This window comes from Azospirillum sp. CT11-132 (genome assembly GCF_047302835.1).
Lineage (GTDB): Bacteria > Pseudomonadota > Alphaproteobacteria > Azospirillales > Azospirillaceae > Azospirillum.
Map to the genome: position 1 here is coordinate 7501 of NZ_JBGLZA010000002.1, position 57671 is coordinate 65171.

46 protein-coding genes (2 of these 46 only partly in view) are annotated in these 57671 nt (G+C 62.4%); 31 read left to right on the top strand and 15 right to left on the bottom strand.

Annotation, left to right across the window (positions count from 1 at the left end; translation table 11 throughout):
• The 13 genes from ACCD06_RS02020 to ACCD06_RS02080 form a co-directional block, all read left to right on the top strand.
• Positions 1-1253, top strand: partial view of an FUSC family protein gene (locus tag ACCD06_RS02020; RefSeq protein ID WP_413338372.1) — the 3' portion only. 901 nt of this gene lie to the left of the window's left edge; 1253 of the gene's 2154 nt are visible here — the last part of the coding sequence; its start codon lies off the left edge, out of view; it ends in the stop codon at positions 1251-1253.
• Positions 1250-1465, top strand: a complete 216-nt coding sequence (locus ACCD06_RS02025) for a DUF1656 domain-containing protein (RefSeq protein WP_109156176.1) — start codon at positions 1250-1252, stop codon at positions 1463-1465. The genes ACCD06_RS02020 and ACCD06_RS02025 overlap by 4 nt, the downstream gene beginning before the upstream one ends.
• On the top strand, positions 1462-2346 hold the full coding sequence (locus ACCD06_RS02030; protein WP_413338374.1) for an efflux RND transporter periplasmic adaptor subunit: 885 nt from the start codon (positions 1462-1464) through the stop codon (positions 2344-2346). Before ACCD06_RS02025 ends, ACCD06_RS02030 begins: the two co-directional genes overlap by 4 nt.
• Before the next feature lie 264 nt (positions 2347-2610).
• Positions 2611-4287, top strand: coding sequence for a long-chain-fatty-acid--CoA ligase (locus ACCD06_RS02035; protein ID WP_413338376.1), 1677 nt, complete (start codon positions 2611-2613; stop codon positions 4285-4287).
• A gap of 20 nt (positions 4288-4307) precedes the next feature.
• Complete coding sequence (locus ACCD06_RS02040) at positions 4308-5063, top strand: enoyl-CoA hydratase/isomerase family protein (RefSeq protein WP_413338378.1); 756 nt, start codon at positions 4308-4310, stop codon at positions 5061-5063.
• Positions 5056-5826: a creatininase family protein gene (locus ACCD06_RS02045; protein WP_109156180.1), complete on the top strand. Its 771-nt coding sequence runs from the start codon at positions 5056-5058 to the stop codon at positions 5824-5826. The genes ACCD06_RS02040 and ACCD06_RS02045 overlap by 8 nt, the downstream gene beginning before the upstream one ends.
• Before the next feature lie 203 nt (positions 5827-6029).
• Positions 6030-7169, top strand: coding sequence for an LLM class flavin-dependent oxidoreductase (locus ACCD06_RS02050; RefSeq protein ID WP_413338380.1), 1140 nt, complete (start codon positions 6030-6032; stop codon positions 7167-7169).
• Between the two features lie 56 nt (positions 7170-7225).
• Positions 7226-8014: an enoyl-CoA hydratase/isomerase family protein gene (locus ACCD06_RS02055; RefSeq protein WP_413338382.1), complete on the top strand. Its 789-nt coding sequence runs from the start codon at positions 7226-7228 to the stop codon at positions 8012-8014.
• A complete protein-coding gene (locus tag ACCD06_RS02060) occupies positions 7995-9923 on the top strand; it encodes an AMP-dependent synthetase/ligase (RefSeq protein WP_413338384.1) in 1929 nt (642 codons plus the stop codon). Before ACCD06_RS02055 ends, ACCD06_RS02060 begins: the two co-directional genes overlap by 20 nt.
• Positions 9924-9992: 69 nt before the next feature.
• Positions 9993-11075, top strand: a complete 1083-nt coding sequence (gene ribB / locus ACCD06_RS02065; protein WP_413338386.1) for a 3,4-dihydroxy-2-butanone-4-phosphate synthase — start codon at positions 9993-9995, stop codon at positions 11073-11075.
• Between the two features lie 92 nt (positions 11076-11167).
• A complete protein-coding gene (locus ACCD06_RS02070) occupies positions 11168-11698 on the top strand; it encodes a flavin reductase family protein (protein WP_413338388.1) in 531 nt (176 codons plus the stop codon).
• 247 nt (positions 11699-11945) lie between these two features.
• Entirely contained in the window at positions 11946-13763 is a 1818-nt protein-coding gene (locus tag ACCD06_RS02075; RefSeq protein WP_413338390.1) for a DUF1302 domain-containing protein, read from the top strand.
• A 111-nt stretch (positions 13764-13874) separates the two neighbouring features.
• Positions 13875-15233 carry a spinster family MFS transporter gene (locus ACCD06_RS02080; protein WP_413338392.1) on the top strand — a complete coding sequence of 453 codons (1359 nt, stop codon included), beginning with the start codon at positions 13875-13877 and terminating at the stop codon, positions 15231-15233.
• A 118-nt stretch (positions 15234-15351) separates the two neighbouring features.
• Here the strand turns inward: ACCD06_RS02080 and ACCD06_RS02085 are convergent, their stop codons facing one another.
• Positions 15352-16338, bottom strand: coding sequence for an AraC family transcriptional regulator (locus ACCD06_RS02085; protein WP_413338394.1), 987 nt, complete (start codon positions 16336-16338; stop codon positions 15352-15354).
• A gap of 131 nt (positions 16339-16469) precedes the next feature.
• Between ACCD06_RS02085 and ACCD06_RS02090 the strand changes: the two genes are divergently transcribed.
• Complete coding sequence (locus ACCD06_RS02090; protein ID WP_247882598.1) at positions 16470-16970, top strand: Lrp/AsnC family transcriptional regulator; 501 nt, start codon at positions 16470-16472, stop codon at positions 16968-16970.
• 221 nt (positions 16971-17191) lie between these two features.
• On the opposite strand, the gene ACCD06_RS02095 is transcribed toward ACCD06_RS02090, so the two are convergent.
• Positions 17192-17605, bottom strand: a complete 414-nt coding sequence (locus ACCD06_RS02095; protein ID WP_413338397.1) for a hypothetical protein — start codon at positions 17603-17605, stop codon at positions 17192-17194.
• A 427-nt stretch (positions 17606-18032) separates the two neighbouring features.
• On the opposite strand from ACCD06_RS02095, the gene ACCD06_RS02100 reads away from it, so the two are divergent.
• Positions 18033-18785 carry a hypothetical protein gene (locus ACCD06_RS02100; protein ID WP_413338399.1) on the top strand — a complete coding sequence of 251 codons (753 nt, stop codon included), beginning with the start codon at positions 18033-18035 and terminating at the stop codon, positions 18783-18785.
• 194 nt (positions 18786-18979) lie between these two features.
• Positions 18980-20911 (top strand): alkyl/aryl-sulfatase, encoded by a 1932-nt coding sequence (locus ACCD06_RS02105; RefSeq protein ID WP_413338400.1) that lies wholly within the window; start codon positions 18980-18982, stop codon positions 20909-20911.
• 70 nt (positions 20912-20981) lie between these two features.
• Here the strand turns inward: ACCD06_RS02105 and ACCD06_RS02110 are convergent, their stop codons facing one another.
• From ACCD06_RS02110 to ACCD06_RS02140, 7 genes are read right to left on the bottom strand one after another with little or no spacing between them, the layout of a single operon-like run.
• Positions 20982-21350 carry a hypothetical protein gene (locus ACCD06_RS02110; protein ID WP_136703243.1) on the bottom strand — a complete coding sequence of 123 codons (369 nt, stop codon included), beginning with the start codon at positions 21348-21350 and terminating at the stop codon, positions 20982-20984.
• Positions 21351-21405: 55 nt separating this feature from the next.
• Positions 21406-21969: a hypothetical protein gene (locus ACCD06_RS02115; RefSeq protein ID WP_413338403.1), complete on the bottom strand. Its 564-nt coding sequence runs from the start codon at positions 21967-21969 to the stop codon at positions 21406-21408.
• Between the two features lie 20 nt (positions 21970-21989).
• Positions 21990-25067, bottom strand: coding sequence for an efflux RND transporter permease subunit (locus tag ACCD06_RS02120; RefSeq protein ID WP_413338405.1), 3078 nt, complete (start codon positions 25065-25067; stop codon positions 21990-21992).
• The gene (locus tag ACCD06_RS02125; RefSeq protein ID WP_413338407.1) at positions 25064-26191 is read right to left on the bottom strand and encodes an efflux RND transporter periplasmic adaptor subunit; all 1128 of its coding nucleotides are present in this window, start codon (positions 26189-26191) and stop codon (positions 25064-25066) included. Before ACCD06_RS02125 ends, ACCD06_RS02120 begins: the two co-directional genes overlap by 4 nt.
• Before the next feature lie 11 nt (positions 26192-26202).
• Entirely contained in the window at positions 26203-27678 is a 1476-nt protein-coding gene (locus ACCD06_RS02130; RefSeq protein ID WP_413338409.1) for a GntP family permease, read from the bottom strand.
• The gene (locus ACCD06_RS02135; RefSeq protein ID WP_413338411.1) at positions 27675-28955 is read right to left on the bottom strand and encodes a patatin-like phospholipase family protein; all 1281 of its coding nucleotides are present in this window, start codon (positions 28953-28955) and stop codon (positions 27675-27677) included. Before ACCD06_RS02135 ends, ACCD06_RS02130 begins: the two co-directional genes overlap by 4 nt.
• A gap of 23 nt (positions 28956-28978) precedes the next feature.
• A complete protein-coding gene (locus tag ACCD06_RS02140; protein ID WP_413338413.1) occupies positions 28979-30472 on the bottom strand; it encodes an alpha/beta hydrolase in 1494 nt (497 codons plus the stop codon).
• An 879-nt stretch (positions 30473-31351) separates the two neighbouring features.
• Between ACCD06_RS02140 and ACCD06_RS02145 the strand changes: the two genes are divergently transcribed.
• Positions 31352-31879: a DUF1269 domain-containing protein gene (locus ACCD06_RS02145; RefSeq protein WP_136703250.1), complete on the top strand. Its 528-nt coding sequence runs from the start codon at positions 31352-31354 to the stop codon at positions 31877-31879.
• A 250-nt stretch (positions 31880-32129) separates the two neighbouring features.
• Here the strand turns inward: ACCD06_RS02145 and ACCD06_RS02150 are convergent, their stop codons facing one another.
• The 5 genes from ACCD06_RS02150 to ACCD06_RS02170 form a co-directional block, all read right to left on the bottom strand.
• Positions 32130-32471 carry a hypothetical protein gene (locus ACCD06_RS02150; protein ID WP_413338415.1) on the bottom strand — a complete coding sequence of 114 codons (342 nt, stop codon included), beginning with the start codon at positions 32469-32471 and terminating at the stop codon, positions 32130-32132.
• Positions 32472-32539: 68 nt separating this feature from the next.
• A complete protein-coding gene (locus ACCD06_RS02155; RefSeq protein ID WP_413338417.1) occupies positions 32540-33127 on the bottom strand; it encodes an Lrp/AsnC family transcriptional regulator in 588 nt (195 codons plus the stop codon).
• Between the two features lie 32 nt (positions 33128-33159).
• On the bottom strand, positions 33160-34473 hold the full coding sequence (locus ACCD06_RS02160) for an NAD(P)/FAD-dependent oxidoreductase (protein WP_413338419.1): 1314 nt from the start codon (positions 34471-34473) through the stop codon (positions 33160-33162).
• Between the two features lie 87 nt (positions 34474-34560).
• Complete coding sequence (locus ACCD06_RS02165; RefSeq protein ID WP_413338421.1) at positions 34561-35400, bottom strand: transporter substrate-binding domain-containing protein; 840 nt, start codon at positions 35398-35400, stop codon at positions 34561-34563.
• A 73-nt stretch (positions 35401-35473) separates the two neighbouring features.
• Complete coding sequence (locus tag ACCD06_RS02170) at positions 35474-36445, bottom strand: amino acid ABC transporter permease (RefSeq protein ID WP_413338423.1); 972 nt, start codon at positions 36443-36445, stop codon at positions 35474-35476.
• Between the two features lie 259 nt (positions 36446-36704).
• Between ACCD06_RS02170 and ACCD06_RS02175 the strand changes: the two genes are divergently transcribed.
• From ACCD06_RS02175 to ACCD06_RS02190, 4 genes are all read left to right on the top strand, one after another.
• Positions 36705-36836, top strand: a complete 132-nt coding sequence (locus tag ACCD06_RS02175; protein WP_413338426.1) for a hypothetical protein — start codon at positions 36705-36707, stop codon at positions 36834-36836.
• A 247-nt stretch (positions 36837-37083) separates the two neighbouring features.
• Positions 37084-37347, top strand: coding sequence for an alanine-zipper protein (locus ACCD06_RS02180; RefSeq protein WP_413338428.1), 264 nt, complete (start codon positions 37084-37086; stop codon positions 37345-37347).
• 7 nt (positions 37348-37354) lie between these two features.
• On the top strand, positions 37355-38278 hold the full coding sequence (locus ACCD06_RS02185) for a L,D-transpeptidase family protein (RefSeq protein WP_413338430.1): 924 nt from the start codon (positions 37355-37357) through the stop codon (positions 38276-38278).
• Positions 38279-39017: 739 nt separating this feature from the next.
• Positions 39018-40910 (top strand): hypothetical protein, encoded by a 1893-nt coding sequence (locus ACCD06_RS02190; RefSeq protein ID WP_413338432.1) that lies wholly within the window; start codon positions 39018-39020, stop codon positions 40908-40910.
• A 545-nt stretch (positions 40911-41455) separates the two neighbouring features.
• On the opposite strand, the gene ppk2 is transcribed toward ACCD06_RS02190, so the two are convergent.
• Complete coding sequence (gene ppk2, locus ACCD06_RS02195) at positions 41456-42325, bottom strand: polyphosphate kinase 2 (RefSeq protein ID WP_413338434.1); 870 nt, start codon at positions 42323-42325, stop codon at positions 41456-41458.
• Positions 42326-42974: 649 nt separating this feature from the next.
• Between ppk2 and ACCD06_RS02200 the strand changes: the two genes are divergently transcribed.
• The 10 genes from ACCD06_RS02200 to ACCD06_RS02245 all read left to right on the top strand — a co-directional run.
• Positions 42975-43433 (top strand): EipA family protein, encoded by a 459-nt coding sequence (locus ACCD06_RS02200; protein WP_413338436.1) that lies wholly within the window; start codon positions 42975-42977, stop codon positions 43431-43433.
• Between the two features lie 571 nt (positions 43434-44004).
• A complete protein-coding gene (locus ACCD06_RS02205; RefSeq protein WP_413338438.1) occupies positions 44005-46482 on the top strand; it encodes a TerB family tellurite resistance protein in 2478 nt (825 codons plus the stop codon).
• Between the two features lie 59 nt (positions 46483-46541).
• Positions 46542-47021 (top strand): hypothetical protein, encoded by a 480-nt coding sequence (locus ACCD06_RS02210; RefSeq protein WP_413338440.1) that lies wholly within the window; start codon positions 46542-46544, stop codon positions 47019-47021.
• A 10-nt stretch (positions 47022-47031) separates the two neighbouring features.
• Entirely contained in the window at positions 47032-48009 is a 978-nt protein-coding gene (locus ACCD06_RS02215) for a bifunctional enoyl-CoA hydratase/phosphate acetyltransferase (RefSeq protein WP_413338442.1), read from the top strand.
• A 5-nt stretch (positions 48010-48014) separates the two neighbouring features.
• Positions 48015-49214 (top strand): acetate/propionate family kinase, encoded by a 1200-nt coding sequence (locus ACCD06_RS02220; RefSeq protein WP_413338444.1) that lies wholly within the window; start codon positions 48015-48017, stop codon positions 49212-49214.
• Positions 49215-49230: 16 nt separating this feature from the next.
• Complete coding sequence (locus tag ACCD06_RS02225) at positions 49231-50334, top strand: efflux RND transporter periplasmic adaptor subunit (RefSeq protein WP_413338447.1); 1104 nt, start codon at positions 49231-49233, stop codon at positions 50332-50334.
• Positions 50331-51500, top strand: coding sequence for an efflux RND transporter periplasmic adaptor subunit (locus ACCD06_RS02230; protein WP_413338449.1), 1170 nt, complete (start codon positions 50331-50333; stop codon positions 51498-51500). The genes ACCD06_RS02225 and ACCD06_RS02230 overlap by 4 nt, the downstream gene beginning before the upstream one ends.
• Complete coding sequence (locus tag ACCD06_RS02235; protein WP_413338451.1) at positions 51497-54655, top strand: efflux RND transporter permease subunit; 3159 nt, start codon at positions 51497-51499, stop codon at positions 54653-54655. The genes ACCD06_RS02230 and ACCD06_RS02235 overlap by 4 nt, the downstream gene beginning before the upstream one ends.
• A gap of 46 nt (positions 54656-54701) precedes the next feature.
• Positions 54702-56666, top strand: a complete 1965-nt coding sequence (locus ACCD06_RS02240) for a mechanosensitive ion channel family protein (protein WP_413338452.1) — start codon at positions 54702-54704, stop codon at positions 56664-56666.
• A 43-nt stretch (positions 56667-56709) separates the two neighbouring features.
• Positions 56710-57671: the start of an MGH1-like glycoside hydrolase domain-containing protein gene (locus ACCD06_RS02245; RefSeq protein WP_413338454.1), read on the top strand. 1840 nt of this gene lie beyond the right edge of the window; 962 of the gene's 2802 nt are visible here — the first part of the coding sequence; it begins with the start codon at positions 56710-56712; its stop codon lies beyond the right edge, outside the window.

Sequence of the window (57671 nt, forward strand, 5' to 3'; positions counted from 1 at the left end):
GTGAAGTGGAGCATTGGTTCGCTGCCGCCGATGCGGCCGGGCGGGACGTTGTTGCGAACCGGCTGATCGACCGCGCCCAGACGGTGCGGACACGCATCGCCGCGGATGCCGTGACGGCCGGCGACAGGCTCGCGGCCAACCTCGTCGGCCACCTCGCCGAGATGATCTGTCTGCTTCATGACTGCGACCGGCTGGAGCGGACGATCATAAACGCCCAGTCGTCGGACACCGCATCGCACCTCCGGTCCAGACGCGCGACGGGCTATGTCTATCACCGCGACCCCTGGATGGCGGCCCGGAGCGCGCTGGGCGCGGTCGCCGGCATCGTCATCGGCTGCGCGTTCTGGATCGGGTCGGCCTGGCCGGAGGGCGGACTGGCAGTGTCGATCCTGGGTGTATGCTGCGCCCTGTTCGGCAATGTCGACGTGCCGGCGCCAAACGTCGTCAAATACATGACCGGTTCGGTCGCCGGGGTGGCGATCAGTCTGGTCTACAGCTTCGTCATTCTTCCCCGCGTGACGGATTTCGTCGGCCTCGTCGCGGTGCTCGCACCGGCCTTCCTGTTCGCCGGCTCCCTGCAAGCCCGGCCCCCGACAACCTTCATGGCGCTCGGCATCACCCTGACGATCCCGATCCTCTCGGGATTGGGTACCACCTATGCCGGCGACTTCGCCGGGTCTCTCAACAGCGTCATCGCGCTGTTCGGGGCGATAGGATTTGCGGTCGTGAGCATGAGCCTGTTCCAGACCATCCCGGTCGATGCGGCGATCGGCCGGCTGCTTCGACTGAATCGGCAGGACGTCAGGCAGCGGGCTCTGGGCGGCGGACCAGACGAAGCCTGCTGGACAAGTCTCATGATCGACCGGACGGCGCTGCTGCTCCCGCGGCTCCGGCTGTCCGGAAAATCCCACCCGGATGTGCTTGACGACACCTTGCACCATCTTCGCGTCGGTCACGCCGCCAGCCGGCTTTATCAGGCAATCCGGCAGGTCGACGCCAATGACGGCGGCAACAATGACGGCCAGATCGGCTATGACGGGTTCGAGCTTCTCACCGCGATTGCCCTACGCTTCGGTCCCGGATACCGGGCGGGACCTTCCGATGCCATCGCTTTGCAGCGGCGCATCGGAATGCTGATGGCGCGTGTCGCCGACAGCTCGATCAAAGACCGCGGTCTGCTGCTCGACCTGCTCATCGACCTCCGGTTCGCCCTGGGTCCGAGCGGCGCACCGAATTGGGAGAACGACCGATGATCCCCGATCTCGACATCGGAGGCATCTTCCTCCCCGGTCTGCTGGTGCTCGCCCTGGTCGCACTTGTCGGCACCGTCGCGGTGGTCCGTCTCTTCGCCGCCGCGGGACTCTTCCGCCTGACCGCCAGCCGGCCGCTCATCGAACTCGCCACTTTCGCCCTCCTCTACGGTCTGCTCCTGCAGACTCTGCCATCCAGCGGAACATTCCAATGAAACCTGTGCTGTCCCTACTCGGGCGCTACATCCTGACCCTTAGCTTCGGCACGGCTGCCGCTTTCGTGGCGTTGCAGGTGTGGACGCGTCACGAGCAGACGCCGTGGACGCGGGATGCCCGGGTGAGCGCGGAGGTCGTGCAGATCGCGCCGGAGGTCTCCGGGACCGTCGGTGCCGTGTCAGTTATCGACAATCAGTATGTGCATCGTGGGGACGTCCTCTATGTGATCGACAGCGAGCGGTTTTCGCTCGCGGTGGCATCCGCACAGGCCGATGCCGAAGCCAAGCGCCAGGACATGCTTGTCCGGCAGGCGGCGGCGCGGCGGCGAAGCCAACTCCGCGAGGTCATTTCCCAGGAGGATGTGCAGCAGACGGCCGGTGCCGCCGCACAGGCGGCCGCAACCTATGACGGTGCGGTGGCTGCGCTCGATCTTGCCAAACTCAATCTCGCACGGGCGACGATCCGGGCGCCGATCGACGGGTACGTCACCAATCTGCGGCTGCGGCCCGGCGATTATGCCACGGCCGGCGTGACGAAGATCGCCATCCTCGATGCGACCAGCTTCTGGATCACCAGCTATTTCGAGGAAACGAAGCTGCGGAGGATCCGTGTCGGCAGCCCGGCGCAGATCATGCTGATGGGATTCGATGACGCGCTCTCCGGCCATGTCGAAAGCATCGGCCGGGGCATCGAGGACAGCAACGGAACGCCCGGTCACAGCGGGTTGCCGAACGTCGAGCCAACCTTCAGCTGGGTCCGCCTTGCCCAGCGCATACCGGTGCGCATCCGCATCGACCGTGTCCCGCCCGGCGTCGAACTGTCGGCGGGCATGACGGCGACCGTCGCCATCGAGTCCGCAACCGCCGGCGACGCGCTGTAATCGGCCGCGGAAGAGTGCGGCATCTATCGCCGTCAATCAGGTGGGTCGCGCCAGAATATCCTTTCACGGGCGCGTTCACGGGGAGTCTTCGGAAGAAACGCTTGAGGGGCAGGCGCTAACCTCGGGCAGCAGGCGATCCTTGCATGCCGAAGGCGGATCGGCGCGTACCGACGGCGGCGACACCGGCCGGTGGCGGGTTGATCCGCGCCGCACCGGAGGCCGGGCCGGTCTGCAGAATCGACAGGATCATGATGGAGAGCAGACATGCCCTTGCGTTTCGCTGACGCAACCGACGAAGCTTATCGATACCCCTTGACCATCCGCCACCTGCTTGACCGCGCCCTCATCACGTCGGCCGATCAGGAGATCGTGTACCGCAACCAGTATCGCCTCACCTACCGGGAGTTCGCGCAACGCATCGGAAGACTGGCGTCGCTGCTGTCCTCGCTGGGCGCCGAGGAGGGGATGACGATCTCGGTGATGGACTGGGACAGTCATCGATATCTGGAAGCGTATTTCGCCATTCCCATGATGGGTGCGGTGTTGCAGACGGTGAACGTCCGCTTGCCGATCGACCAACTCCTCTACACGCTCGTCAAGACGAAGCCCGGCGTCATCATCATCCACCGCGACTTCTTCCCCTTTCTGGACGAGATCCGGCAAGCCGCTCCCGGCCTGAAGGCGATCATCGCAATCATGGACGGGACCGGTGAGCCGGCACCCGATTGGGCGGCCGGGGAGTATGAGGAGCTGATTGCAGCTGCCGATACCGATTTCGATTTCAGGGATTTCGACGAGAACGCAATCGCGACGACCTTCTTCACGACCGGGACGACGGGGAATCCGAAGGGAGTCTGCTTCAGCCACCGGCAGTTGGTTCTGCACACGCTGGCCCTGTGCGGCCATTCCGGCGACACGCGCCATCGGGGATTCGGTGTCGACGATGTGTACATGCCGCTCACGCCGATGTTTCACGTCCATGCCTGGGGCATGCCCTATATCGCGACGATGCTGGGCCTGAAGCAGGTCTATCCGGGGCGCTATGATGCCGACATGATCTGCAGATTGCGGACTGAGCATGGCGTCACCTATTCGCATGGCGTGCCAACCATTCTACAGATGGTGATTTCCGCGGCAGATCGTACCGGAACGGACCTCTCCGGCTGGATGATGGTGGTCGGCGGTTCGAGCCTCACCCCGGCCCTGTTCGAGGAAGGGCGGCGCCGCGGCATGGAGATCGTCGGCGCCTACGGGATGTCCGAAACGGCGCCGATCCTCACCGTAACGCGCCGCGCCCCCGGATCCGAGACGGGAGCCGCGGACGAGGGCCATCTGCTGACGAGGGCAGGGGTGCCGATCCCGCTGGTCGAGACGCGGATCGTCGACGAGGACATGACCCCGCTTCCCAGGGATGGACGGTCACGCGGGGAACTGGTGGTGCGGGCCCCCTGGCTCACGCCCTGCTATGTGGGCGACGGGGAGGGGTCGAAGGCCCTTTGGCGGGGCGGATGGCTCCACACGCAGGACATCGCGACCATCGATGCGAACGGCAACGTGACGATCTGCGACCGCCTCAAGGACGTCATCAAGAGCGGTGGGGAATGGATCGATTCGATCCAGTTGGAGGGCATCGTCGCGAATGCCGAGGGTGTCGCCGAAGCGGCCGTCGTCGCCGTGCCTGATGACCATTGGGGCGAGCGGCCGCTGGCCGTGATCGTCGCCGCCCCCGGTGCGACCGTGACGCTGGCAACGCTGAACCGGCCGATCGAGGCGGCGATCAAGGACGGTGCGATCACGCGATACGCGAAACTCGACCACTTCATTGCCGTAAGCGAGCTGCCGAGGACGAGCGTCGGGAAGATCGACAAGAAGACCCTGCGCGCCCGGTTCGCCTCCGTCCAAACCGACGGATCGGCAGCCACGGAGCCCTGTGCGACCTGAAAGGAGGCAACATGTTGAGGATGGATCGTTTATCCACGACGCTGGTCCGGTTGACCATGGACAGGCCGCCCGCCAACGCGCTTTCCCTCGATCTGATCCAGGCATTGGCGGACGATCTCGCCCGGTTCGGCGAAGAGGCCGACGCGCCGGCCGTGATCCTGACCGGCGCCGGCGAGCGCTTCTTCAGTGCCGGCGGCGACATTCGCGAAATCACCATCAAGGCGGAAGCCGCGATCCCGCGAATGCGGGCCTTCCACCATCTGCTGATCACGCTCGAAGGCTACCGGTGCCCTCTGCTGTGCGCAGTCAACGGCTATGCGGTGGGCGGGGCGCTGGAGCTGGCTCTGTTCGCCGACTACGTCGTGGCGAGCGACAGCGCCCGGTTCGGCTTTCCCGAAATCAATCATGGACTGCTCCCCGCCGCGAAGGGCATGCGGCAGGCGATGAACCGCCTCGGGCGCCGGGCTGCCGAGCGCCTCCTCTATTCCGGCGAGCTTGTTTCGGCGCAGGAGGCGCAGGCGATGGGCCTCGTCGACGAAATCGTCGGTTTCCACGACTTGCAGGACCGGACCCGTGCCGTTGCCGAGACGCTTCGCCTCAAGGACATGCATCTGTTCTCGGCAATCAAACGCACCTTCAACGAGGCGCCGCGGATGACCGATGAGGAGCTTGAGGCGCGCACGCTCAGTGACATGCAGGATTACCTGAACCGCGAAGAGACGGCCGCTGCGCGTGAACAGTTCCTTCAACGCAAGGCGAGGCAGCAGCATGGCTGACGGCGATCACCTCCGGCTTGAGTTCATGACCTCGTCCGAGGTCGCTCTCGCCATTGCGGGCGGCACCCGGACCATCGTCATCCCCTGCGGGGCGGTGGAGCAGCACGGACCGCACCTGACCCTCAGCGTCGATGCCGACCATGCGGACCATCTCGGGATATTGGTGGCGAAGGGTGTGGGGAGCGCGCTGGTGGCGCCGACCATCAGGGTCGGCTGTTCGTCCCACCATCTCGCCTTTCCCGGCACGATCTCCCTGCAGGACAGCACATTCGAAATGATCTGCCGGGATTACTGCACCAGCCTGGCGAGGCACGGGTTCGAACGCATTCTCATCTTCTCCGCCCATGTCGGCAATTCTCCGCCATTGGCCAGGATGCTGCCGCGATTGCGGTCGGCCGTACCCGCCTCCTGCCGCGTCTCCGCCTTCACCGATGCGAAGGCGTGGCTGGAGCGGTGGCGCGATGCCGTCAATGAGGCGGGTGGCGAGCCGATCAAGGTCGGCGGCCATGCCGACATCGCCGAAACCTCGCTGATGCTCGACCTCCATCCCGAGCGGGTGCGGGCGGAGCGCTATGAGGCCGGAAGACTGGGGCTTCTTTCGCAAGGCGACCTCGAGCTGATGTGGCGCGACGGGCTTTCGGCCGTCAGCGCCAACGGCATTCTCGGCGACCCCAATGGTTCCTCGGTGGCCATCGGCAGGCACTGCATCGAGCGCATCGGCTCACTTCTCGTCGAGAGCTTTTCCCAGGACGATCCGGTTTGACACCGCGCCGGGCGTGAAGGGGCGCCGGCGATCGAAGACGCTTTGCCCTTGCCGCCCGACAAGCCTGCCGATCCTTCCTGTACAAAATAATATTCTGACCACGCTGTTCGTGACACGGATCTTCGGCAGGTTCTGCCGCCTGCTTCATGACAAGCTTTCAGTCATTGAAAAGGCAACCCAAACAAACCCGAGAGGGAATCCAAATGGCAGTCAAGTTCGGCTTCTGGTCCGAGCAGGAAACCCTGGTTGGTCAAAGCTATTCACGCCGGCTTCATGAGCTTGTCGAAGAGGCGGTGTTTGCCGAGAAGATGGGTTTCGACATCGTCAGCCTGTCCGAGCAGCATGTCGCCTTGGGCGGGATCTCCAGCTCGGCTCCCGAGGTCGTGTATGGCTACCTCGCGGCGGTCACGTCCCGCATCCGGCTGAGGCCGGCGGTTTCGCTGATGCCCAAGAAGATCAACCACGCTCTCCGCACGGCGGAACGTGCCGCCGTCACCGACATCCTGTCCAACGGCCGCATGGAGCTTTATTGCGGCCGCGCGAACACCACCATCGCGATGCGCGCCTTCAACGTGGAGCCTGCGGAAACGCTTGAGCAGATGGAGGAGGGAATCGCGCTGATCCGCGAAGCCTTCAGCAAGGACATCTTCACCTTCGAGGGCAAGCATTATCAGGTTCCGCCGCGCATGCTGGTGCCGAAGCCGATCCAGAAGCCTTATCCGCTGATGGGCATCGCGGCGACCAGCGAGCGCAGCCATGTCTGGGCGGCCCGCCAGGGGCTCGCGGTCCTCAGCCACACGCTCTACCAGGGCTGGGACGCCCAGGCGAAGATGGTCGAAGCCTATCGGTCGAACTGGCACCGGGATCCGAACGGTCCCCTCGACCGTCCTCGTCTCGGCATGCCGGTGTTCCTCGGGATCGCTGAAACGGATCAGGCGGCGAAGGACATCTATGCCGAGCCGCTGATGCAGTACGCCCGCATTTCGACCGATGCCTATCCGAGGCTCGCGAAGATCGCGGACGACTACGCCTATATGGGCGAAGGGCTGGAAGCCCTCCAGCGCGCGGCCACCGATTGGGATTATCTCCTCAACGAGTCCGCCAGCCTGGTCTGCGGCAGCCCGGATACGGTCATTCGCCAACTGGAACGCTTCATCGAAACCGGCGCCGAAGAAATCCTGTTCCACATCGACTCGGTTTCACACGCCGAGATCATGAAGGCGATTGAGTTGGTCGGCCGCTATGTCATCCCTCACTTCAACGACCGCAACAATGTGGTGCGTCCGACCGACGAGATACTCGAACAGATCCGCATGATGCGAAAGGCGAACGCTTCGGCCTGATCCCGTGTCGACCGATCTGGCCAAGCGATCCGGCCGGATGATCTGGAGAGCCTCACATGACCGACAAGACCTACAGGGGCCTGCTCGTCGAGAAACGTGCGAGCGGGGTGGCGATCGTCACCCTGAACCGGCCTGAAATCCTCAACGCCATCGACTGGCCGATGCATTCCGCGCTGGAAGAGCTGTTCGTGGACCTCGACAACGACCGGGCGGTCAAGGCCGTCGTCCTGACCGGTGCGGGTCGCGGCTTCTGCTCCGGCGGCGATCAGAATGCGCTCGATGACGATCTGGGGCCGATTTCGCCCACCCGCTCTGGGCGCCATCTCATCCGCAACATGCTCGAACTGGAATGCCCGCTGATCGCCGCGGTCAATGGCGTCGCCGTCGGGCTGGGCGCCACGCTCGCCCTGTTCTGTGATGTCGTCTTCGCGCAGCCCGGTGTCCGCTTCGCCGACACGCATGTGACGGCCGGCGTCGTCGCCGGCGACGGCGGTGCGGTGATCTGGCCGCTCCTTCTGGGGCCGGTCCGGGCGAAGCACTATCTGATGACCGGGGACTTCATTTCGGCGGAGGACGCGGCGGCGGCCGGCATGATCAACAAGGTCGTGCCGGAAGGAACCGTCGTCGAGCATGCGGTCCGCTACGCCGAGATGCTCGCATCCGGTCCCCGCGACGCCATCGCCTGGACCAAATACGCCGTCAACAAGCTGATCAAGGAACAGGTGCACCTGAATCTCGACGCCGCCGGCGCGCTCGAGATGCTCACCTTCCACAGCCCGGAGCGCAAGGAGGCCGTCGCCGCCTTCCGCGAGAAGCGCAAACGCTTTGCAGAAGGCGGCAATTGAGATGGGCGGGCCGCATTCCTTTTTCCCGCCCGTCCTGCCCCCGATCGCCTCATCCGCGATCGACCCTCCACCGACCACGCATGAAGACGGGACGCTGCCGTCGCTGCTGCGCGACCGCCGGGACGGCAGGGGTGAGGCCGTGGCGTTCTTCCAGAAGCGTGCCGGTACGTGGCACGCCACGACCTGGGGTGAATTTGCCAGGGACGTCGCGTCGCTTTCGCGTGCCCTCCTCGATCATGGTCTGGAGAAGGGGGACCACGTCGCCATCATGGGCGACATCTCGCAGGACTGGGTGGTCGCCTACATGGCGACGGTCTGTTCCGGCGGCGTGGCGGTCGGGATCTATTTTACCTCTTCGACGGAGGAGGTGGAGTATTTCCTGGAGGACTCCGGGAGCAAATTCGCCTTCGTCGCCGGAGAGAAGGAACTCGCCATCCTTCTTCGCAGCCGGCAGGCGGAGACGCTGAAGAAGATCGTGGTCTTCGATCCGGCGGTTCCGTCATCGAAGACCATCGTCTCGCTGCCGCGGTTTTCCGTCTCGTCGTCCGACTGTGCGTCGTTGCTCGACGAGCAGGCCGATAAGGCGCGTGCGGAAGACAATGCCAGCATCGTCTATACCTCCGGGACGACCGGCAACCCCAAGGGCGCGATCCTCACCCACCGGTCGCTGATCGAGGGTCTGTCGACCATCCGAAGCTTTTGCCCGGCGCTTTTCCGCGAACCCCAGCGGGTGGTCGTCCATCTCCCCCTCTCCCATGTTGTGGGGCTCGGGCAAGGGATCGTTCTTCCTCTCATCAGCGAGGTCACGCCCTATTTCGGCGAGACCGGAGCGGACTTCGCGACGACCATCCGGGATGTGAAGCCGACCTATTGGATGGCGCCGCCGCGCTTCTATCAACGCTACGCCGCCGAACTGGTCAGCAGGATCAATGCGTCGGCTTCGATCGGCAAGAAATCCTACCGCTTCGCGATGTCCATCGCCCAGAAGGCGCTGGCGGACCGACAGGCGGACGGCCCGGACGATCCATTTCTCCAGGCGCTTTTCGCGACCTGCCGCGATCAAGTCTTCCTGCCGCTCCTGGCGGAGATCGGTCTGGACCAGCTCAAATACCCCTACACCGCCTCCGCGCCGATGCCGCCGGAGGTCGTGAAGCTGTGGCAGACATGGGGGGTGAACCTCAAGGAGGTCTATGGACAGACCGAGCTGGTCGGAGCGAACACCGGGCAGATGCGGGACTGGTCGAAGCCCGGCACGATCGGCGTTCCGATTGCCGATCCGCGCTGGAAGACCAGGATCGCCGGCGACGGTGAAATGCTGGTGACGGGACCGGGCCTGTTTACGGGGTACCTGAACAAGCCTGACGACACGCTGGAGGCTCTGCGCGACGGATGGCTCCACACCGGCGACATCGTCGAGGTCCGGCCCGATGGCCAGCTGGCGATCATCGACCGGAAAAAAGAGATCATCAACACCTCCGGCGGCAAGTCGATCAGCCCGGCTCAGATCGAGAACGAACTGCGTCAAAGCCCGTACATATCGGAAGCCGCGGTTTGCGGTGACGGACGGAAATACCTGGTGGCGTTGATCGAGGTCGACCGCATCGCGATGACGGACTGGGTGAAGGGGCGGAAGGAAACAATAAACGACTACTCGGATTTCTGTTCGTCGGAAGCCGTTATCCACCTGATCGAGGGGGAGGTCGCCAAGGCGAACCAGAGGCTGGCACCCGTCGAACAGATAAAGTCGTTCCGGATCCTTCCTGAAGAGCTGTCGGCTGAAAATGGCGTTATGACGGCGACCAGAAAAAAGCGGCGCAAGGTGCTGAACGAACGTTACGCGGCGCTGATCAATTCACTCTACGACGACTCCGAGGATTCTCTGATCCGCAAGGCGCTGTCGAACATGTGATGCGGTGATCGAAGGAGTGTCATAACGATGCCGTCTTGCAATCCACGCCATCCATTTCTGTCCTCTACGATGGAGATCATCGAAGAGGCCCGCAATGGCCGAATGTTCATCCTGGTCGACGACGAGGACCGGGAGAACGAGGGCGATCTCGTGATCCCGGCGCAGATGGCGACGCCCGAGGCAATCAACTTCATGGCGTCGCATGGCAGGGGCCTCATCTGTCTCGCGCTCGGCAAGGAGCGGGTCGATCAGCTCGGCCTCAAATTGATGAGCACGGAAAACGGCACCCGTCATGGGACGGCCTTCACCGTTTCGATCGAGGCGCGCGAGGGGGTTTCCACCGGCATCTCCGCGGCGGACCGTGCGCGGACGGTGGCAGTGGCGATCGACGCGGCCAGGGGGCCGGACCATATCGTCTCTCCGGGTCACATATTCCCCCTGGTCTCCCGGCCCGGCGGCGTGCTGGTCCGCGCGGGACATACCGAGGCGGCGGTAGACGTCGCGCGTCTTGCCGGCCTCAATCCTTCGGGCGTGATCTGCGAGATCATGAAGGAGGACGGAACGATGGCGCGTCTCGACGATCTCGTCGCCTTTGCCCGTCGTCACGCGCTCAAGATCGGCACGATCCGCGATCTGATCGCCTTCCGCCGCCGCCACGATCATGACGTCGAGCGTGTCGTCACCGCGAAGTTCGATAGCCGATGGGGCGGCGAATGGAGCGCCATCACCTTCCGCATCAAGGCGATCGAGACGGAAGCGATCGCACTGGTGAAGGGCGTGATCGACGAGAGGCCGACCCTGGTGCGCATGCACGCGCTGGACATCCTGTCGGACGTGCTCGGCCAGACTGGTGATCGCGGCGATATCGTCGCCCAATCCATGCAGGAGATTGCCGCCGAAGGGAGAGGCGTGATCGTGCTGTTCAGCCGCGATATGCCGATCTCGCAGCTTCTCCGGGTGAAGTCTGGGGAGCCGCTCGTCGACAAGGCCGAACTGCGCAACTATGGCGTCGGCGCCCAGGTTCTGGCGGATCTCGGCATTCACGACATGATCCTCCTGTCCAACTCGCAGCATGTCCCGGTCGCGCTCAGGGGCTATGGATTGAACATCGTGGAGCACCGGACGCTGCCGGTCGCCGCCGCCACCCCGTAGCGCAGCGTCCAACACAGGTGCCGAACGACCAGTCCCGCGGCGCCAACCAGGGTTGGCGGCATGCCATTCCACTGCCTTGCGTGAGGTTCACCATGTCAGCACAAGATTTTCCGGTTCCAAACCATGTGGAGACGGCAGCCTTCAAGAGTGCATTGCGCTCCGTTGTGGGGTCGGTCTCGATCGTGGCATCGGGCCAAGGTGCCGACAGGCGTGGCCTGACCGTCACCGCCGCGGTTTCCTTGTGCGTCGATCCGCCGATGGTGCTTGCCTGCATCAACCGCAGTGCCGAGGCTCACGACGTCATTCTCCGGACCGGCGCCTTTTCCTGGAATGTCCTTTCCGCCGATCAGGTCCAACTGGCGGAACGCTTTGCGGCGATGGACGGCAGCAAGGGTGCATCCCGTTTCTCCCCCGCTGAATGGGGCGAGATGGTCACCGGGGTTCCAGTCCTTCTCCAATCCGTTTGCAGCTTCGATTGCAGAGTACAGGACACCCTGGAAGTCGCTACCCATACGATCATGATCGGTGCCGTTGTCGCCCAGATCCACAATCAGCATAAAGTCCCTCTGATTTATTCCTCAGGCAAATTCGGTCGTATGGAATATTTCGAATCCGTTGGATAGTACGGACTATCTGCGTTCTTATCATCGTATTTTGATTTTGTTTGATGACGAATCCCATCTCTCCTTGCGGGGAGAAGGACATTCGAAGTGGATTGTTGTCGATTCACCCTCAGATGCGATTGCCCTGCATCTGAGGCTATGCCGAGTGCTCTCAAGGAAAAGCGGAAGACCGAACCCTGGCCCGTCCGGAAAGATCGGGGAAGGGCTTCCTTGTCTCAACTCCAATAAATCATCGAAGGGAGGAAAGATGGCGGACCTGAGTCTGTCGGCACCCCGTGCCGCATGGTGGACAAGCCTTGGCATAGGCCGGAAAGCGGCGATCCTTGCCGCCCTGTCGATCGCATGGCCGGCCCATGCCTGGGAATTCAAGGAAGGAGACTGGTCGGGTGGCATCCGGGCCGTGGTCACCGTCGGAACGGCCATTCGCGCCAGCCCCATCGACCCGTCCCTGGTTCCGGCCGGCGACGGTGCACGGTTCCGGATCAGAAGTGCGGCACCGGGGGGCGTCAATTCCGACGACGGGAACCTGAACTATCGGGAAGGCGATCCGGTTTCCACGGTCGCCAAGGGGCTGGTCGATTTCGAGGCCAACAACGCCGACGACTGGGGCGTCTTCACCCGCGTGAAGGGCTGGTATGACCACACACTTGCGGAGGGGCATGTCGCGCTGGGCAACCTGCCAAACAACTATGCCGCCGGCCCATTGTCCGACCGTGGTTTTTCGCAAGGCGCCAAATTCCGCGGCATCTCCCTCGCCGACGCTTACGTCAAGGGTCGGTTCTCCGCCGGTGGGCTCCCCATCTCGTTCAAGGCCGGCCAGCAGACCATCGAATGGGGGCCGGCATTCACAATTCCCGGCGGCCTCCGTGACATCAACCCGCGCGACTTCGCCGCCTTGTCCCGGCCGGGCCTGCAGCCGCAGGAGGGAGCGAAGCCGTTCCTGGCGCTGTCGGGCAAGGTCGACCTCTCGCCGACCGCAAGCCTCGATGTCTTCTATCAGCTGCTGTCGGCGACATCGACGCAGCCGGGTTGCGGAACATTCGCCGCCACCGCCGATTACGCCTCACCGGGTTGCGACATGGTCATGGTGTCCAATGCCTTGTCCTCGGTGGACGGGCTGGCGACCGGGCGTTTCCTGAAGCGTCGCAGCGACGGGACGGCGGGGGATGCCGGCCAGTTCGGTGTCGGCGGCTCGTATCTGGTGCCGGACATCGGCACCCGGTTTTCGCTCCACTTCACCAACATTCACGCGCGGACCGGCTATGTCGAGGCCGACCGGACCGGCCGGACCGGCGCCATCTTCCTGCCGGGAGATCCGGATGGCTTGAATCCGACCTATCGGTTCCAGTATCCCAAAAATATCAAAATGCTGTCCGGCAGCTTCGCCACCAGCGTTCCCTCTTTGAAGCTGCGGGTCGCGGGCGAACTCGATCATAAATTCAACCAGCCGCTCGGCTTCAACGCCCCCGATCTGTTGCAAGCGGCCGTGAGCGGAACCGGTGTGCTGGCGCGGGATTTCTCCTCGGTTCCCCTGGGCGGGCCGTTCGCCGGTTACGAGCGCTTTCACGTCACCCAGGGGCAGCTCGCCGCATCGGGCGACGTCGGCAGTGTGATCGGCGGCACCTTGACCCTCGGCGGCGAGGTCGGCGCCAAATATGTCCACGATCTGCCGGACCCCAATTTTCGCCGTTATGGCCGCTCCGACATTTTCGGAACCGGACCCAACAACGGCGTCTGCGCGGCCGGGGCCGATCCCAAGGCCTGCACCACCAGGGGCTTCGTGACGCCATTCTCGTGGGGGTATCGCCTTCAGGCGAGCCTGAGCTATCAGGACGTTCTGCCGGGGGTGAACCTCAAGCCGTCCGTCGCCTTCGCCCATGACGTCAACGGGACGTCCTATGACGGCGCGTTCAATCAGGGGCGCCAGATCTTCCGGCTCGCGCTCGATGGCGCGGTCAGGGACAGCTATCTCTTTAACCTCACCTACCTGACGACCTTGGCCGGCCCCTACGACCCGCGCGCCGACCGTGACGTGTTTCTCATCAGCACGGGCGTCAAACTCTGACCGTATGCCGAGCCGTAGGCCGGCCGCCAGCATTCCCCGCGCCTCCCGACACCGCGTTCCGACCGAAACCGACCCGGCCCCCCTGTGCCCGGTCTTTTTGGAGACTGCCGTATGATCGAAGACGCAACGACCACGGTGTCGGTGCCGCAGCCGAAACCGCTGGGCATGTCGATCCACTATCGACGCTACGCCTTGATCATGTTGTTCCTCGTTTACATGCTGAACTTCGTCGACCGTCAGATCGTCAATATCCTGGCGGAGCCGATCAAGCGCGAACTCGGTCTCGCCGATTGGCAGCTGGGGTCGTTGACCGGCCTTTCCTTCGCCATCTTCTACGCGACGTTGGCCCTTCCGATCGCGCGGTGGGCAGAGCGTGCGAACCGGGTCAGGATCATCGCGCTGTCGGCGATCACCTGGAGCCTGTTCACGGCGGTCTGCGGCGTAGCACAGAGCTTTGCCCAGCTGTTCCTCGCCAGGGTTGGTGTCGGTGTCGGCGAAGCCGGCTGCACGCCGGCATCCCAGTCCCTGATCAGCGATTACACGACAAGAGAGAAGCGGGCGTCGGCGCTGGCGTTCTTTTCCATAGGCATTCCGGCCGGCTCCCTGGTCGGGATGGTGGTCGGCGGCCTGATCGCGGACAGTCTCGGCTGGCGCGCATCTTTCGCGCTGGTCGGGGTGCCCGGCATCATCCTTGGGCTGCTGGCCTATTTCACTCTACCCGAGCCGCGAAAATCCTCCTTCGCGGCCAGCGAGGCGCAAAGCTCGCCGACCCTGAGGGAGGCACTGGGCGAACTCGGCAGCAAGCGAACCTATATCTGGCTCACGGTCGCGATGGCGGCCATGAGTTTCGGGATTTACAGCAATCTTGCCTTTCAAAGCTCCCACTTCCTGCGCAATCACGCGCAAGGGTTGGGCGCGCTGACGGTCAGGCTGAACGATCTCACCGGAATCCACCTGGGCGCCACCGGCTTCCTCGGTACGGTGCTGGGCCTGATCGTCGGCATCTGCGGAGCCGCCGGCACCTGGTTGGGCGGCTGGGCGACAGATCGCGCGGTGGCGCGCGGCAGCCTGAACGCCTACGCGACCATTCCGGCGGCCGCGGCCCTGTGCCTGCCGTTTGCGCTTTTCGCGACTTATCTCACCTCGAACACCGTGGCTGCGCTTTGCCTGATGGGTTTGCCGATGATGCTGCAGTCCATTTATTACGGCCCCATCTTCGCGGCGGTACAAAGCCTGGTGCGTCCGCGCACCAGGGCGACGGCCACCGCAATCTTCCTGTTCTTCGCAAATCTGATCGGGCTTGGCCTTGGACCGCTGTCGGTCGGCCTGATCAGCGATCTTCTCGCGCCGTCGATGGGCTCCGGTGACGCCATCCGCTGGGCGCTGATCAGCACGTCGGTCGTCTACGTCCTGGCGGCGGCCGCCTTCATGGTGGCGCGGAAGAGCATCAGGCAGGACATCGTCAGCTGACAAGGTAAACGGCGGCAAGCATCTGGGGGACCGCAATGCCGGTCCCCGAACATGCCAAAGGCTCTTGATCCCGGCAGGCAGGATCGAGGGCCTTTGGCATGACAAGGGCGATGCGGCGTCAATTCGTCGTCCCTTCGGCCCGATCCTGCAGATACCGGCGCGGAGGCTGTCCCATGTGTTTCCTGAACATGGCGGTGAAGGCGCTCGGAGAGTCGTATCCCAGTTCCTGGGAGATCGCCTGAACGGTGGCGCCCATCGACAGCCGTTGAACGGCGATCACGATATGGAGTTGCTGCCGCCACCGGCCGAACGACATCCCCGTCTGTTTCTGGATGAGCCGGGCCAAAGTCCGCTCGCTCATGGCGACTGCCGCCGCCCAGTCCCGAATGGTCCTGCGGTCGTCCGGCGCCTCCAGCAATTGGGCGGCGATGCGCTGTATCCTGGGATGGTTGGAAACCGGGAAGTGGAGCGGCTCCGCCTTCATCTGTGCAAGCTCGTCCAGAATGACCTGAACCAGACGGCTGGTCGGACCCTGCGGAGGGTAGAGCGGCGGCAGGTTGGCCAAGTGAAAGATCATCTCGCGCAGCATCGGGCTGATCGAAAATGTCGCGCAGGAATTCGGCAGGGGTGAAATTTCCGGGTTGATGAACACGCAGTATGACCGGCCCCTGTCCGACATGGAAACGCTGTGGGGAACCTCCCCCGGAATCCAAACCGCTCCATTGGATGGGACGATCCGAAGCCCGTCGAGCGTCCGGCACATGACCGAGCCTTCCGCCGCCACCACCAGCTGGCCTTTGCGGTGCCGGTGGATCGGCAGTTCGTCGTCATCCACATTGCGCCGGACAAGGAAACAGACCAGCGGGCGGGCAAGCTCGTCGGGATCCACCGCGGCGAAGCTGACGCGCAGGCCGGTGGGATCCCACGGCATCGGGAGGGCCTCGTCGGTCACCGGGGCTTCCGGCCACTTCATACCAATCCGCGCACTTTTCGGCAATGTTGCGGCCTCCGTGCATCTCGATACGGACCTAGGTCCGAATTTGACAGTTTCGCGACATAAAATGGCAATCCCATAGATTCTGCCATTGGTTGGCTTCGGATACACTCTGCCGTGTGTACATTCGAATGGCAGAAGGGATTGCGCGCTGCACGCAAATGGGTTTGTCCCGCGGAATTTCCTGCCGTTCTTCGCTTCGGTTCCAAGCCAAGCCGTCGAGAATACAACAGGGAGTCATCATGATGAACACGCTGACGCTCGACCGAACGGACATCAAGATCCTCAACGAGTTGCAGAAAGACGCAAATCTGACGAACGTCGAGCTTGCCGGCAGAATCAACCTGTCTCCCTCGCCCTGCCTTACGCGGGTGAAGAAGCTGGAGCAGACCGGCATCATCGATCGACGGGTCACCCTTCTGAATCCCAAGGCGATGGGATTGGAAATCAATGCCTATATCCAAGTCAAGCTCGACAAACAGCCGCAATCGGCGCTGGAGAATTTCCGGGATGCCGTCGAGAGGATTCCCGAGGTGATGGAATGCAATTGGATGACAGGCGACTGCGATTTCCTGCTGCGCGTGGTTGTCAGAGACGTCGAGGAACTCGAACGTCTGATAGCAAGCAAACTGTCGAAAATCGAATTTGTTTCCACCATCAGATCCAACTTAGTCCTAAAACAGATAACCTACAAAACAGAATTGCCGATCAGCACATCCCAGGCAATAGTCATCCGGTACTGACATGTTGGCGGGCATTTGAAGCGGCACTGCAGGCGCGTGGCAGTCTGATTGTTATGGTATCAGCGACGAAGCTGTGGAGCGCTGGCGTGCCGTAATCCGAGCATGCCCGACGGGCAAAGGACCTGTTCCGGCTTGGTGCTTCTCACGGCGTTGACGCTGTGCGCCGTGAACCGCACCGGATTTGCCGGAGGCTGACTTGGTTGAAGAGGCAGGGCGATCTCTCAGTGCAAGCTGTGAGTTCGGTAAAGGCCAGATCCTGCGCCCGCAACCACCGACACTTGACGCCCCGGTTCGAATGAGCCGGGGCGTTCGTGCGTCTGGGCCTTGCCCATGCGGGCGGCACCCTCGCAGACCGCAAGGAGGCCGGCCAGTTCGCCGTGCAGGTCGGCGTCCAACCCCGCGCCGGCAGGGGAGGGCGTCAGGATGACGCGCTCGATCATGATCCGCACCATCTCCATCGCCTCGGCGCTGTCCTCGCCGCCAGCAAGAGCAGCCTCCAGCGCTTCCACCTTGTGGCGGTAGAGGTCCGACAACCGGGGGTGCAGCAGGACCGACGGCAGGTCCGCATCGGGCTCCTCGGCCGCGGCGAGCAGCCGGCCCTTGTCCGCTTCCAGGCTGGTCAGGCGCTCCTTCATCCACTCGTGGAGAAGGTGCTTAGGAAAAAGTAATGTTGATAGCGGCGTGTCCGGCCGGGGTTTTCCTCTGATTATTGGTCGGAGAAATCTTCGGCACAGTCGCCCTACGTAAAAAGCCCCGCTCAGGCTGAGCGAACTCTCTGCTCGCTACCGTATCAATCCCACGTCTTACGCACAAAGATACTGCTTCATACTTCGGGAGCGGACGGAAAAAACAGGACATTAGGAACTCATGACCGGCATCTGATTGAATTTCCTGCGGAGGAACCACGGTGGCCTCAGCAAGCCTTCCCAACATTTTGGCGGGCGTACTGTGATGTGCCGGCCGCGACCGGCGCAATGACGACGCCCCCCCAGAGCCTACGGCCATGAGAGGACCATGGGAGGGCACATCGTTGGCGCCCAGGATGGATTGAAGAGGTGGCCGATGCAGGTTGCGGTTGGGACGCGGGTTGCCGTTGGTTTGCTGGTCGCGGCACTCAATGGGCCGGCAGTCGCTCAAGAGAATGGGTGGAGCTTCGCGCTCTCGCCCTATCTCTGGACCCCGGGCATATCAAGTTCGGTGGGAACGCGGTTCGGAACGCTTGATGCCAACGCGAGCGTCGGAGATGTGCTGTCGGCAACCAAATTCGCTGCCATGGGCTCGTTCGAAGCGCGCAAGGGCAACTGGGGCCTGATCGCCGACTTCCTCTACTCCGATCTGGAGGAGCGGGGCGAAACGCCCTTCGGAGTGCTGTTCTCGCGGGCGCGCATCGACACCGAACTCACCATGCTGGGCGGCTATGCGGCCTACCGGCTCTACGAGGACGGGCGAGTTGCGCTCGACGCGATGGGCGGCATCCGGGCGACTTGGCTCAATGTCGGCGTGTCGCTCTCTCCAGGAGCATTGCCGGGCCAGGCCTTCAGCACCGACGAAAGCTGGGTCGATCCGCTGATCGGGGTCCGGGCTCGCATCGCGTTAAGTCAGCGCTGGATCGCAATGGCGCTCGCCGACGTTGGCGGGTTTGGCGCCGGGTCAGACCTGACTTGGCAGGTCTTGGCAAGCCTCGGATACCGGTTCAACGAACGCTGGTCGGTGCAGGGAGGTTGGCGCCAGCTCTCGACCAAGAAGGACTTGGGCGGGCGAGACATCAAGCTTGAGCTCGGCGGTCCGTTTCTGGGGCTCACTGTCCGCTTTTGAATTTGGACTTGTCGGAAAGGGAGGACATGATGCCAACACGACGTCAGGTCATTGGGGCGCTTCCGGCTGCGGGCATCTCGTTTGCGGTCGCGGGCAGCTTCACGTTTGAGGGGACAGCGGTCCGTGCACAGCCGGCTCCGCCGGCAGGACACTTCCACCCAAAGGGGAAGCCTCCCACGGCCCACACTCTTGAGGTGCTGAAGCGGGCGCGGGAGTCGTTGCCATTCGGCGACACCCGCGATTTTGAAGAGCAGGCGCGGGGCCTGATCGCGCCGATGCCCCGAATGCAGATCAAGGCCGACGCGGGCCACGTCGCCTGGGACATGGAGCAGTTCCACTTCCTTGAGAGCGACCAGGAATTCGACAGCGTCCACCCGTCGCTCACCCGGATCGCCCGTCTCAACAACAACTACGGCCTTTACGAGGTCGCCCCCGGCATCTACCAGGTGCGCGGCTTCGACCTCTCCGATCTCACCTTCGTGCGGGGGAAGACCGGATGGATCGTCTTCGACCCCCTCACGGTCGCCGAAACCGCGCGGGCTGGATGGGAGTTGTTCCAAGAGCATATCGGCAAAGGGCTGCCGATCACGGCGGTGATCTACTCCCACACGCACGGAGACCATTGGGGCGGCGTGCGGGGCCTGATCAGCGAGGAGGACGTGCGGGCCGGCCGGGTCGAGATCATCGCGCCGGGCGACTTCATGCAGTTCACAATCTCCGAGAACGTCTATGCCGGCAACGCGATGAACCGGCGGCTGTTCTACCAGTACGGCCTGCTCCTACCGGTGGGGCCGTACGGCTATGTTAGCCAAGGGCTCGGCCAGCGCGTGCCCGCGGGGACCAGCGGTCTGCTCGCCCCGACCCGCTTCGTCTCCGACCCCATCGAGGAACTGGAGGTCGACGGCGTACGGATGGTCTTCCAGAACACGCCGAACACCGAGGCGCCGCGGGAGATGAACACCTACATTCCCGAGATGAAGGCGCTGTGGATGGCGGAGAACGTCACCGCCACGCTCCACAACATCTACACGCTCCGTGGCGCGCCGGTGCGCGACCCGCTGAACTGGTCCAAGTACATCGCCGAGGCCTTGTACCGGTTCGGGCACGAAGCCGAGGTGATGTTCGCGTCACACCACTGGCCGCGCTGGGGCAACGACCGCATCCAGGAGGTGCTGCGTGCGCAGCGCGACCTTTACGCCCATATGAACAACCAAGTGCTTCACCTCGCGAACCAGGGCGTGACGATCAACCAGATCCACAACGTTTACACTGTGCCGCAGTCCCTGCAGGAGACATGGCACTGTCGGGGCTACCACGGCTCGCCGCAGCACAACGCCCGTGGAGTGGTGCAGCGCTATCTCGGCTTCTGGGACGGCAACCCGACGACGCTGATCCCGCTGTCACCGGAAGACTCCGCGCCGCTGTACGTCGAGATGATGGGCGGTGCGGGGCCGATCCTCGCGAAGGCCGGCCTGCTCCATGACGCGGGCGATTACCTGCGCGCCACCGAGCTGCTAAACAAGCTCGTGCTCGCGGAGCCCGACAACACCGTGGCGAAGGAGGCGCTTGCCGACGCCTTCGAGCAGCTTGGCTATCAGCAGGAGAATCCGGGGCTGCGCAACAGCTTCCTTGCCGCCGCCTTTGAGCTGCGCTCCGGCATTCCGCAGGGCGAGACGGTGAACTCGTCGAGCCCGGACGTCATTCGAGCGATGTCGACGGAGCTGTTCCTCAATTTCCTCGGCATCCGCATGGACAGCCGCAAGGCCGAAGGGATGCGGTTCACAATCAATCTGGTGACTCCCGACACCGGTGAGACGTTCCTCATCGAGCTGGCGAACGCAACGCTCACCAACATCAAAGGCTTCCAGGCGAACGCGCCCGACCTGACGCTGACCATCAACCGGTCCGATCTGGAGCAGACGATGACAGGGGCAAAGACCCTGGAGGCGCAGATCGCCGACGGGACGGCGAAGGTAAACGGCGATGCCAGCGTGCTGACGAAACTCGCCGGAACGATGGTCGACTTCGATCCGCGGTTCGAGATCATGCCCGGCACGCAGAGCTTGACCCAAGTCGCGCATGCCGATCCCTATGAGGCGGTTCCGCGCCGGACGATCGCCGAATAGCGTTCAGGCCGGTGCGCCGCGCTCCGGACAGAGCCCGTCGCTGTCCGGAGCGATGTGCGTACGAGCGTGATCAATCCGGGGCGATTGCCCACCTTCCACCAGCGTCACGGCAGAAGGTCAGGCGGCGGATATTCTCTTCCGTGCGGACAATGCGTGCGCGCAGGCGCGCACAGGGGGCTCCTTCGATCTGCAGGGTGTTTTCGACGAACACATCGCCGTGCATGTTCGTCTTGGGATTTTGCCATTCCGTCCGGTTGCCGGCATTCGGTTCTTCCAATGTCTTGATGACGGCGTCCCGGAACAACTGCCAGTCCTCGTCGGTAAATTGAAGGTCGCCGCGGTTTCTCAAAAACAATCCGAACTGGGCCTGAGCCGGATTGGTGGCAAACAATTGCGCCGCGCAGATTGTGGCAAGAGCCAGAGAAAGTAGAGTGCGCATGGAGCTTCTCCGTCGGTGATGGTCTTCATTGCAGATTTGCGCAGGTTAGGCATGGTCACGTCCGCAAGATGACGTCGGCGGTGGCAAGGCGCCGGAGCAGCCGTCGGCGCCGGCGTTTGGCCGGAGGGAGCAATTCGTAAAGAGCAGTCTCGATCGGTTTCCAGACCGAGACCCACCCGAGGATCACGAAGCTCTCCTGCAGAATTCGTGTCAGCGGACGTGCCGGAAGATTGTGCGCGATCTGCCAGGCAAGAAAGAGGCAGGTGGAGAGCACCGCAAAACCGATCAACGCGGATTGGCGCCAGGCCCGGAGCGCTTCCTTGAATTGTTTCGATTCGATTTTTTCACAAAAGGCGAAATGGCCGGTGAATGACGCGGCGATGTCAGGCTGCAGACGCCGCACTGCGTCATCCGCCGGAAGGTGGATGACGACACGGATTGGCTTTTCGTCCGGCAGATCCTGGACCTTCTTCATCAGATATACCTCGGCCTCCTTGGTCAGGACTCCCTCACGGAATGGCGATGGGTCGAGGCTGTCGAAGAGCTGCGAGAGATGGCGCAGCCTGATGTCGATATCGCTGCCCGCATTTTCCGTCCGTACCCGTGTCTCTGCGTCCATGGCCGTTCCTTCCGTGTCGGTCAGACCGCCGATGGCGGGAGTGGAGCCGCTTTCCGTTCCCGCACCTCCTCACGGCTGCCGAACCACGCGACATAGAGCGTCGGGAGAAAGACGAGGGTCAGCAGCGACGCCACGAGCAGGCCCCCCATGATCGCGAACGCCATCGCCCCCCAGAACACCGTAAAGGCTATGGGAATGAGACCGAGCACGGTGGACGCGGCGGTCAGCATGATTGGTCGGAACCGCGATCCGCTCGCCTCGATCACGGCCTCCATGACGCCGAGACCGGCCCTTCGCTCCGCCTCGATCTGCTGGATCAGGATCACCGCATTTTTCGCGATCATGCCGACAAGCGCGAGGACTCCCAGAATGGCAACGAAGCCGAGCGGCTGACCGGAGGCCAGCAGCGCCAGGACGACGCCGATCAGGCCGAGCGGCACGACGCTCAGCACCATGAGAAGGCGTTGGAAACTGCCAAGCTCGACCATCAGCACGGTCAGGACGAGGAGCGTCATGATCGGAACAACCGCAAACACCGACGCCCGGCTTTTGGCGCTCTCTTCGGCGATGCCGCCCAGTTCGATGCGGTAACCCGACGGCAGGCTGGCGGACAGGTTCGCAACCCTGGGGGACAGCGCCGCGATGACCGTTTCCGGCAGGACGCCGGGGGCGACGTCCGCCTGGACTGTCAGCGTCGGCACGCGGCTGCGCCGCCAGACCAGTGGCTGGTCCTGGGTATAGTCGAACGTCGCCAGTTGGTTCAGCGGGACGCTCCGTCCGTTCGGCAGGGGCATTGGCAGGCTGCGCAATGTTTCCACGGACAGGGTCTGCCCACGAGCATCCCTGGCCAGGACGTCGATCAGATAGATCCCGTCGCGGACGGAAGTGACCACGGTCCCGGATACGGTGGCGTTCAGAAGCGATGCAACGGCGGCCGAACTCAGGCCGAGGCGCCTCGCCTCGTCCTGATCGATCTGTACCCGCAACTTGCGGGCGGTTTCCATCCAGTCGAAGTTGATCCGCCGCGCTTCCGGTGACGTTCCGACGGTCTGTGCGAGCTTGAGGGCGATCTCGCGCACTTCGGCCGGGTCCGGACCCATGACGCGGTATTGGAGCGGCCATCCCACGGGCGGTCCGAGTTCCAACGGATAGACGCGCGCCACGGCATTCGGGAATTCCTCGGCCAACAGGGTTTCCAGGTGGGCTTGCAGCCGCTCGCGCGCCGCGATGTCATTGGTCACGATCACCGCCTGGCTGACGAAGGGGTTGGCGAGTTGAACATTCAGCGGCAGATAGAAGCGGATCGCGCCGCGCCCGACATAGCTGCTCCAGCGCGCAACGCCAGGCTCTTTGGCCAGCAGCGCGTCGAGCCGCGCCACCGCTTCGTGCGTGGCGTGGATCGACGCGTTCTGCGGCAGGCGGAGATCGACCAGAAGCTCAACGCGGTCCGACGGTGGAAAGAACTGCCGCGGGACGAGGCCGAGCGCCGTGATCGACAGGACGAACAATGCGAGCGTCGTCGCAATCGTCAACCCGCGGGCACGGATGGCCAGCCCCAGCGCGCGCCTGTACAGCCGCAGCACGGGCCCCGGCTCCTCGCGCTGGCCCGACTTGGGTGGACGCAGCAGCATCGTGCCGAGAAGCGGAGCGAAGACCATCGCGACGAGCCATGACGCGATCAACGCGATGCCGACGACGGCGAAGATGGAGAAGGTGTACTCACCGGCCGAGCTCTGGGCAAAGCCGATGGGCACGAAACCTGCGATTGTCACCAGCGTGCCGGACAGCATCGCCATGGCAAGGGCCTTATAGGCGTACACCGCGGCAACCTCCATCCGGTCGCCGGCGGCGAGCCGCCGCGTCATCGCGTCGACCGTCGTCAACGCATCGTCCACCAGCAGGGCAAGTGCGATGATCAGCGCGCCCAACGACACGCGCTGGAGGTCGATGCTCATCAAGCCCATCACTGGAAAGACGATGGCCAGCGTCAGCGGAATGGTGATCGCCACCACCGTTCCGGCCCGCACGCCCAACGCGAGGAAACTCACCACGAGTACAATGACGATGGCCTGCCACAGCGAGGTGATGAAGTCGGAGACCGCATCGTCCACCGTGCGCGCCTGGTCGGCCACCAGATGCGCCTGAATGCCGACCGGAAGATCTGCTGAAATGCGCGCCATCTCTGCGGAGATGTTCTTGCCGAGGGATAGAATATCGCCGCCCGGGCGCATCGCGATGGCGAGCCCGATCGCCGGTTGGCCATTCACCCGAAACAGGGGCTGGGGTGGATCGGCGAAATCGCGCCGCACCTCGGCCAGTTCGCGCAGGCGCAGCATGCGACCGCCGACCGCGAAGTTGACGTCGAGGATATCCCGCTCGGACTCGAAAGACCCCGAGACCTGCAGAGACAGCGCTTCCCTGCCGGTTCGCAGCACACCGGCCGGACGCACGGCGTTCTGTGCCTGCATGGCGGCGACCAGCATGCCCGGGTCGACCCCCAAACCGGCCAGCGTGTCCAGCGAGAGATCGATGTGAATGCGTTCGTCCTGCTCGCCCAGCAGCTCGATCCTCGAAACGTCTCGAACGGTCAGAAGACGCGAACGGACGTCTTCGACATAGTTCCGCAATTCGCGGTGCGTAAAGCCGTCGGCGGTGAAGCCATAGATGATGCCGAAGGTGTCGCCGAAATCGTCATTGAAGCCGGGGCCGAGGACACCCTGAGGCAGGGTATGGCGCATGTCGGCCACCTTCTTGCGCACCTCGTACCAGCTGTCGGTCACCGTGCGGCCCTGGGCGCTTCCCACAAGGTCGACGAAGATTACGGTCGTGCCCGGAACGGTGTAGCTGCGCAGCGTGTCGAGGTTCGGCACCTCCTGCAGTGTCCTTTCGATGCGTTCAGTCACCTGCTGGAGCGTCTCGTCGAGGGTGGCGCCCGGCCACTGTGCCTGCACCACCATCGTCCGGATGGTGAAGACCGGATCCTCCGCGCGACCAAGCTTCAGGAAGGAAGTGGTTCCCGCCACGACAACCCCGATCATCAGGAAGATGACGAGCGAACGGTTCCGGATGGCCCATTCGGAAAGGTTGAAGCGGCTCATGGCGCCGCTCCGAGAATGCGGACCTTCTGTCCCGGCCGGAGCGCCTGCACGCCCGCGGTGACCACGATTTCATCGGTTTCCAGGCCGCGCGCGACGATGGCCCGGGCGAGGTCGTAGCGATCCAATTCGATGTTGCGCAAGGCGACGGTGCTTGTCGCCTGGTCGACGATCCAGACAGCCGGCTGGCGGTTGGCCTGCGTCAGGGCGGTGGCGGGAATCGCGATTCCGCCCACGCCATTGGCCTGGATCGACCCGTTGACCGTCGATCCGAGCCGCATCGCCTCGGGCGGGTCCTGAAGCCCGACCCGGATCCTGAATGTGCGGGTCACCGGATCGGCCTGCGGGGCGATCTCGCGCACACGGCCGGTGGTGCGCACGGCGGGATCGGAAACCAGCGCAACCGTGACGACTGGGTTGGCAGGCGCGTTCCGGATGACCGGCGCCGGTACGTCGAACACGGCATCGCGCCCGTCCCGGCGCGCCAGATGCACGATCATACGGCCGGTTGTCACGACCTCGCCCGGTTCGGCGCCGCGGGCGGTGACCGTGCCGTTACCATCGGCGACCAGTTCCGTGTAGCCGAGCTGGTCCTGCGCCGTGTCGACCTGCGCCTGCGCCGCATCGACTTGAGCTTCGGCAGCCTTCAATGCCTGTGCCGCCGCATCGTAACGCGCCCGGGTGGTCCAGCCCTGACGCAGAAGGGTTTCCTGACGCTGGTAATCGTTGCGGGCCATAGTCTGCTGCCCCATGGCGGCGCTCAGGTTCGCCTGCGCCGTCCGCAGGGTGTTACGGGCCGGATCGGGATCGAGGCGTGCGATGACCTGGCCTGCTTCAACCTGATCGCCGACATTCACCAGACGCTCGATCATCCGCCCGCTGGCACGGAATGAGAGACTGACCTCCTCCTGCGCCTCGACTTGGCCGGGTAGCGAGACGGTTTCGATCACCTCGCGCTTTTCGACCGTCACCACGCGCACGGGGCGGACCGGCTCCGCGACAGGCTCCTCCGCCGAGCCACACGCCGCAAGCAGCATCAGCGACGGGACCGCGATCAGTGCCCATCCTGCGAAGACGCGTTCTATACGATTGTGGTTCAAGGATGCCGCCCATTCGTGCCGCGTCATGGCATTCCCTCCTAAAGCCCGAAGGTGCCGAGCAGGCTGGCCAGAACAATCAGGATGACCAGCGCGATCATCGGAATGGCGACGGCGACGACGAAGATGTCGCCATAGGCGTCGCGATGGCTGAGCCCGCAGACGGTGAGGAGTGTGATGACGGCGCCATTGTGTGGCAGCGCGTCCAGGGCGCCGGAGGCGACCGCTGTCACCCGGTGCATCACGTCGAGCGAGACGCCGGTTGCATGCGCCATGTCGACGAAGGTTGGTCCCAACGTCTCAAGCGCGATGCTCATGCCGCCCGAGGCCGAGCCTGTCATTGCGGACAGCACCGACACCGCCGCTGCGACCGACACCAGCGGGTTTCCGCCGCCGATATCCAACACGGCCTCGCTGATCGCGTTGAAGACCGGAAGTGCAGCGATCACTGCGCCGAATCCGACGAGACTTGCGGTGTTGAAGATCGGCAGCACCGAAGCGTCGGCCCCCTTGTCGAGGCTCGTCCGCAGGTCGTCCAAACGGTTCCAGTTGCCGGCGATGAGCAGGAGGACGGCGAAAAACAGCGCCACGATGACTGCCCAAACGCCGCGTACTGTTTCGATGGTGGTGGCTCCGAACCGCGGTTCCGCGAGGAAGGCGGTATCCATCCTTTCGACAACGGCCTGGATGAACAGGAAGTTGGTGACGATGACCACAATGATCGGAAGGACCGCCAGTACGGCGGGGGGCAGATTTTCCCTGCCGGCTGCCCTCTCCTGGTCGGGCCTGGGCGAGAGTTCGGCGATGTCGAATCCCTCGGCCTGTGCGTGCTCGCGGATAACCCGGTCCTGGACCGGTGTGCCATCGACGTGATCGCCATAACCCTCGCCGGCCATCCGCGCACGGGCGGCGCGGCCGTTCAGCCACATGATGCCCAGCAGATACATCACCAGACCGGTGACGATACCAAGGCCTGGAGCCGCAAAGGCCGTGGTGCCCAGGAAAGGCATGGGGATCGCGTTCTGGATTGCCGGCGATCCCGGCAGCGCCGACATCGTGAAGGTGAACGCGCCGAGCGCGAGCGCTCCGGGAACCAGTCGCTTCGGGATGGCGGCATCGCGGAACAAGGCCGCGGCTACCGGGTAGATGGCGAAGGCGACGACGAAAGCCGAAACGCCTCCATAAGTCAGCACGGCACAACACAGAACCACCGAGACGATCGCGCGCTGCGGCCCAAGCCGGTCGCTGACCAGCCGGGCAAGCGCTCGCGCCGATCCGGTGTCGTCCATCAGCTTGCCGAAAATCGCTCCCAGCATGAACAAGGGAAAGAAGGAGATGATGAAGGAGCCGGTGTTGCTCATGAAGATCTGGGTATAGGCGCCGAGGATCGGCAGGCCGCCGGTCAGCAGCGCGGCCAGCAATGCCGCAGCCGGGGCTGCGATCAGCAAAGTCACGCCGCGGTAGGCAAGGAGCATGAGCAGCCCGAGCGCGACAAGGACGGCGGCGAGATCGATCATATCGATGGCTCCTGCCATCCCACCGGTTCAGGGTAACGTGCATCGTTGGGGTAGCGCGGGAAGTCCTTGCCGAGCCTGCGCCAGTCCGCCAGCCATTGCTCCGCAACCATCCGCCCTTCTTCGCGGAGCGCGGCGAAATACTCCGGGCTCCGGTTGAATTTCGATGTGTGCTTAAGGCCCCAGGCAGTGTCGCGGGTCATCTTGATGGTCCGCACAGCGATGATCTTATGGTTGTTCAGCGGCGGATGGCTGTCCCCGTATCGTTGGAGCCACTGGTTGACCGTCATGATGGAGTCGAGTTCCTGGTTCAGCGACAGATTGCCGGCCAGATCGTTTTCACGATCCCGGATGTCCTCCAGTCCGATGTTTGTCGAGGCCGGGTGGAATTCCTGCGGGTTGATGCGCACGATCCAGATCTCGTCCGGCTTTTCATCCTTCGCCTCGGCGTCGAGAAGATCGCGCACCGGCGGATTGCGTGAATACAGCCCGTCCCAATAGTATCCGTTGCGGGTGACTGTCCGGCCCGGTACGCAGGTCGGAAACACCATGTTGGGGATGACCTGCGCGCGCAGCACTTCCGGAAGGGTACCCGATGCCGCCACGCCTTCCAGCGAGATCGCCCGGCGCATCCGCCAGCGGGTGATCTCATACTGGTTGATCTCCCGCCCGTCCGGCAGCAAGCCCATCTGTTCGAGGGACTTGTTGGAATCGAACACTTCGAAGTTGCCGCTGAGGACTTCGATGGCGCCGGCCAGAAGCCGAATGTTGGCCTTGGCCAGCCGCGGCCAGTCGATCGTATCGAACTTCGGGCACAACGCCGCCAGGAGGCCCGAAAATCCGAGATACTCAGACCGGGCTCCCAGCATGGAAAGGCCGGCGAGGCCGAGGTCGCCGTACTGCCCATAGGGATTGGATTGCGCCAGCGGCAGGCCTTGCGACTTCCAATGCAGGAGCGAACCGACCAGTTGATTGTGAGCGGACTCGACGGGCGTGGTTGCGGCGAAGGTCGTCCAGAGGAAGTCCAGGCGCTCTATCGCTTTATCGATCGTTCCACACGTCCCGTCGGCGGTGTTGGGGGTGAGGCCGTACCACGTTGCGAGCGCACACAGGGCGCCCGCCGAGGTGCCGCTGACCGCGGTGATGTCGAAGGTGTCGCTCTCCGTCGGGCTCGCATCCCAGCGCTTCTTCGTCGCCAGGATGGTTCTCAGCACCCCCCAGGTGAATGCGGCGTGCGTACCTCCGCCCTGGCAAGCGATCGCGACCTTCTTGGTGGCCATTTCTTCACCGCTTCTCTGTTGGTTCAAGGATCGGAGCCGTCGTTACGAAGCACGTGGCGGGGCGCAGCCGGCTTCAATCCTTCCTCAATCCGTTGCATCAGGTAGGGAAAGAAGGGGTTGGAGGACATGCGGAGCAGGGAGTCCATGCTGACAATCAAGGCCCCGCGCTCTCCGCGGGCGGCCACGGAACCCAGCTGGATGCCAAAATCCTCTGTGGGCTCCGGTTGCAGACCATAGAGGGAATCAGTGACCGGGAATGGCAGAGCGACATGAGACAGCGAATAGACGTCGAACGGGTACGCCAGTCCCAACTCACGTACCTGTTCGGCCTCCGTCCCGGCTTCCACGGTGCGCTCGACCACATCGGGGCGATCCGGGTCCTTGTTGGTGATGATCGTGGTTCTGAACCGTCGGGGCGGATCGGGCAGGATCCGGTTCAGCATGGTGTCCGACGCAGAACTCAGAAGCAGACCGAACTTGGTGTTGCGGTTCACGTCGAACAGCACAAGTTCGCTGCCGTTCTCGGGCAGGTGGACGTACAGGCTGGTTACGATTGCGCGCGTGCTGACCGTGAAGTCCATCACCGACTGGAAGGTGAGAATCGGCGGAAGACCAGCCAGACGGCCATCAGCCGCACCTGCGGCGATTCTTCTCTGCAACGCAGTGGTCAGCAGGTGGGATTGGCGCGCGCCGTTGACCGGAAAGGAGTTGTATTTGAAGGGATTGAATTCCGGCAGCACGCTGAGCCAAGCGGCTTTCGCGAAGGGTGGGAACAGGGCAGGCAACCCCGCCAAGCCTGCGAAACGGGCAAAGGCGGTGATCCCGATCATCGGCGAGATCAGCGTGATCTGATCCGGTCGTCGCAGTCGTGTGTCTTCGAGGGCGTCGAGCGCGTACATCATCGCAAGCGCGCCGCCGTTCGAAAATCCTACGAGATGCAACGGCTGGGATGGACCGATGCGTCGCTGAGCCTCTCTCACCGCCAGCCGGGTGGCCGCCAACCAGTCTTCCCAGTCTATGTCGGTCAAGCCCGCCGGAACGGTCCCGTGGCCGGGCAACCGTGGGGCTACCGCGACGAAGCCGTAATCGCGAAAACGGCGCGCGATGTGGCGGAGGCTGTAGGGTGAATCGGTCAGGCCATGGAGGAAGACGACCGCTCCGCGGGGAGCGACATCGGGTTCCAGCACGTACGAACGGTTCCAGTCCTGGGCAAAACGGCCCGGGTAAATCGGACTGCCATCGAAGTAGCGGTTGACGGGAACACGTTCGTCGGCCGGCAGCTTTTGTGTAACCTCGGTTCGTACCCGGTCGAAGATGGTCTCTTCAGCATTCAGGTACGCGGTCCAATCGCTGCGATCGAGCTCCTTGCCGTGCAGTTCCTCTGGAACATAGGTATGCCAGGGCTCAAGAGGTTGCCCACGTTGCGAATCGTAGGCACGAATGAGAAATAGCACTAGAATGCTTATAAATATGAAAGCGGTTAATCTCTTCGTGAATTTCCATACCAAATACCTCATAACAATATCTCTTCTTTCTGTTTCTGGATTTGACGCACGATTTTATCGTTTACGCAATTTTCCATATAAAAACGGATTGCTATTCGTCATTCTCTTGCATCTATGAGAAATATAAATATCCGTCTGGATAGACTATTTTCGCAACCTTAGAAATTACTGGTTTCAACTTCCAATTGCCGGTGGCAATCGCTTCGGACCCCATGTGCAAAGTCTCAAAGCAATCCGGGCTTACCATGGACCAGAGCGGCGGGCAGCGGGGAGTGCCGTGGGACCTTGATCGCGGGGTGAACTGGCTCCTCATAACTGGCTCCTCATATGACGCAAAGACCAGCGCACAGAGAACCCTGCTAACGGTAAGTTACGGTACTCGTCGCCATCCTGACCGCATCATGGCAATGTTGGTTACCGTAACTCACCTTGGTCAAAGGGATCAGTAGCTTAGGTTGAGAGAAAACCTGCACCAATCTCAGGATCACGCTCCATCAATGTCTGGTCAGCGCTTCCCAACTTTTGGAGTGTTATCACTGGATAAGGTTATTGGAGGAGGTAAGACTCTTGGCGGAAGTCGGGGCTCACGCACAGATCTGAAGACATGTCAGCGGCGGACATGCGACGGCTACAGACTGTCCACATTCCAAATCCGCCATACCGTCACGACGGTTTCCCAGCTTTACCGCCACCTGGGGCAGCTCATTGCTGACGTTCCGTGGTCTTCGTCATCTCACAGCCGGGCGCCAATGTGCCTGTGTGTCGGTGACATCCCGGCGTTGCCCTCACGGACGTGCCCACAAGGAATGCTCTCATAGAGTATTTCATAGGGGCTACACAAATACCCACCGACCCTGTGCTGCGATCGATCAAAAAAGGGGAGTATATATCATGTCTGATCTTATCTGCGTCGCGTTCAATGATAAGGACACGGCGGATCGTGCTTTGACCGAATTGCGGGAGATGCAACGTGAGTATCTCATAGATCTTATGGATGCCTGCGTAGCAGTTCGAGAACAGGACGGAAAGGTGCGACTGAAACAAGCGGTCGATATGGTGTCGATGGGAGCCGCCCGCTCCGGGATTTCCGGCATGCTCTGGGGATCGCTGGTCGGCTTGTTGTTTCTCAATCCCCTTGCCGGATTGGTCGTGGGCGGAGCCGTCGGTGCCGGTGCCGGCGCTCTGGCTGGCAGCATGACGGATTACGGCATTTCGGACGATTACATCCGCAAGATTGCCGAAACCATCAAGCCTGGAATGTCAGCTCTGTTCGTCCTCGTACGCAAGGTCAATCCCGACAAAGTTTTGCCTGAACTTGCAAAGTACCAAGGGACGCTTTTGCGAACCTCCCTGACAACCGATCAGGAAAACCGCCTGCGAGAGGCATTGAATGGCGTAGGAACACAGGAGGCGGGTTAAGTGGCGGTTTCCAGAACTTACATTCAATCATCTCCCCTCCCGGAGTGAGGGGTCCCCGTTCCCCGGACAGTCGGCTAAGCTTGGTTCGCCCAGGATGAAGGACGAACCTGATGACGGGGAAACGGAAACGGTATTGGGCGGAGTTCTGGGCGAAGCTGGCGCTGGAGGCAAGCCGGGGAGAGCCGACGGTGTCGCAAATCGTGGCTATGAGTGCGCCAGGGCCCGAGCGGGGGCAGTTCCAAGTCACGGCCTACCGGTCGTCATTGCCGCCCACCTCACGGAACCAGCCGGCATAAGGTGTTGTCCGGATCATGTGCCGGTTCAAATCCGGCGCACCATCGGACCACCAGACGGGGCCCCGCTCGCCGAGAGCCTGTTTGGCCTGATCGACGGCGGCGTGTGCCGCCGTTTCCGCGCTGCGGTCGCCGGCTCGCCTTGCGGTTGCCACAGCCCGGCGGGCCCGCATCAGATCGGCGATCAGGCCGGCGCGGGCCTCATCGGACAAAGCCGGGTTGGCCGCACGCCACAGACGTCCGCGCACCACGATGTAGCGGCCATCGGGGGTGGTGATCGGGCTGGGTTTGGCGGACAAGAGAACCTCCGGCGCATCTGCTGCGTGAACAGCGCAGGCATCGAAACGGCGCGCGACTGCCCGGCGGATCAATCCGCGGCTTGATCATCCTCGTTTCTGCCCGGCGACGGGCTTGTCGCGCCGGCATCATGGTCCGATGCCGGCAAATCGCCGGCGTACCCAAGCAGATTGGCTCCCATCCTGCCCATGAAAGCGAGCCGGCGGTCGAATTTCGTCTCCATGACGATGCAGGAGGTGGTGCGGACGACGCCCTTGATCATGTTGATCCGCGTCAGTTCGGCGTTCAGCTTCTCCAGCGTTTCCGTCGCGACGTGGATGACGAAATCCCAGTCGCCGGAAATGGCGTATACCGCCTGAACCGCCTCCATCGTCCGCATCTGGGCGATGACGTCGGAATAGGTCTTGTTGTTGCAAACCGCCATGGTGAAGCAGTTGACGGTGTAGATCAGCTTGCTGTGGTTGATGCGGACCGAATAGCCCTCGATCACGCCCGCACTTTCCAGCCGCTGGATGCGCTCCTGCAGGGCCGTCCGCGAAACGCCGATTTTGCGGGCCAGCGATGACGTCGGCTCCCGCGCGTTCTTCTGCAACAGGGCGAGAAGTTGCTTGTCCTTGTCCGTCAGGCGGAAGCCCTGCTCGTTGCCCGACCCAGACATTCCTTCATCCCCTTGCATCGGTGGCCAATCCCTCAAGCGCCCTGGCGCCGGGATCGTGATTCCTGCCAGAAGTCCATCAGGCGCAGTCCCGTATAGACCAGTTCCGCGGCAGGGGGGCCGAAGATACCGCCATTCCAGGTCAAACCGTAAGGGGCGAAAAACCGAATACGGTCGCTTTCGCCGGTGATCGCCTCGGCAACGACGCGCCCACCGATGGGGGCTGTGTTCATGCCATGTCCGCCGAAGGACGAACAGCTCCACAAGCCTTCCTCAACTTTGGCAATATGAGGCATCTTGTGGCGCGCGTATCCCATCAGTCCCGACCATGCTTTTTCGATCCGCACATCGGCAAGGCCGGGGAAGACCCCGGTGATATCCTGGCGCAGCAGGGCGGCCAGACGCTTTTCGTCCTGTTCGTAGCGGGTGGTGATGCGTCCGCCCCACAGCAGCCGGTCGCCGTCGACGATGCGGTAATAGTCGGAGGAGCGACGGTCGTCGCCGACCGCGTCGGTGGTGGCGACGAAGTCCGACAGCCGGTCGCCCAGCCGCTCGGTCAGCACCACATAGGTGGCGATCGGCAGGAAGGCCCGGCGCAGGGGACCAAACTCCGGCCCGCCGTAACCGCCGCCGCACATCACCACATCGTGGCATATGATCGAGCCGTCCACCGTATCCACCCGCCAGCGGCCGCCGGAGCCGGGCGTGTGGTTGCGGCTCATGCCGATCATGGCGGTGCCCTCGAACAGGCGCCCGCCGGCGCCGGCGACCAGGTCGGCAAGGCCGAGGCAATAGTTCAGCGGGTGGAAATGGAAGCCGACCGGGTCGCGCAGGGCCTGGAAATAGATGTCGCTCTTCAGCAAACCGCGCAGCGTCGGGCGGTCGATGTAGGTGAAGTCGTAGCCGTAGGTCCGCGCCATGTGGTCGCGGTGGCGCTGCAACTGGTCGGCCGCCTCATACCGGGTGACGCTGAGCTTCCCCGTCGTCGGGTTGCAGCCGGGCAGGGAATGGCCGGCAATGATGTCGCGGACGATCTCCACACCTTCCACCGAAAGGCCGAACAGCGCGCGGGCATGATCCCGGCCGCAGCGGGCCTCGATGTTCCGCAGCCCCTCCGACCAGCCCTGGAGAACGAAGCCGCCGTTGCGCCCGGATGCTCCCCAACCGATCCGCTGCGCCTCAAGCAGCGCGACGGAACGGCCGCGCCGGATCAGTTCCCAGGCGGTGGACAGGCCGGCCAGTCCGCCACCGATCACGCAGACGTCGGCCGTCACCGTACCGCGCAGGGGGGCGTGGTCGCTCGCCGGTCGTCGGGTGGCGCTGTAATAGGTGTTCGGATAGTCACGCATGCCGGTTGGGTTCCGTTTGCCGGATTGGTGTCGGGTCTTAGGGAGACCGGCCGCCTGGGAAGCTGGGGCGGCCGACCTCGCGCTACGTTACTTGGCGACGGTGTAGTCGATGCCGTACCACTTCTCCGACAGCGACTTCAGCGTGCCGTCCGCCTTCAGGGCGGCCACGATTTCCGTCAGCTTGGCGTTCAGCTCCGCATCGCCCTTGTCGATGGCGATGGCCAGCGGCTCGTGATACGCCGGCTTGTCGCTGATGGCGCGGATCGGATAGCCGCGCTTCACCGCGGCCTCGACAGTCGGCAGGGCGGAGACGATGGCATCCACCCGCACGCCGTCGCCCAGCCGCAGATCGTCCAGCGGGCCGACGCTGTCGCCGTAGGTCTTGACGGTGCCCGGCTTCACGTCGGCCGTGAAGTCGGGGACGCCCACGGCATCGATCTTCAGCTTGCCGTTGATGTAATCCTCGGAGGTCGTGCCGCCTTCGACCCCGATGGTCTTGCCGGTCAGCGCCGCGCGGCTGTCCAGCTTGGAGGTCTTGTGAACGGCGAAGACATAGGGCGTGTAGTAATAGATTGCCGGGAAGTCGAGGACACGGGTCCGCCCGGTCGTCGGCGTCATCGAACCGACGGAGATGTCCCAGCGACCGTTCCAGTTGCCGGCGGTGATGATTCCCCATTCCGGCGTGATGAAGCGGGCCGTGGCGCCCAGCCGCTTGGCGATCTCCTTGGCCACCTCGACATCGAAGCCGTCCAACTGGTTGTCCTTGTTCATGAAGGACTGCGGCGGCCAGTTGGCGGCGGTCGCCACGACCATTTCCTTCTTCTGCGTGATGCGGTCGAGTGTGGCGCCCGCATCGGCGGCACCGCTGGAAAAAGCGAGCGCGCCGATGGCGGCGGCACCCAGGCACAGGGATTTGAGCAGGCTCATGGACGGTCTCCTGACGTGAGGGGAAGTCTTGGCGTTCGGACGGTTTGATTGTTCGGGGCGGGGGCGGACCGGGTCAGTGGTGGTGGCCGCGCGCCAGACGGCGCTCCAGCCGGGCCTGCAACTGCTCCAGGACGATGGAGATCAGCCAGTAGAGGCCGGCGGCGGTGATCAGCATCTCCAGGTGACGGAACTCGTCGCGGCCCTGGGTGCGGGCGAGGAACATCAGCTCCCACACGCCGATCACAGAGACGAGCGAGCTGTCTTTCAGCATGGCGATGAACTGGTTGCCGGTCGGCGGGATGATCAGGCGCAGCGACTGCGGCAGGATGATCAGCACCAGCGTGTGCATCGGCCCGAAGCCCAGCGCGCGCGCGGCCTCCCACTGCCCTTTGGGGATGCTCATGATGCCGGCGCGGAAGATCTCCGTCATGTAGGCGCCATAGCACAGCGACAGCGCCGCCACGCCCGCCGGGATCGCCCCGATGACGTAGCCGAGCTGCGGGATGCCGAGATAGATCAGGTAGATTTGGATCAGCAGCGGCACGCCACGGAAGAAGGACGTGTAGAAGGACGAGATGGCGATGGCGAAGCCGTTGTCCGACAGCCTCGCGATGGCACCGACCATCGCCAGAACGAACGCGATTGCGATGGAGATCGCCGAGATGTACAGCGTCGTGGCGACGCCCTGGGTGATCAGGAACGACAGCTTGCCCAGGATGAAGCTGTAGGACAGGTCGAAGCTGTAGAAGAAGACCAGGAACAGGCTGAACACCTCCAGCCAGACGGCGGCGATCTGCAGCCGAAGGCCGAGCCGGCCGAGAAGATGGACGTTCAGCGTGAGGATCAGCGCGAGGCCGAGGGCGGCCCAGACGGTCACAAGGGAGTCGCCGCCCGGCAGGGCCGCAGTGACCGGCGCGAAGACGGCGGCGAGGCCGGTGTGCCCAATGCCACCGACGATGCCGACCGCTGTGAGAGCGAGCGCCAGCACGCCCAGGAACCACGCCTTGTTCGTCAATCTGTCCCGGCGCACATGGTCATGGTACATGCCTGCCTCTTTCCCTTCCGTGCGTTTCACCCACAGTCCGTTCCTCAGCCTGTACCGGTCGTGTGACGGGTGGTATCCGGCAATCCGCCGGGTTGAGCAGGAAACTGCGGAAATCTGCCGGGTGGGAGCCTGCGCTACGACGGCTGGACCCGCCGAATTGCGGTGCGCCTCTGGTGAGGGCCGCCTTGGCAAAATAGGGTCCGACGACTGGGTTTTGCGTGGCGCCCCATCGCGCGGACGCAAACGGGTTGCAAACGTCATGCCTTATCAGCGGGTCGAGGTTCTGTCGGCCGTCCCGACCGTGACCACGACCCGCTTCCTGGCCGAGTTCGCCAAGACGCTGAGGGCTGACGAGCACGCCGTCATGGTGCTCGACTGCGCGGCTTGTTGACACCGTTCAACGCCAACCAAGCAACACTCTTATCGGGCAGCCCACCGCAAACGTTGCAATCAACCCTGGCCGCCATATTGAGCGCTCGGTCTTTACACAGGTTAATGCCGCGATGCCGCTCCCGGCGATGATTGATCATCAGTTTGCCGAGTGAACTGCCGTGTTGAAGTGGGCGGCGTTCCTGCACCGGAAGTCCAGCGCTCCCGTCGCTCTCGCTGCCCTTCGGCTTTATGAGAAGGAGAATATCATGGCTATAACTTTGCGTAATCTCTCCATCATCCTTGTGGGTGCCCTGCTTGCGACGGGGTGCTCTCAATTAAGTTCGGAAGACCGGGCCCTTCTGATTCAGACGCAGTCCACGGCCAACGATGCGAAGGCTGAGGCGACGCGCGCCGCCAACGCCGCTCAGCAGTCGGCCGAACAGGCACGCGCCGCAGCAGCGGACGCCAGGGCGGCAAATGAAAAGGCGGATCGTATGTTCAGCCGCAGCCAGCGGAAGACCCGTTCGTAAGGTGGCCGTGGGCGTTGCCGTGCTGTTCAGTGTTGGGGGCCTCGTTGCTACACTGGCCACCTTGGCCATTGCGGCGACGCCGATGGCGGCTGTCGACATCATTGGGACGATGCCCTTCGGCATCGTCTTCACCTCGGTCGATGACACGCTGGCCGACCTCGCCATCGATAATGATCTCGGTTACACCGAAATCATCATGGCGAATCCAGCCATCGACCCGTGGCTGCCGGGCAACGGGGCGCTCGTGGTATTGCCGACGGCACACATCCTGCCCTCGAGGCCACACAATGGCATCGTGATCAATCTGGCGGACCAGCGTCTCTACTACTTTGCGGAAGGGAGGTCTCCGACCAGCTTTCCGGTGGGTATCGGGGCCGAGGCTGCCAATCTGCGGACCGGGTCTACTCATGTCCGTGCCAAGCGTGTCAACCCGTCATGGATGCCGACTGCACGCATGCGAGAGGAGGATCCCGAACTGCCCCCCTTTGTCCCGCCGGGGCCGGACAACCCGCTGGGTTCCAAAGCGTTGTACCTGGATTGGCCGGGGATCATCATTCACGGGACCAACAAACCCTACGGGGTCGGGCGGCGGGTGAGCCACGGCTGCTTCCGCCTGCACAACTCGGACATCGAGCGCCTGTACCGGGAGGTACCCGTTGGGACTCCGGTTCGCGTCGTGGACGAGCCAGTCAAACTTGGCTGGCTCGGTGACACCTTGTACATCGAGGTGCACCTTACGACTCAACAGGCTGATTCCCTGGAGGAGTCCGGCCGCTTCGGCCCGCCCGAGTATCCGAAACTTGGGGCAGCCGTCTCCCGCGCTGCGGGACGTGCCGCAGCGCGGGTGGACTGGGACGCTGTCCGCAAGGCAGTTGAGGAGCAGCGTGGCATTCCGATACCCATCCTGCGCGGGCCGTCGGAGGCCGGATGATCGGCATCCACCGTCGGCGTCCCATGTTGCGATCATTTCGCAACCCTTTAAAAGAGTGTTCCAGGCCTACATGAGGAAATCTGAGCTAAGCTATGAAATGGTCTAGCCAGATATGGACCCGCGGCATACTCCGCGTGTCCCAGATAAGAAACGGCTCAAGCTGAGATCCGAGAGAGCTGAACAACAGAAAATGCCACGATCCATTGACGGCCTGCCTCTGGCTCTCGGCCGTAACATTGAAGATTCTGCCCCCAAATCTTTTCACCGAAAAAATTAGCAATGAAACCGATGGGTACGCTCCACATGACCGAAAGCGTACCGATTTTATAGCTGACTTCACACCTTTCGATCAGGTCGAGAGTTACCCGATCGAGTGCGATGATTCCACAGGAAAGGGGAATGTCGTGCTCTAACGGCGCAGGATTGATATCCCAAAGTCATAGAATTCACTATGTGATCGTCCGCAAGCACATACTTCAACGGCCAGGGTTTGCGCGTCAAAAAAATTTAAATATAAAAGAAAGTGATGGATCAGTTCTTGCAGTGCTTAATGTTAACTCACTAAACCAAATGAAAGCTCGTCTTATTGATAATGGTTATTAATTAATGTCCGAGATGGTTATGAGTTAGCCGAAAACAATATTTCGCTGCGTTTGCTTTTTTGTCGCAATTAAAACAAATTTTATTGGAAAGGAGCTGTGCGGCTAATGAGCGTCAGTTGCAGGATTGGAGAGATAAGATGCGTCAAGAGAATGATAACGAAATTCCTCCCAAACTCATCAAAGATGCGCTTGATCGAGTCCTTAACAGTCGAGGCTTCCGGGCATCAGTGCGGAAGCAACGATTTTTGCAATTTATTGTGCAAGAAACCTTGACCGGTCGCGCTGATCGGATAAAGGGCTACACTATTGCGGTTGATGTATTTGATAGAGATGAAACTTTCGACCCGCTTCTGGATCCAGTCGTGCGCATACAGGCTGGACGAATACGTCGTTGTCTTGAGCAATATTATCTTACCGACGGGGCTAACGACCCGGTTCAAATTACAATTCCGAAGGGAAGCTATGTCCCACACTTTATAATGGCGCCTCACGCCTACGGAAATTTTTCACAATTTGACGATAATAATATCACCGGGAAAAATGGTGAAGATGGAGATTTCAAAGTTTCCGAAAAGCTTGTTCCTGAAATGAATTGTGTAAGCGCTTCGCCTACGCCCAGGGACCATACCACTCCGCTGAGAAGCCAACGGTTTTTCGGTATACCGAGCCGTATGGCCTCAGCTAAACCGGCGCTCCTGTTTCTCATATTTGCCTCAATATCCTTAACCATTCTGACCATTTTCTGGAATGCTTCCTCCATACAAAGGGAGGCTGTGCCTCTGGTTGCAACGACCGTTGTGCGCGGCCCGTCACTCCTCGTCTTCCCAATCTCCAACAGCACCGGAGATCCAGCACAAGGTATCTTTGCCGATAGTCTCACTGAAGATCTGATTGGTGGGCTGATCAGGTTTCGGAACTTGCGGGTCTTTGGAGCGGACAACACTATCCATACCCTTGCCGCTTCGACGTCGCGCGACAATGAACGAGCCACGACTGCTGAGTACGTGCTGAAGGGCACGGCGGGGCAGTTCGACGGTCAGCTTCGGGTTACCGTTACGTTGATGGATGGGAAAAGTCGTCGGTACATCTGGTCAAACACCTTCCAGCGTGATTTCACGCCGGCCACGCTTGCAGATGTGCGGCAGAAGATATCAGCAGAGGTGGCTCGCAAAATTGCACAGCCATTTGGCGTAGTTTATGAAGAAGAGGCGCGCGCCAGTGCCGATCAGAAGGCAAATATGTTGTCCTCTTATGAATGTATGCTGCGCACATATCAATATTGGCGACAGCTAACGGCCAATCTACATGCTCAAGCGCGCACGTGCCTCGAACGTGCGGTCCAGGTTGATCCACTCTATGCGGAAGCTTGGGCCGCGCTGGCCCTGGTGACTGCCGACGAAGGCCGGCTGGGATTCAATCGGAGTTCCGGTCGACCCGATCCTATCGCAAAGAGCATGCAACTCGCGCAATACGCGGTAGCCTTGAGTCCGGATGCGCCATTGCCCCTGAGGGCTTTGGGGATGTCTTATTGGTTGCAGGGTGAACCGCATTTGGGCATCGCCACCTATGAACGAGCGTTCTCGCTCAATCCCAACGACAGCGATCTCCTGGCAGAGCTTGGACGCTGCTACAGCCTAATCGGTGCGTGGGACAAGGGCGTGCCCCTGATCCTGGAGGCCTATGCGCGCAACCCTGCGCTATCGGGCTGGTACCATTCCATCTTGGCCCTTTACCACTACGTGCACGGCCGCTTCGGCGCAGCCCTGGACGAGGCCAAACAAATCAATGTGCCGGAATCGGTCCTTCCGCATGTCAGCTTGGCGATGATACATGCCGAAGCCGGCCATCCAGCCGAAGCGGCCGCGGAGGTGGAGAAAATACAGAGCATCGACCCCCAATTCGCGGACAATGCGCAAGCCAGTCTCGAAAGGCTGAACCTCGCGCCCGACACACTGTCGCGTATCGCTGACGGTTTGCGCAAGGCCGGTCTGTTCGGCAGAGCACAGCGAGAAGCCAGCGAACAGTGGTGAAATGCGCGGGGGAAAGCGTCCTGAAGTCCGGGGCACTCGATTTACGAGATCAAGGCCCTGCGCGGTTCTGATGACCGCTTTCATAACCGGTAGCTGACCAGAACAGCGATCTGGACACCGACGTGGAGACCGACTGAGAGCCGGCCCCCATTACAATCGGCAATGCCCGGCTTGCCGCCAACTGGTGACGAGGTGGGCGGAGCCTCGCTTGTCTCGGCGGTAGCAGGTCACGAATTCAGCAACTTAACCACCTGCCCATCAAGCTTTTACGGACAACGTTATATTGAGGCTATTCTCCCCAATCCATTTGACTGTCAGCCCCGCTTCTCGTCGTGTCTCTTCTAACCCCATAGCCGGTTCTATAAGAAGTCTGGCCATAGCTTCCAGAGACGGCGCCAGCAGAGGAATCTCCCTGTGTGTAGTTTGAAGGGATACCATCACATGCGCTCAAGAGAGACGCTGCGGCCACTAGAAAAATAATGCCCGTTTTCATTTTGATCTCCTCTTCGTCTGGAGGGACGGCGGATGCGATTGCCTGGTTTCTGCTACTCGTTCGCCCACTGATGCTCTGCAACCAATTTATAATAATAGTCGGGTTTGCGATAGCCGCCCGCGTCCTGGCGTTTTGGCAGCTTTATCGAAGCGCGGGGGAGATTTTCATAGGGAACGTGCTCCAGCAGGTGCTTGATGATGTTCAAGCGTGCACGACGCTTGTCATCTGAATGCGCGACGTACCAAGGAGCCCATGGGGTGTCGGTAGCCGTGAACATGTCGTCACGCGCGCGGGAGTAGTCATACCAGCGGCTGTAGGACTTCAAATCCATTGGTGACAGTTTCCAGGTTTTCCTTCCGTCCTGGATTCGTGCCTCCAATCGGCGAGTCTGCTCATCGGCGCTAACTTCCAACCAGTATTTCAATAGGATAATGCCGGATTCGACCATCGCCCGTTCTACCGCAGGGGCCATTTCAAGGAAGCGCTTAGCCTGTTCTTCCGTACAAAAACCCATAACCCGTTCAATCCCCGCGCGGTTGTACCAGCTTCGGTCGAAAATCACGACCTCGCCGGCGGCCGGCAGGTGGGGAATATAGCGTTGTATGTACATCTGCGACTTTTCACGTTCCGTCGGCGTCGGTAGGGCCACCACGCGGAAAATGCGCGGGCTGACACGCTCGGTGATCGCCTTGATCGTCCCGCCCTTGCCGGCTGTATCGCGTCCCTCAAAGACGATGCAGATCTTGAGGCCCTTACGCACCACCCATTCCTGGAGCGTGACAAGCTCAACATGAAGCTTTGCCAGTTCCTTCTCGTAAACTCGCCGTTTCAGCTTTTCTACGGGTGCATTGTCACCAGAGCGATTGGTGAGAATGTCGTCATTGGCGTGGTGCTGTTTTCGCGCTTTGGCATGCTTTGCCATGATTGTTGCCCTACCGTGCTATGGAGTTGTCCTAATCAGGCGGCAAACGATGACAGTGCGGAAGTACCCTGCTGCAGGTTCCTATTTGCTACTGTAACTGTGGTGAGCTTGATCGGCCGGATTCTTCCCGAGACCGGAATGCTCCTCCAGGCAGGGGGCCAGTCCTTCATTCAGAGAAGAGGGACGGATGAGACGAAGCCGGTTCACCAAGGCGACGTTCCACACCCCGAATTCTATTTGATCGGTGGTCATAACGTTGCGCTACCGCTCCCGGCATCCGGATGATGAATGCAGTCCTTCGGGAAAGGCTGGGCGAGTTCTCACCCCAGCAGCGACGGTTCGGCTATTGACAACTGCGGCGGCTGCTCTCCAAAGATGCACGAATCCTCTTCCAGACGTGAATCATACGTCGACGTATAATAAATTCGCAGGTAGCGCATAGGATCTTCGGAGTTGGTTACAGTAACTATGTTCATCGTGCAGGGAAAATCATATAACATTCTCGTCAATCAACTTCGTAATCCTTAGCAAAAATCCTTGCGTGATCCTTGCGTGAACGAAGTGTGGAGAGCGAAGTTATTCCAGAGTTGGAAGTATAGTTTCGTTCTCTTCTCCGTTCTCTGCAGTCTTGGAAATTTGGGAGGACTATATGTTCAAGGTCGCCAGCCACCGGATAAGCTATGTAGCGATGGCTTTCATCAGCATCAACGCATGCTTTTTTGGCGAATTGTCTGCTCAAGAAGAAAAGCCGATGCCCGTAGGGAGAATCGAATTTACCGGCGGGTCTGCCGCACTTGGCATTGGGTACTCGTGGGGAAATGGTACGCTGTACTATCAAGGCCAGCAGTTCCCCTTCTCTGCATCCGGACTGACGCTCGCTGATGTGGGAGGTACAAAAAACGAAGCTGCCGCAGATGTTTATAACCTCAAAAATATCGAAGACTTCCCGGGCACCTATTCGGTGGCACAGACCGGTGCGGCTCTGGTTGGAGGAGGTGGCATCGGATATCTGGAGAATGAAAAAGGTGTTGTGCTGAAGGTTACGTCAAACACGCAAGGAGCCAGATTGACGCTCGGGCTCGGGGGTGTAACGGTATCAATGAAGTAGCAAATTTTTCCTCGGATTTTCGAAATGCGAAAACATAGCTCGGGACACTGCTGTTATCAGGTTTTCACCATTGGGTGAGAGAAGCATGAGAAAAGTGATCTGATATCTTATCAGCGCCATTCTATCCTACTGTACCGTTACGGTATCAGTGTTAACTGTTACAAGCTACCCCCTCTTCGCTTGGGAATCCTACACTACATCGCAACATTCCTGAGCGGGCACTCCTCAGCGGGATGTCTCCGCAGAGGTTCATCCTGTAGCTCATATGCAAGCCGCAGCTTCTCTCTGAAAGGATTTAGTTTCATTTGGCCTTGCTACTTGCTGCGTCAACCGCAGCAAACGCGACAATGCGGCCAAATGGAGCGTCAGAAAATACCTTAAGATCCTCACGGAATTGGTGTGATTACTGAATAATGGTACTCAAAGTCTCCATGCAATAAAGGTGGTTCTGCATTTTAAAATTACGAATATTTCTGGAACTCTCCATAAATCGCCCGAAAAAGTAGGCCAGCAAATCGCGTGCAGCGCGTGCAGCAGAACGCATGCCGCAATGAGAGAGGATACAAAGCTGATGACCGACCTATGGCAACAATCCATGAGCAGCGCAATTTCGGCCTTCACTGCGGCCCTCTCGACCCCGTTCGCAGCGTTCCAACCGGGTGCGGGCATGAAAGGTGGCCAATCTCACCACGCCGATGTGGCTGCGCAGTCCACTGGAGATCTTGCCTCTAAGATCGCCATTACCTCTCCCATCGCCCCTATGAATATGCTGCCTGACGCAGCGACTTACAGCATCGACGCGTGGCAGCGCTGGATCCTTCTGCTTGATGTACTGCGCCGACGTGGCGACCAGTTCATCGAACATGCCGAACAGGGCAAGCCCCCGGTCCTGACCTTTGCTCACGAGATGGTCTTGGATGGCCGTCACCTGAAACGTCCCTGCAACTATATGCTGCTGCGCATCAAGCCAGCCCCGGGGATTGAGATCGATCCTGCCAAGCGGCCTTTCGTGATCGTCGACCCTCGAGCCGGTCACGGCCCCGGAATTGGCGGCTTCAAGCCTGACAGCCAAATCGGCGCGGCGCTGCAGGCCGGTCATCCCTGCTATTTCGTCGGATTTCACCCGGAACCCGTGCCAGGTCAGACTTTGTCCGACGTTGCCGCTGCGGAGGCCACCTTCCTCGAGCATGTCAGCGCACTGCACGAGGCGTGTGCCAGCAAGCCCTGTGTCATCGGCAACTGCCAGGCCGGTTGGGCGGTAATGGCGCTGAGCGCCGCGCGCCCCGATCTTATGGGGCCGATCATCATTGCCGGCTCTCCGCTTTCCTATTGGGCAGGTGTCAAAGGGCAAAACCCAATGCGCTATCTTGGCGGCCTCTATGGCGGCGCCTGGCTGGCGGCGCTGGCCGGCGACCTGGGGAACGGTCGGTTCGACGGCGCCCATCTGATCGGCAACTTTGAAAAGCTCGATCCAGCCAACACTTTGTGGAAGAAGATGTACAACCTCTACGCCTCGATCGATACGGAGGCGGAGCGTTACCTTGCCTTCGAGCGGTGGTGGGGCGGTTACTTCCTCCTGAACAGCGAGGAGATCGAGGCGATCACCGACGAGCTGTTCGTCGGGAACAAGCTGACTGCCGGCAGCATCGTCGGCAAGGATGGCCGACGCCTGGATTTGCGCAACATCCGCTCCCCGATCCTGGTGTTCGCGTCCTGGGGCGACAACATCACCCCGCCGCAACAAGCGCTCGGCTGGATCCTTGACCTGTACGACAGCGTGGACGAGATCCGGGCGCACGAGCAGACCATCGTCTACAACCTGCACCAGGACATCGGTCACCTCGGCATCTTCGTTTCCGGCCGCGTTGCCCGGAAGGAAACTGCGGAGTTCATCGAGAACATCGACCTGATCGACCTGCTGCCGCCCGGCCTGTACGAGATGACGATCCATCCCAAGGATCCGGACATTCCCGGCGCCGATTTGATCGGGGGCAACTATCTCTCCCGCTTCGAGCCGCGCACGCTGGACGATATCCGTCACCTGGGAGGCAACACGACGGAGGACGATCAGCGCTTCGCCACGGTGGCCCGCGTCTCCGACATCAACAAGGGGCTCTATGTTACCTTCGGCCGGCCCCAGATCCGTGCCGCCGTCTCCGAGCCCTTCGCCCAATGGCTGCGGCTGACCAACCCTGTGCGGATGCAGCACTACCTGTTCTCGCACCTGAACCCCTTCATGGCGCCGATCGAATCGCTCGCCGACTGGGTACGGGAGAACCGGCGGCCGGTCGGTCCCGACAATGCCTTTCTGACCGCGGAAGAGACGGTGTCGGAATTCATCGTCCGGTCGCTGAACGCCTACCGTGACCAACGCGATCACTTCGTGGAACGGTTGTTCCTGGATCTTTACGGTTCTCCTCTGCTCCAGGCACTGGTCGGCCTCTCTGCACCGGGTGGCAGCGCCCGTCCACCCCGCACCCGGGACGAGGCATTCGAGGCCCTGGTAGAAAAGAAGAAGGCTGAGATTATGGGGCGTGCCTCCTCCGGAGGCTTCACCGAGGCGCTGTTCCGGGTGCTGGCCTATGCCGGTCGCAGTCGGGAAGCGATCGACGAGCGCAGCTTCCAGATGCTGCGCAGGATCCGGGACGAACATCCGGGGTCGGCCAAGCGGCCACTGGGCGAGGTTCGCGAAATCTTCCGCGAACAGGCGTTCCTGATGCAGATGGACGAGGCGGGCGCGCTTGCCTCCCTGCCGGCTTTGATCCCCGAGGCGGAGCAACGCAAGGAGCTTCTTGCCATTGCCGAGCGGGTCCTCACCGCAGCGGGCCCCCTCACCACCGAGCAGCGCAGCCGGCTGAGAAAGCTTGAACTGCTCTTGGCTGGGGAAACCAAGCCGAGCGACTCTGCGCGACGCCTGATGGCCGCAGCCCGTGACAATCCGCTGCACCAGGCCGCCGACGAGCTTGCACATGACGGTGGCAAGAGAGGCGGGAAGAACGATGGCAGCACCGCCGTCCGCCGGGCGGAACCGCCGACAAAGGTGACGTAACCAACAGTTCCGGCCGTGCAAATCGGGGCCGTTTGACATTGACCGCGAGGAGAATCGCCATGAGCAAGGCCGTACCCCCAACGCCCGATGCTGTCGATCCCGCAAGCAAATTCGATGACATCATCCGTCCGGAGGAGCTTCACCACATCACGGAGGAGGAGGAACTCGCCCGGATGCGGGAGGCGCTGGAACACGAGAAAAAGCGCGAGCAGGAACAGGCAGCGCTGCGTGACGCCTTTATGAATCAGCATATCCGTCACGATGCGAATGAGCGCTTTACCAACGCCGTTCGCCTGGCGGCGGAACGCGGCGTGACCGAACTCCAGATCACGCGTTTTCCCAGCACCTACTGCACCGACAGAGGGCGCGCGATCAACAATTTCGAGCCCGATTGGCCGTCTACGCTGACCGGCTTTGCCCGCGAGGCCTTCGACATCTATGCGAAGCACCTGAAGGAAAAGGGCTATCGAATGGAGGCTCGAATCCTGGATTACCCTGGCGGCATGCCGGGGGATGTCGGCCTGTTCCTGCGTTGGTGAGGGCGGCGACATGAGCGACAACCATCCTGTCGACGCCATGAATGGAGTATCCGGGCGTCGCCACGAAAAGTATGAACGGCTGGTCGAGGTCTGCAGACAGATCGCACCAGTGGCGACCGCCGTCGCCCATCCCTGCGACGTCTCGTCATTGGCCGGAGCGGTTGAAGCCGCGCGCCAGGGCTTCATCCGCCCGATCCTTGTCGGTCCGGCGGATCGCATTCAAGCCGTCGCCGCTGAGGCCGGCATCGACATTTCCTCCTATGAAATCGTCGACGTGCCGCATAGCCACGCCGCCGCAGCGGCAGCCGTCGATCTGGTGCGGCAGGGTCGCGCGCACCTGTTGATGAAGGGCAGCCTTCACACCGACGAGTTGCTGCACGCGGTGACAAAGCGGGAATCCGGCCTGCGTACAGAGCGGCGCATCAGTCACGTGTTCATCATGGACGTCCCAACATACCACAAGGCGTTGTTCATTACCGACGCCGCGGTGAACATTGCGCCGACCCTGGAGGAGAAGCGCGACATCATCCAGAACGCGATCGACCTCGCTCGCGCGCTTGGCAACGATCGACCCAAGGTGGCGATCCTGTCTGCAGTTGAGACAATCAACCCGCAGATTCCCTCTACTGTGGAAGCGGGCGCGCTGTGCAAGATGGCCGACCGCGGCCAGATCACCGGCGCCGTACTGGATGGTCCACTGGCGCTCGACAACGCCATCAGCCCCGAGGCCGCCCGTATCAAGGGGATCGTCTCCCCCGTTGCTGGAAACGCCGACATCCTGGTCGTTCCGGATCTGGAGGCGGGCAACATGCTCGCCAAAAATCTGACCTTCCTGGCGAATGCCGACGCGGCGGGCATCGTACTGGGCGCGCGGGTACCGATCGTGCTGACCAGCCGGGCCGACAGCGTGATGACGCGGATGGCGTCCTGCGCGGTGGCCGCCCTGTTCGCTGACCGGCAGCGCCTCAAGGAACCGGTGAAAGGATAATCGTGATGCCCGACACCATGCTCGTTATCAACGCCGGCTCCTCCAGCATCAAGTTCCAACTGTTCGATCTCATGCCGACAGTGGGGCAGGCCGACCCGATGCCAGCGCGCCTGCGTGGCCAGATCGAGGGGATTGGCACCCAGCCGCGCCTGCTGTTGAGGTCATCGGAGGGCTGTGGCGCCGGGTATGAGGAGGCGCTGCCCGCCGCGGTGGAGGGAATGCCGAATGCAATGACCTTTCTCGGCAATTGGCTTCGGGAATGGTTGGGCGGAGTGCTTCCGGTCGCGGTCGGCCACCGTGTCGTTCATGGGGGACCAGCCTATGACGAGCCCATCGTCGTTGACGATGCCGCCATTGAGACGCTGGAACGCTACGCGCCCCTCGCCCCCCTGCACCAGCCGCACAATTTGGCGCCGATCCGCGCGATCCGGTCGATGATGCCTGGCATGGTGCAGGTGGCCTGCTTCGATACCGCCTTTCACCGGCGACATCCCGAGGTCGCCGACCGCTACGCCATTCCCGAGCAACTTTACCGGGAGGGCGTGCGCCGCTACGGATTCCACGGCCTCAGTTATGAATGGATCGCCCGACGGCTGCACGACGTCGCGCCATTGATCGCGCACGGGCGCGTGATCATCGCCCACCTGGGCAGCGGTGCAAGCATGTGTGCCATCCAGGACGGGGTCAGCATCGACAGCACGATGGGCTTCACCGCGCTCGACGGCCTGCCGATGGGAACACGGCCCGGCCAGCTCGACCCCGGCATCGTGCTGTATCTGCTGAGCCGCGGCATGGATGCCCATGCAATCGAACAAATGCTCTACCGCGACTGCGGGTTGAAAGGCCTGTCCGGCTTCAGCAACGACGTCCGCGACCTGCTGGGAAGCCCCGACCCACGCGCATCTCTGGCGCTGGAGGTCTTCATCTATCGCGCGAGCCTTGCCATCGGTTCGCTGACCGCCGCGCTCGGCGGGCTGGATGCGCTGGTCTTCACCGCCGGCATCGGCGAGCACTCCGCGGTCATCCGCTCGGCCATCGCCGAACGATCGCGTTGGATCGGCCTCGTGCTCGACGAGACCGCCAACCTGATGGGGCGCTCCTGCATCAGTTCCGCCGACAGTCAGGTCCAGGCCTACGTGATTCCGACCGATGAGGAACGGATGATCGCGACCCATACCAGCGCGCTACTCGCCCGCCGGCGCTAACCAGTGAGAGCGCATCATGCCCTGGCTTCAGCCATCCCAACCCGCCTGTGTCGCGATCTTCTTGCTGATCGGTCTCGCCCTTGCCGGGTGCGAACAACCGACGCCACCGCCGGCCGAGGCGACGACGGTGCGAGCCATTCCGGCGCAGACAACCCGGCTCGACAACACGGCCACTCTGACCGGCCAGATCCAGTCCCGCCACGAAAGCAACTTGAGCTTCCGCATCGGCGGTAAGCTGGTCGAGCGGGCGGTTGAGATCGGGCAGTCGGTCAAGGTCAATGACCTGCTTGCGCGTTTGGACGATCAAGACCAGCGGAACAGCTTGCGGTCGGCGGAATCGGAGGTCTCTTCCGCGAAGGCCGCCGTTGAGCAGAGCCGCGCTCAGGAGGAGCGCCAGCGCGCGCTGCTCGCCAACGGCTTCACCACCCGCGTGCAGTTTGACAACGCGCAGCGCCGTTATGCCCAAGCGCAGGCTGACCTGGATTCTGCCGAGGCAAAGCTGCGAAATGCGCAAGACAACCTGTCCTACACCGAACTGCGCGCCGACCGCGACGGCGTCATCACAGGCAAGGCTGCGGAAGCGGGGCAGGTCGTCATGGCCGGCCAGATGGTGGTCCAACTGGCTGATCCCGACGCGGCGGAGGCGGTGTTCCAGGTGCCGGGTGCCAGCATCCGGTTGGAGGGCAACGGCGCATTGCCTCCCGTCGAGGTTCGCTTGGTGAGCGATCATAGCCAGGTCGCCGAGGGAACCATCCGCGAGGTGTCGCCAGGCGTCGACCCGGTCACGCGCACCTACACCATCAAGGTATCCTTGCCCAATGCTCCGCGGACCTTCCTGCTGGGCGCCGCGGTGACCGGGCGAGCGAAATTGCCGGCGCGCCCGGTCGTCAGCCTTCCGGCCTCCGCCCTGTTCGAGACGATCCAAGGCGCCCCCGCCGTTTGGGTGGTGGCGCAGCCGGCGGCCACGGTCAGTTTGCGTCCAGTGTCAATTCTACAGTTCGACACCGGAACGGTAACAATCTCCAAGGGGCTTGACGACGGCGAGTTGGTGGTGATCGGCGGGGTGCAGAAGCTGCGCCCGGGCCAGAAGGTGGCGATCGCGCAAGGAGAAGGCGCATGACCATCTCCTCGCCCCCTCGTTTCCATCCGGCCGCCTTTGTGGCTCTGGCGATGTTGCCCGCAATGCTGGCCGGCTGCCAGCAGGACAGCCGCACCGGATCTCATGAAGCGGGTTCCGCCCCCATGGTCCGTCCGGTGCGGACTGTTCGGGTCGAGCCGGTGAGCTTTCAGCTTTCCAGGTCCGTGACCGGCATCATCGAGGCGCGGGCCGATGCCGACCTCGGCTTCCGTATCGCCGGCAAGCTGGTGGAGCGGACGGTCGATGTCGGTGCCCGGGTAAAGGCTGGCGATATATTGGCCCGATTGGACGGCCAGGATCAGCGCAACGCCTTGCAATCCGCCCGGGCGATGCTGGCATCGGCGAAGGCCGAACAGCTCCAGGCCAGCAACGAGGAGGAACGCAAGCGTTCGTTGCTGGCCAACGGCAACACCACCCGGGTGGAATATGACGCGGCGCTGCTGGCCAAGCGGACGGCGGATGCCAGGGTGGTGGCGGCCGAGGCTTCCCGGCAGGCGGCCAGCGACCAGCTCGGCTACACGGAACTGAAAGCCGACCGCGATGGTGTCGTCACGGAAACCGGAGCTGAACCCGGGCAGGTGCTGGAAGCCGGCGCAATGGTGGTGCGGGTCGCGCGACCGGAGGAGCGGGAGGCTGTCTTCAACATTGCCGAAGCGGGGTTGCAGGCCGCCCCCCGAGATCCGGTGGTCGAGGTCGCGCTGGTCGGCGACGACAGCGTTACCGCGCGGGGACGTGTGCGCGAAGTGTCGCCCCAAGCCGATCCGGTTACCCGCACCCACACCGTTCGGATCACGCTGGAGAATCCACCCGACGCGCTGCGTCTTGGAGCCACCGTGACTGGCCGGTTGGTGCGCCAACCGGAGCCGGTGATCGAACTGCCGCAAAGCGCCATCTACGAGACCTCTGGGCAGAGCGTCGTCTGGGTCGTCGATCCGAAGGAGCAGATTGTCCGACCTCGTGCCGTCACGGTGCGCCCGAAGGAAGAGCCCGCGGGCGCTGGGAAAAATGACGGCGAGGATGACGGCAGTCCAGTGATCGTCAGCAGCGGCCTGTCACCCGGCGACATCGTCCTTACCGCCGGAGTGCGCAGCGTCTCGGAAGGGCAGCGCGTCCGCCTCGACCAACCGACAGAAACGGCAGCACCATGACCGGATTCAATCTCTCGGAGTGGGCTCTCCGGCACCGCTCCTTCACATGGTACCTGATCCTCTCCCTGACGCTGGCCGGCGGCCTCGCTTATTTCCGCCTCGGACGGGAGGAGGATCCGGCCTTTACCATCAAGACGATGGTCGTCCAGACCAATTGGCCGGGTGCCACGATCGAGGACACCATGAAGCTGGTGACCGATCCGATCGAGAAGAAGTTGGAGGAAATTCCTTATCTGGATTACGTGAAAAGCTACACAAAGCCTGGAATTTCCGTTGTCTACGTCAACTTGAAGGATTACACGCCGGCATCCGCCGTTTCCGATCTCTGGTATCAGGTGCGCAAGAAGATCGCCGACATGAAGGCGACCCTGCCGCAGGGCATCCAGGGCCCGGCCTTCAACGACGAGTTCGGCGACACCTTCGGCACGGTCTATGCGTTCACCGCTGATGGCTTCAGCTATCGCGCGCTGAAGGATTATGCAGAGACGGCGCGGGCGGAATTGATGCGCGTGCCGGATGTCGGCAAAATCCAGTTCGTCGGCATCCAGAATGAAAAAATCTACCTCGACTTCTCAACGCGCCAGCTCGCCGCCATGGGAATCGACCGGGGGCAGGTGATCGCGGATCTGCAGGCTCAGAACGCCGTCGCCCCGGCAGGCATCGTGCAGGCGGGCGACGAGAAGGTCACGGTGCGGGTCAGCGGCGCCTTCACCTCGGAAGATAGCCTGCGGGCGATCAGCCTGCGTGCCAATGATAAATTCTACCGGCTGACCGACATCGCGGAGGTGCGGCGCGGCTACGCCGATCCGCCGACGCCGATCTTCCGATACAACGGCAAGCCGGCCATCGGTCTGATCATCTCGATGGCGGCCGGTGGCAATGTGCTCGCCTTCGGCGAGGGTATCCACGAGCGGATGCGCCAAGTGGAAGCCAACCTTCCGATCGGTATCGGAGTCCACTTGGTTGCCAACCAGTCGGTGGTCGTCGAGGAGTCGGTCGCCGGCTTCACCAAAGCACTGGAAGAAGCGGTCATCATTGTGCTGGCGGTCAGCTTCGTCAGCCTCGGGCTACGTGCCGGGCTGGTGGTGGCGACCTCCATACCGCTGGTGCTGGCCATGACCTTCATCGGCATGGAGTTCTACGGCATCGCGCTTCAGCGCATCTCGCTCGGCGCCCTGATCATCGCGCTCGGCCTGCTGGTCGACGACGCCATGATCACCGTCGAGATGATGATCACAAAACTGGAGGAAGGCTTCAGCCTCGATAAGGCGGCCACCTTCGCCTACACCTCCACCGCATTTCCGATGCTGACCGGAACGCTGGTGACGGTGGCTGGCTTCATCCCGATCGGCTTCGCCCAGGGCGGAGCGGCGGAATATTGCTTCACCCTCTTCGCCGTCGTGGCGATGGCCCTGCTGTTCTCCTGGATCGTCGCCGTGCTGTTCGCACCCCTGATCGGGGTCTACGTGCTTCGCCCGCCGCGGGGGGGCGGACATGGGCACGGCGTCGCACATGAACCGGGTCGGTTGATGCGGATGTTCCGCAGCAGCCTGCGCATGGCCATGCGAGCCCGCTACCTGGTGATCGGACTGACGTTCATACTCTTCGGTCTCTCAGTCTTCGGCTTGCGCTTCGTTCAGCAGCAGTTTTTTCCCGCGTCCGATCGGCCGGAGCTGCTGGTCAATCTGACCCTGCCGCAGACCGCATCGATCAAGGCGACCCGGGACACCGCCGACCGGCTGGAAAAGGTATTGGCCGCCGACCCGGACATCGACCATTGGAGCTTCTACATCGGTCAGGGCGCCATCCGCTTCTATCTGCCGCTCGACGTTCAACTGACCAATGATTATTTCGCCCAGGCGGTGGTGGTCACCAAGGGCTATGCAGTTCGCGAGGCCGTGCGCGCTCGCTTGGAGAAGGTGCTGAATGAAGGTTTCTCCGATCTCAACACGCGGGTCAGTCCGCTGGAGATGGGGCCTCCCGTCGGCTGGCCGCTCCAATACCGGGTGTCCGGTCCCGACGTGCGCGAGGTGCGCGCGCTTGCCAATCGCGTCGCCGACACGATCGGCGGCAACCCCTATACACGACTGATCAACTACGACTGGAATGAGCCGTCCAAGGTCGTGCGGGTCGAGGTCGACCAGGACAAGGCGCGCCTGCTCGGCATCAGTTCGAAAGCGCTCGAGCAGGCGCTGAATGCCACGGTGTCGGGCCTCGCCTTCACGCAACTGCGCGACGACATCTACCTGATCGACGTGGTGGCCCAGGCCAGCCATGCCGAGCGAAGCTCGACCGAGACGCTGCGCAACCTGCAGATCGCCATACCCGGCGGCCGCACCGTGCCCCTGCGGGACTTTGCCACCCTGCGCTACGAGTTGGAGCAGCCCGTCGTCTGGCGGCGCGCGCGGCAGCCGACCATCACCGTACAGGCCGACCTCGTTCCGCCTTTGCAGGCTGCGACGGTGGTGCAACAGCTGGCCCCGGCGATGGACGAACTGCGGCGCAGCCTGCCTCCTGGTTACAGCATCGAGGTCGGCGGTACCGTCGAGAACAGCGCCAAAGGCATGGCATCGATCACCGCTGTTTTCCCGATCATGGTCTTCGTGATGCTGACCGTGCTGATGATCCAGCTGCAGGGATTCAGCAAACTGTTCCTGGTCATCAGTGTCGCACCGCTGGGCGTGATAGGCGTGGTCGCAGCGCTGCTGCCAACCGGCACTCCGCTCGGCTTCGTCGCCATTCTGGGCGTGGTGGCGCTGATCGGCATGATCGTGCGCAACTCCGTCATCATGATCGCGCAGATCGACGAGCATCTCGCCATGGGCGAGCACCCTTGGGACGCCGTCATCAACGCGACGATGCACCGGGTACGTCCGATCCTGCTCACCGCAGCAGCCGCCAGCCTGGGCATGATTCCGATTGCGCCGGAGGTTTTCTGGGGACCGATGGCCTATGCCATCATCGGCGGCCTGATCGTCGCAACGCTGCTGACGCTCCTGTTCTTGCCGGCGCTCTACGTCGCTTGGTTCCGCATCCAGGAGCCGGTGCCTGAGGCTGTGGAGAGCGCACGGCCCCGTTCGGAAGCAGCGGTGCGCCCCGACGATCGGGCGCCGACCGGCGGAGCGACGGGCGGAGGAGTGCCGAGCGGTGTATAGGCACGGACGTTTTCCCACAGTTCCCATCGGCTCACGGGCGGTGTCCTTGATAACGGCGCTCCTGCTGCCGGTGGTGCCGCTGTGGGCGCCGCCGGCGATCGCGGAAGGAAACCCGATCCTCTCTGCCGATGCCGGGCTGCCGGATTATGCCCGGCGGTTGGAGGCCATCGTAGACGTCTACCCAAGGCTGCCGGCGATCGTCGCTGATGTTTTCGCCCATCCCAATGGTGTGCAGCCAGCCATGTCCCCTCTGCGGCTCGGGTATGGCCTGACCCTGCTCTTTGCCGCCGGAGTGCTCGCCCTGATCGTCGCCCGGCGGCTGCTCCGCCGACAGGAAATCGTGGCACCCGTGCTGCGCCTGACGGCCGGGCTGGCAGAGTTGGCGGCTTTCTCCCTGGGCACGCTGCTGGCTTATGCTTTGATGCGCCCGCCGCACCCGGCAGCACCTGCGATCCTGCTGGCAGTCCTCAAATTGGTCGCCACGATTCTGCTGACCGACCGTATCCTCCGACTCTTGACCGCTCCGGAGGATCAGGCTCACCGCCTGCTGCCGCTTGACACCCCGGCGGCCCATGGCCTGCAAAACACGGCGATGGTCGTGGTTGCTCTGATTGCCGGGCCATTGGGCCTGCTGGATCTGCTGCGCGCCCTGGGCTTGCCGCAGGATGCGGTGTTGGCGCTGGGACTGCCGCTGGGGACGTTGCCGTTCCTCTATTTGCTGTGGGTGGTTTGGCGCCACCGTGTCGCGGTCATACGGACGCTGGTCGAACCGCTTAACCTCGATGCACGCTCGCTGCCATTGCTGGGCGTTTGGCCTGCGCTGGCGACACTGCATCTGTTGGGGCTGTGGCTTATCGCCGCCGGGGCGGCGCTGCGGCAGGAACCGCAGGCCGGGGAGAGGCTCCTGGCAAGCCTGCTGCTGGCGTTCTGCGTGCCTCTCGTGGCACTGGTCCTGACCCGACCGCTCAGCCGCCTCTACCATGGGAACACCAACGACGCTGGGGCGCCGGACGATTCCAGCCCGCAGGTGGCGCGGTTGATGCGCGCCATCCTGCTGGCAATGATCGTGCTGGGCGTGGTCGGCACGGCGATGATCTGGGGTTATGGGCTCGATAGCGTCGGCGGGCCGAGCGCCTTCCTGATGCGGCTGCTGTTCAATCTTTCGGTCGTGTTGCTGCTCGGCTATGTCGCGTGGGTGTTGATGGTCCGTGTCATCGACCGTGCGCTCAGCGCGTCGCAGCGTGGAAACCAGTCGACGCGCGCCCAGCGCATGGCGACGCTGCTGCCGCTGCTGCGCAAGGTTCTCCAGGTGATGCTGGTCGTGTCCGTGATGATGATCGTGTTGTCATCGCTTGGCATCGAAATCGGCCCGCTGCTCGCAGGTGCCGGTGTGGTGGGCATCGCCATCGGGCTCGGCGCTCAATCGACCATTGCCGACATTTTGGCCGGTGTCTTCTTTCTGCTCGAAGATGCCTTCCGCATGGGTGATTACGTTGAGGTCGGGCAGCTGCGTGGGACGGTAGAAGGCATTTCTCTGCGTTCTCTCAAACTGCGGCACCACAGAGGTGCGGTTCACACGCTTCCCTTCGGCCAGATCAAGGCGCTGACCAATTACAGCCGCGACTGGGCACTGATCCGGCTGGAATTCCGGGTTCCGCCGGAAACCGATCTCGATCTCGTCAAGAAGCTGGTCAAGGACATCGGCAAACAGTTGGCGAGCGACCCGGAGACCGGCCCCAACCTCATCGAACCTTTGAAATCCCAGGGCGTGCGTCGGGTCGAGGATGACGCGCTCATCATCGGCGTGAAATTCACCGCCAAGCCGGATGAACAGTTCGTGATCCGGCGCGAGGCCTACCAGCGGCTGATCCGTGCCTTCAATCTGAATGGAATCCACCTGGTCGGCCGGGGTGTGGTGGTGCGGGTGGATGACCCAAAGGCAGCAACCACGGCCCTGGGCTTCGCGGCGCAGGAAGCAATTCGGGAAAAGATCAACATGTCCGCCGATTGATCGACGGCGGGACGGCCACAACACGATGCACGGGGAGGCGACAATGCCAAAGGCGCAACAGCGGAACAGCATCAGCCAAACTGAAGAACAGCACCGCCTGGACCAGGACCGCGAACAGGAAGTCCGATGGAAGGCCTGGGGGCCCTATCTGAGTGAACGGCAATGGGGCACGGTTCGGGAAGATTACAGCGAGTCCGGCGATAGCTGGAGCTTTCTTCCGCATGATCAGGCACGGTCCTGCGCCTACCGATGGGGCGAAGACGGGTTGGCCGGAATATCGGACGACCAGCAACGTCTGTGCTTTGCATTGGCGCTGTGGAACGGGCGCGATCCGATCCTGAAGGAACGGCTGTTCGGTCTCACCAATGGCGAAGGCAATCATGGCGAGGATGTGAAGGAATATTATTTTTATCTCGACAGCACACCGACCCACTCCTACATGCGCTATCTCTACAAATACCCGCAGGCTGCCTTTCCTTACCAAGATCTGGTGGAAACCAACCGCAGGCGCAGTCGGCAGGAATGGGAGTATGAATTGCTGGACACGGGAGTCTTCGACGACGACCGCTATTTCGACGTGTTCGTTGACTACGCCAAAGAGGCTCCGGACCACATCCTTATCCGCATTACCGCCCACAATCGCGGCCCGGACACCGCTGAATTGCATCTCCTGCCAACGCTGTGGTGGCGCAATCGGTGGGCCTGGAATCGCCGCGCCGAGGGCAATCGCGAGAGTACGGCACTACGGCCGACCTTGCGGGAGGTCCGATGTGGCGGCTGGCCCGCCATCGAGGCCACCGACCCGGAGGGCGGGCAGGCGCTGCTCATCTGTGAAGACGATCCAGCATTGCTGTTCACCGACAACGAGACGAACCTCGCCCGCCTCTATGGACGGGAGAACACCAGTCCCTTTGTCAAGGACGGGATCGGGGAGGCTGTTGTCAGGGGACGGCCGGATGCGGTGAACCCCGAAAAGGCCGGCACCAAGGCTGCGGCCCATTACAC

Bases quoted from the DNA above. Each gene is read 5' to 3' on its own strand.
- ACCD06_RS02070 (WP_413338388.1), top strand. From the start codon at position 11,168: ATGTCAGCACAAGATTTTCCGGTTCCAAACCATGTGGAGACGGCAGCC.
- ACCD06_RS02165 (WP_413338421.1), bottom strand. From the start codon at position 35,400: ATGAGCCTGCTCAAATCCCTGTGCCTGGGTGCCGCCGCCATCGGCGCG.
- ACCD06_RS02170 (WP_413338423.1), bottom strand. From the start codon at position 36,445: ATGTACCATGACCATGTGCGCCGGGACAGATTGACGAACAAGGCGTGG.
- ACCD06_RS02215 (WP_413338442.1), top strand. From the start codon at position 47,032: ATGAGCGACAACCATCCTGTCGACGCCATGAATGGAGTATCCGGGCGT.
- ACCD06_RS02175 (WP_413338426.1), top strand. From the start codon at position 36,705: ATGCCTTATCAGCGGGTCGAGGTTCTGTCGGCCGTCCCGACCGTGACC.
- ACCD06_RS02045 (WP_109156180.1), top strand. From the start codon at position 5,056: ATGGCTGACGGCGATCACCTCCGGCTTGAGTTCATGACCTCGTCCGAG.
- ACCD06_RS02235 (WP_413338451.1), top strand. From the start codon at position 51,497: ATGACCGGATTCAATCTCTCGGAGTGGGCTCTCCGGCACCGCTCCTTC.
- ACCD06_RS02180 (WP_413338428.1), top strand. From the start codon at position 37,084: ATGGCTATAACTTTGCGTAATCTCTCCATCATCCTTGTGGGTGCCCTG.
- ACCD06_RS02200 (WP_413338436.1), top strand. From the start codon at position 42,975: ATGTTCAAGGTCGCCAGCCACCGGATAAGCTATGTAGCGATGGCTTTC.
- ppk2 (WP_413338434.1), bottom strand. From the start codon at position 42,325: ATGGCAAAGCATGCCAAAGCGCGAAAACAGCACCACGCCAATGACGAC.
- ACCD06_RS02050 (WP_413338380.1), top strand. From the start codon at position 6,030: ATGGCAGTCAAGTTCGGCTTCTGGTCCGAGCAGGAAACCCTGGTTGGT.
- ACCD06_RS02130 (WP_413338409.1), bottom strand. From the start codon at position 27,678: ATGATCGATCTCGCCGCCGTCCTTGTCGCGCTCGGGCTGCTCATGCTC.
- ACCD06_RS02075 (WP_413338390.1), top strand. From the start codon at position 11,946: ATGGCGGACCTGAGTCTGTCGGCACCCCGTGCCGCATGGTGGACAAGC.
- ACCD06_RS02155 (WP_413338417.1), bottom strand. From the start codon at position 33,127: ATGTCTGGGTCGGGCAACGAGCAGGGCTTCCGCCTGACGGACAAGGAC.
- ACCD06_RS02210 (WP_413338440.1), top strand. From the start codon at position 46,542: ATGAGCAAGGCCGTACCCCCAACGCCCGATGCTGTCGATCCCGCAAGC.
- ACCD06_RS02160 (WP_413338419.1), bottom strand. From the start codon at position 34,473: ATGCGTGACTATCCGAACACCTATTACAGCGCCACCCGACGACCGGCG.
- ACCD06_RS02225 (WP_413338447.1), top strand. From the start codon at position 49,231: ATGCCCTGGCTTCAGCCATCCCAACCCGCCTGTGTCGCGATCTTCTTG.
- ACCD06_RS02110 (WP_136703243.1), bottom strand. From the start codon at position 21,350: ATGCGCACTCTACTTTCTCTGGCTCTTGCCACAATCTGCGCGGCGCAA.
- ACCD06_RS02090 (WP_247882598.1), top strand. From the start codon at position 16,470: ATGATGAACACGCTGACGCTCGACCGAACGGACATCAAGATCCTCAAC.
- ACCD06_RS02145 (WP_136703250.1), top strand. From the start codon at position 31,352: ATGTCTGATCTTATCTGCGTCGCGTTCAATGATAAGGACACGGCGGAT.
- ACCD06_RS02205 (WP_413338438.1), top strand. From the start codon at position 44,005: ATGACCGACCTATGGCAACAATCCATGAGCAGCGCAATTTCGGCCTTC.
- ACCD06_RS02125 (WP_413338407.1), bottom strand. From the start codon at position 26,191: ATGACGCGGCACGAATGGGCGGCATCCTTGAACCACAATCGTATAGAA.
- ACCD06_RS02080 (WP_413338392.1), top strand. From the start codon at position 13,875: ATGATCGAAGACGCAACGACCACGGTGTCGGTGCCGCAGCCGAAACCG.
- ACCD06_RS02055 (WP_413338382.1), top strand. From the start codon at position 7,226: ATGACCGACAAGACCTACAGGGGCCTGCTCGTCGAGAAACGTGCGAGC.
- ACCD06_RS02220 (WP_413338444.1), top strand. From the start codon at position 48,015: ATGCCCGACACCATGCTCGTTATCAACGCCGGCTCCTCCAGCATCAAG.
- ACCD06_RS02230 (WP_413338449.1), top strand. From the start codon at position 50,331: ATGACCATCTCCTCGCCCCCTCGTTTCCATCCGGCCGCCTTTGTGGCT.
- ACCD06_RS02100 (WP_413338399.1), top strand. From the start codon at position 18,033: ATGCAGGTTGCGGTTGGGACGCGGGTTGCCGTTGGTTTGCTGGTCGCG.
- ACCD06_RS02035 (WP_413338376.1), top strand. From the start codon at position 2,611: ATGCCCTTGCGTTTCGCTGACGCAACCGACGAAGCTTATCGATACCCC.
- ACCD06_RS02025 (WP_109156176.1), top strand. From the start codon at position 1,250: ATGATCCCCGATCTCGACATCGGAGGCATCTTCCTCCCCGGTCTGCTG.
- ACCD06_RS02030 (WP_413338374.1), top strand. From the start codon at position 1,462: ATGAAACCTGTGCTGTCCCTACTCGGGCGCTACATCCTGACCCTTAGC.
- ACCD06_RS02190 (WP_413338432.1), top strand. From the start codon at position 39,018: ATGCGTCAAGAGAATGATAACGAAATTCCTCCCAAACTCATCAAAGAT.
- ACCD06_RS02120 (WP_413338405.1), bottom strand. From the start codon at position 25,067: ATGAGCCGCTTCAACCTTTCCGAATGGGCCATCCGGAACCGTTCGCTC.
- ACCD06_RS02140 (WP_413338413.1), bottom strand. From the start codon at position 30,472: ATGAGGTATTTGGTATGGAAATTCACGAAGAGATTAACCGCTTTCATA.
- ACCD06_RS02115 (WP_413338403.1), bottom strand. From the start codon at position 21,969: ATGGACGCAGAGACACGGGTACGGACGGAAAATGCGGGCAGCGATATC.
- ACCD06_RS02095 (WP_413338397.1), bottom strand. From the start codon at position 17,605: ATGAAGGAGCGCCTGACCAGCCTGGAAGCGGACAAGGGCCGGCTGCTC.
- ACCD06_RS02135 (WP_413338411.1), bottom strand. From the start codon at position 28,955: ATGGCCACCAAGAAGGTCGCGATCGCTTGCCAGGGCGGAGGTACGCAC.
- ACCD06_RS02040 (WP_413338378.1), top strand. From the start codon at position 4,308: ATGGATCGTTTATCCACGACGCTGGTCCGGTTGACCATGGACAGGCCG.
- ribB (WP_413338386.1), top strand. From the start codon at position 9,993: ATGGAGATCATCGAAGAGGCCCGCAATGGCCGAATGTTCATCCTGGTC.